Source organism: Kitasatospora sp. NPDC057692 (genome assembly GCF_042799475.1).
GTDB lineage: Bacteria > Actinomycetota > Actinomycetes > Streptomycetales > Streptomycetaceae > Kitasatospora.
Genome location: NZ_JBHVIV010000074.1, coordinates 1 through 45,056, shown reverse-complemented (window position 1 = coordinate 45,056; position 45,056 = coordinate 1). Strand labels below are relative to the sequence as shown.

Genomic DNA, 45,056 nt, shown 5'->3' with positions numbered 1-45,056 from the left:
CCCGGGGGCGGGGGCGGGCGGGTAGGCGGGCGGGCGGGCGAAGCCGCCCCGGGCGCCGTCCCGGGCGGCGGGCGCGGCGGCGAGCAGCTCGTCCACCCCGGCGGTCCGCCGCCGGGGTGCGGGCCGCCCGGCGTCGGCGGGGTGCCCGGTATCAGCGGGGTGCCCGGTATCAGCGGGACGCCCGGCATCGGCGGGGTGCAGCGGGACGACCTCGGCCAGGCGGCCGGCACCGCCCCCGGCGGCACCGCGGCCCCCTCCCTGCTCCGCGTCCGCCGGGTGCGCCGGGTGAACCCGGGGAGCCACGACCGCGGCCGCGGCCGAAGCCGCCAGGGCGGCGGTGACCGCCCCCTGGACCTTCGCCGCCAGGGCCTCCTCCCCGCCGAAGTAGCGGGCCGGCCCCTTCACCGGGATCGCGCACAGCCCCGGGCGCAGCACCTCCACCCGGGGGGTGAACGCCTCCACGGCCGCGACCACCGGCTCGAACCGCCGGGCCTCCGCCTCCGGGTCGCGGTCGCGCAGCTCCAGCGCCGGGGAGAGCCGCTGGGCCAGCTTGAGCCGCTGCCCCTGCCGCACCCCGGCCGCCCGGGCCGCCGCCGAGCAGGCCAGCACCCGGCCGCCCTCGACCACCGCCACCGGGGCGTCGGCCTCCCCCGGGCGCTCGACGGCCGCCACCGGCCAGTCCGGACACCACACCACCAGCACCCGGGGGGTGACCGCGCCGGCCGCCCCGGTGGAGCCGGCCACCTCGCCGCCGGTCATCTCACACCACCGCCATGCGGTCGAGGCCCGCCCCGGCCCCCGACACCGCGCCCTCCCCCGCCACGTCCACGTCCACCGTCCCGGCGCCGACCGCCTCCTCCACGGTCCGCACCGCGCCGTGGGCGTCCGGCAGCCAGAGCCGGGCGGTCCGCCCGGGCCCCGCCGAACCGCGCCCCTCGGCCGCCACCTCCACCTGCCGCCCGATGAGCTGCCCGTGCCCGTCGCCCAGCCCGAACCAGCGCCCGGAGCGCACGCCCAGCCGCAGTCCGGCCCCCGGCCACGGCCCGGCCACCAGCAGCACGCAGCCGCTGCGCCGCAGCACGGCGGCCAGCCTGGCGGCCAGGTTCGGCGGGACCGGGCCGTCCGGGCGCAGCATGATCAGTTCGACGGCGCCGGCCAGCACGGACACCACCTCGGCCCAGTGCGGTCCGGGATCGTCGGCCACCAGCAGCCGCCGCAGGTCGAGCCCGTACCCGGCGGCCGCGGCCAGCCCGAGGTCCGGCAGCCCGACCGCCGCGGCCCAGCCGCCGTCGGTCTCCCGCACCCCGGCGGCCAGCGCCAGCAGCAGCCCGGCGTCCCCGCCCGCCACCGACACCGCCGCGCCCCGCCGCAGCCCGCCCTCCGGCAGCAGCCCGCGCAGCGCGGGCACCACCGGCAGCAGCCCCCGTCCGGGGGCGGCGGTCGACGCCACCGGACGGAGCGCGGGCTTCCGCTCGACGGTGGATTCGAAAACAGATTCGATAACGGGCACACCCCCAGGATCGAACATCCGTTCGCAAAGATTCAAGTCCGAATCGTCCGTTCCCGGCCCGTCACTCTCCGTGCCCGCGCTTCGGCGGGTGCGCGCCCGGGTGCCGGACGGCCCCGAGAGGCGTCGTCCGGCACCCGGACGGGCCGCCGCGGGGGCGGGCGGCGCGGTCGCGGCGACCAGGACCGCGGCGGCGGCCGCACGACGGTCGACCGTCTCGGGCTCCCCTCCGCGGACCCGGCCCGATGCCATGCCGCCGAGCCGCCGCACACGGGGGGTCGACGGTCCGTTCACGGATGCGTCGACGGGGCGCCGGAGATCCGGGGGCGGGGGGTTTCAGTGGCCACGACAAGTCGGCGTTTATGTCCGCCCGGCAGGATCTGCCGGTGCGACCGAGGGCCGACCGGGCCCCGGCGGCGGTCGCGACGACGAAACGAGGTCGAGGAGAATCATGCGTGGCACCACGCTCGGTGACCGCTACCGGCTGGAGGGGTGGCTCGGCGGCGGCTCGATGGGCGATGTCTGGCTCGCCCAGGACCAGGTGCTCGACCGCCGTGTGGCCGTCAAGGTCCTCAAATCCGCGCTGCTGGACGAACCCGGCTTCGCGGAGCGCTTCCACGACGAGGCCCGGGTGATGGCCCGGGTGCAGCACCCCGGCATCGTCGGCGTGTACGACTTCGGCCCCGGCCGCGCCGCCGACGTCCCCTCCTGGGGCGCACCCCCGGGACCCGCCGCCCACCCGGTCGCCTACCTGGTCATGGAGCTGATCGAGGGCGAGCCGCTGAGCACCGTGATGGAACGGCGGGGCCCGCTGACCGCTCCGGAGACCCTCGGTCTGGCGCTGGAGGTCCTGGCGGCGCTCCAGGCCGCGCACGAGGCCGGCATCGTCCACCGGGACATCAAGCCGGCCAACCTGATGATGCGTGACGGCCACGTGGTGGTCACCGACTTCGGCATCGCCCGGCCCGGCTGCGACCCCCGGCTCACCGTGCCCGGGATGGTGCTCGGCACCGCCGCCTACCAGGCGCCCGAGCAGGCCTCCACCGGCACGGTCACCGCCTCGGCGGACCTGTACGCGCTCGGGGTCGTGCTCTACGAGTGCCTGACCGGGCGGCTGCCGTTCGAGGGCGAGACCGCCCTGGAGCTGATCCTCAAGCACCTGACCGACCCCGTGCCGCCGCTGCCGGCCGAGGTCCCGGCCCCGGTCCGGGCCCTGATCGAGCGGGCCCTGGCGAAGGACCCGGCCCTGCGCTGGCCGGACGCCGCCGCCATGGCCGGGGCCGTCCTGGCGGCCCTCGCCGGTGAGCCCGCCGACGGCCCGGCGGGCGGGCCGTCCTGGGCCGCGGTGGTCCGGTCGACCGGTGCGCTGGCCGCGCTCCGGGCCACCGGGTCGGCGGCGCGCCCGGCGGTCGCGGCCCCGGCGGCCCCGGCCGAGCCGTCCGCCCCACCGGGCCGTGGGGCCCGGTGGCGGGCCGCGCTGTTCGGCACCCGGCGCCGGACCCTGCTCGTGGCGGGCGCGGCCGCGCTCTGCTGCGCCGTCACCGCCACCGCGGTCGTCGCCCTGCACCGGGACGGGCGACCGGCCGGCGTCCGGGCCGCCGACGCGGCGAACTCCTCCGCCCGGTCGGGCGTTCCGCTGACGGCGCCCGCCGGGCTGCTCCCCGACCCGGGCGCGCCCTCCCCCTCCCCCGGCGCGCCGACCCCGTCCGGGGTCCCCTCGCCGACCGGACCGGTCCTCCCGGGCGCGACGCCGCCCGACGCGGGGGCCGCGGGCGGCGTCGGTGCCGCGGGCGGTCCGGTGGGCGGTCCGGGCGGCGGGAGCGGCCCCGCGAACCTCCCGGGCGCACCCGCCCCCGGGTCCCCGGACGCACCCGCCGGCGCCCCCGCCCAGGGCGGCGCACCGGGCGCCCCCGCGCCGGCGCCCGGGCAGCCGTCGGCGCCGGACGGCCCGGCCTACACGGCCGCCCCGCCGCCGAACGCCCCGGCCTCCACCGCCACTCCGCGGCGGACGGTGTCCCCGGCCCCCGACTACACCGCGGCGCCGCCGCCGACCTACACCTCCTCCCCGCCTCCGTACACCGCCTCGCCGCCCCCGCCCCCGCCGACCTACACCGTTCCGACGGATCCGCCCACCAAGCCTCCGGTCCAGCCGGGCGGTCCGCTGCCGTCGCTCGTCCGGCTCTCCAACGGCGGGTCCGTGCTGTTCGACCAGGCCTCGCTCGACCGGCCGGGCAACCCGGTGGTCCTGGCCCCCGACGACGGCGGCCCGGGCGCGGTCTGGCAGCTGACCGCGCACACGGAGGGCGGCTATCTGCTCTCCAACGGCGCCGCCCGGTACTCCAAGGTCCTGGACCTGGAGGGGGCCCGCTCCCAGACCCGGCTCTGGTACCCGTCGAACCCCACCGCCCCGACCCAGATCTGGTCGTTCTTCCCGGTGCCCGGGGGCTATGTGGTGACCGTCGCCCGGGACGCCCAGCGCTGCCTGTCCGCCGCCGGTCCGGGCTCGCCCGCACAGGTGCGCACCTGTGCGGGCTCCGCCGACCAGGTCTGGACGGTCTCCGCCGCCTGACCCGGCGTCCCGCGCGCACGGCCGGGGGCCGGGCCGTGCGCACGGGACGGGAGCGCCGCGCCGGACCGGGAGCGCCGCGTCAGACCGGGAGCGCCGCGTCAGACCGGCAGCCAGGACGGCCAGTGCCGCCGGGACGGCCCGGCCGGGTGGTCGTCACCGAGCAGCGGCACCAGCCGCTCGGCCTCCGGCGAGCCGATCGGGGCCAGGATGCCGTACGCCTCGGCCCAGCAGGCCCGGGCCCGGGCCGGACGGCCGGACCGCTCCGGGTCGCCGGGCCGCTCCGGCCCGCCCGGGCGGTGGTCCGCCAGGGCGTCGCCGAGCGCGGCCAGGGCCAGGCCGCGGCCCCGGTGGTCGCCGTCCAGGGTCAGCGCGTCGACCGCGCGCTCCGCCGCCTCGACCGCCTCCGGACCGCGTCCGCCCGCGCGCAGCGACTCGCCGAGCCGCAGCAGGATCCGGCCGGTGCGCCGGTGGTCGGCCGGGTCGGTCAGGGCGAGCGCGGCCCGCCGGTGGGAGACCGCCTGGTCGTACCGGCCGAGGTCGTGGGCGATCGAGCCGAGCGAGTCCCGGGCGCGGGCCTCCAGCGCGCGGTCCGCCAGGTCGTGGCCGATCACCAGCGACTGGTCCACCACCCGGCCCGCCGCGCCGAACCGGCCCTGCCGGGCGAACGCCCCCGCCAGGTCCAGCAGTTCGGCGGCCAGCGCGCGCCGGTCGCCGATCCGCTGCCGGACCGCGACCGCGGCCGAGAACCCGGCCACCGCCTCGTCCGGGCGGTCGAGGTGGACGAAGCAGGCGGCCAGCGAGCCGTGCGCGAGCGCGAGCAGCGGCTCCGGCAGTCCGTGCGCGGTGCACAGGTCGCGGGCCCGGAGCAGCTCGGTGAGGGCCGAGGACGCGGAGCCGACCTCGGCCAGCAGCCGGCCGAGCACCAGGCGAGCCCGGGCCTCCGCGGTGCGGTCGCCCTGCTCCAGGGCGGCCCGCAGCAGGGCGTTGGCGGCATGGCCGAGCGGCCGGGTGGCGTGCCCGGAGTCCGCCGACAGGCAGACGCCCAGCAGGAGTTCGGCGAGCCGGTCGAGGCCGGGACCCCCACCCGGGGAGCGGACCGGGAGCTGCGCGCACTGGCGCACCAGCGCCCCGACGGTCACGTAGTCCCCGGCCGCCGGGGCGGCGGCGCGCTCCGACGGCGGGCGGAGCGCGGCCGCCATCCTGGCGTGGTGGTGGTCCACCAGCCGGGTCAGCGCGCGCACCCGCTCACCGTCGATCTCCGCCTGGTTCCGCGGTCCGCCCGGGCAGACCCGGTCGATCCGCTGGGCGAAGGCCCGCAGCAGGTCGTGGTAGCGGTAGCGGTCGGGACCGGCGGAGACCTCCAGCATCGAGCAGTCCACCAGGGACTCGGCCAGCGCCTCGGCGGCGGGCTCCGGCCGGTCCAGGACCGCGGCCGCCTCCGCCGCCGAGAGGTCCGGCACCTCGGGGACGGCCAGCATCCGGAAGGCGCGCGCCTGTTCGGCGTCCAGCAGGTCGAAGCCGAAGCGGAACGAGGAGTCGACGGCGAGGTCCCCGCTGCGCAGCGCGTCCAACCGGTAGCGGTCGCCGCCCAGTTGCTCCACCAGCCGGGCCACGCTCCAGCCGGGGCGGCAGGCCAGGCGCGCCGCGAGGATCCGCACGGCCAGCGGCAACTGTCCGCAGAGCCGGACGAGTTCGCGGGCCGCTTCGGCCTCGGCCGCCACCCGATCGGCGCCGACCACCCGGGTCAGCAGGGTGACCGCCTCCTCGGCGGGCAGCACCGGCAGTTCGGTGAAGCGGGCGTTGGGCAGCGCCCCGATCCGGGTCCGGCTGGTGACCAGGACGGCGCAGCCCGCCCCGCCCGGGAGCAGCGGCCGGACCTGCTCGGCGTCGCGCGCGTTGTCCAGCAGCACGAGGACCCGCCGCCCGGCGAGCAACGACCGGTAGCGGGCCGCCCGTTCGGCCGGGCTCGCCGGGATCGCCTCGCCGGGCACGCCGAAGGAGCGCAGGAAGGCCGCCAGCGCCTCCTCCGGGCGGGTCGGACGGCCGTCCGCGCCGTGCAGGTCGAGGTAGAGCCGGCCGTCCGGGAACTCCTCGGCGAGGCCGTGCGCGACGTGCAGGGCGAGCGCGGTCTTGCCGACCCCGCCCATGCCCGCGACCGCCGCCACGGGCACCCGGTCCGACTCCAGCAGGGCGGCCCTGACCGCTTCGACCTCCGCCGCCCGGCCGGTGAAATCCGCCACCGCGGCAGGGAGTTGGTCCGGCCGGAGGACGGCGGCGGAGGCCGCCCCGGCCGGCGGCACGGCCTCCGCCGGGGGCGCCTGGACGGGCACCGGTCCGGCGGGCGCCGCCAGGCTCTCGTCCGCCGCGAGGATCCTCCCGTGCAGCTCGCGCAGCCCGGGGCCGGGCGCCACGCCCAGCTCCGTGCGCAGCCGGCGGTCCGCCGCCCGGTAGACCTCCAGCGCGTCCGCCTGCCGCCCGGAGCGGTACAGCGCGAGCATCAGCAGCTCCGAGAGGCGCTCGCGCAGCGGGTGCTCCTCGGCCAGGGCCGCCAGCTCGGCGACCGACTCGGCCCGGCGGCCGCCCTCGACCTCCGCCTCCAGACAGGACTCCAGGACGGCGAGCCGGCGCTCCTCCCACTCCCGGCGCTGGCGTTGCAGGTAGGGGCCGGGCACCCCGGACATCGGCTCGCCGCGCCAGAGCGCCAGCGCCGACCGCAGGACGGCGCCCGCCTCGGGGTGCCGCCCCTCGGCGCGCAGCGTCCGCGCCCGGGCCAGCAGCGCCTCGCACCGCGCGGTGTCCAGGCCTTCGGGGTCGGCCACCAGCAGGTACCCGCCGCCGAGCGAGGTCAGCACGTCGGGCCCGAGGATCCGGCGCAGCCGGTGCACATAGGTGCGGATGACGCCGTGGGCGCTGGCCGGCGGCTCCTCGCCCCACAGGTCGTCGATCAACTGGGCGCCCGACACCTGCCGGCCCGCCCGGAACAGCAGGGCGAGCAGCAGCCCCTGCTGCTGCGGTGAGCCGAGCGCCAGCTCCACCCCGTCCCGCAGGCCGCGCACCGGCCCGAGCACCTCGAACCGCAGTCCTCCGGACCGCGCCTCCCGATCCACCGATCGACTCCCCCCGTGTCCGTACGACTCCCCCGTCCGCATGATAACCACCGGCATTCCCGCTGCTCAGCTCCGGCGAGCCCGGTCCGCCGCCGGTCGCGGGCGGTCGCGGGCGGCGGTGCCGACGGGCTCCCGGGCCGGGAAAAGGCGGTGAAGGCCGGGAGGGGCGGCGGCAGACTGGCCGGCATGACCGATGAGACGACCGAGACCTTCAAGAAGGACCTGATCATCTATCTGCAGGACGCCAGGGACGCCCTGTTGTGGAAACTCGAAGGACTGTCCGAGTACGACATCCGCCGGCCGCTCACACCGACCGGGACCAATCTGCTGGGGCTGGTCAAGCACGCGACGGCGGCGGAGGCCGTGTACTTCGGGGAGACCTTCGGGCGGCCGTTCGAGGCGCCCCGGCCGTGGATCACCGGGGACGCCGAGCCGAACTCCGACTTCTGGGCGACCCCGGAGGAGAGCCGGGAGGAGATCGTCGACCGGTACCGCGCGGCCTGCGCGCACGCCGACGAGACGATCGCCGCGCTGCCGCTGGACGCGGTGGGCCGGGTGCCGTGGGGCCGGCGCAGCGAGGTGACGCTGCACCACGGCCTCGCCCACATGACCGCCGAGACCCAGCGGCACGCCGGGCACGCCGACATCGTCCGCGAACTCCTCGACGGCGCGACCGGCCAGCGGCGGAACGGGGAGAACACGGCCCCCGGCGACGAGGCCTGGTGGGCCGGGCACCGTGACCGGGTCGAACGCGCCGCCCGGGAGGCCGCCCGGCGGCCCTCCCCGAGGTAGCCGTCCGCGGTCCGGCCGGCTCAGGCGTAGTGCCGGGCGACGGCGGTGGCGGCGGCCGCGACGGCCTCGCGCAGGGCGGGCGGGCCGAGCACCACGGCCTCCGGCCCCAGCCGCAGGAGGTCCCCGACGGCCACCGCCGTGCTCTCGACGGCGAGGTCGACCTCCACCCAGCCCTCGGCGTCGGGCGGTCCCGCGGTGGTCAGGGCCCGGACGCCGGCGGCGCCGAACTGCATCGGCAGCAGCCTGCGGGCCTGCGGGGAGACCCGCAGCCGGGCGGTCTGCCGGTGCAGGGCGGCGGTGAGCCGGCGGGCGGTCTCGGTCCAGTGGGCGGCCAGGTCGAAGCCGGCCGGGCGCTCGAAGACCTCCTCGGCGGCCTCGACGGCGAGCAGCCGGGAGACCCGGTAGGTGCGGACGGCCTCGCCCGGGGAGCCGGCGCCGTCCGCCGCACCCGCGACCAGGTACCAGATGCCGCCCTTGAGCACGAGGCCCAGCGGGTGCAGTTCCCGGTGCACCTCGCCGCGCCAACGCCGGTAGTGGACGCGCAGCACCCGCTGCTCCCAGACCGCCCGGGCGACCGGGGCCAGATGGGCGACCCGGTCGGCGTCGCGGAACCAGGCCGGGGCGTCGAGGTGGAAGCGGTCCTGGATCCGGCGGGTGCGGTCGGCGAGTTCGGCGGGCAGCGCGGCCTGGAGCTTGAGCTGGGCGGTGGTCAGCACGGCGCCGAGGCCGAGGTCGCGGGCCGGTCCGGGGGCGCCGGTGAGGAACAGCGCGTCGGCCTCGGCGTCGGTGAGCCCGGTGAGCCGGGTGCGGTAGCCGTCCATCAGCCGGTAGCCGCCCTCGGGCCCCCGGTCGGCGGTCACCGGGACGCCGGAGGCGGCCAGCGCCTCGACGTCCCGGTAGACCGTGCGGACCGAGACCTCCAGCTCGGCGGCGAGCTCGCCGGCGGTCATCCGGCCGCGGTTCTGGAGCAGGAGCAGCAGGGCGAGGAGCCGGTCGGCGCGCATCTCACCATTCTGGCCCCCGTACCTGACAGAAGGTGTCAGGTACGGGGGCCAGAGTGATCACCGAGCGCGCGGCACACCGCCGCGCGCCGCCCGAGCACCATCCGGAGAACGACCATGAGCGCTTCCACCACCGTCACCGGCGCCTTCGGCTACGCCGACTGGACGGAGACCCCGATCGGCCCGGCGGACACCCTGCCCCGGCGGGCCCGGGCCTCCGTCGTCAACGCCTTCACCGGCGGCATCGAGGCGGCGGCGACCGTCTGCGAGTACGTCTTCGTCTACGCCACCGAGAAGGCCGGGTCCTTCACCGGCCTGCAGCGGTTCACCGGCCGGGTGGACGGGCGCGCCGGCGGCTTCACGGTGGAGGAGCGCGGCACCTTCGAGGAGGACGGCACCGTCCGCTGCACCTTCGAGGTGGTCCCCGGCACCGCCACCGGAGAACTCGCCGGCCTGCGCGGCACCGGAGGCTACCTCTACCACCCCGGTGAGTCCCCCGTCCCGTACACCTTCTCCTACGCGTACGACCTCGGCTGAGCCCGGAGGCCGGCCGCCCGGTGGCCGGCGCTCGCGGCCGGGCAGGCCGATCCGGCTCCTTCCCGCGGTCGGCGAGGCGGCGGCGCCCTGCCGGGACGCTTCCGGGGCCGTTACCCCGGGATCCGGCCGGTGAGGAGGGAGATCCGGACGTGTTCCGGGTAGCCGGCGGCGGTCGGCGGGGCGGGCAGGGCGGCGTTCAGGCGGGCGGCGAAGGCCGGGCGCTCGGCGAGCGGCGGGAGGGAGGGGGCGGGGATGGCGGAGTAGACGGTGCCCAGGAGCTGATCGGGGGTCAGGGCGTCCTCGTACGCGATCACCTCCTCCTGCACGTCCGTGAAGCCGGCGGACTTCAACGCGTCCGCGTAGCCCTCGCGTTCGGCGTCGTCGGTGCCACAGGAGGCGGTGATCGGCCGGCCGAAGTGCTCCTCCAGCGCCCCGCGCAGGGCACGCGACCAGTCGGTGTCCTGGGCCCAGACCGGCGCGCCGTTGGCGATCACCGCGACCCCGCCGCCGGGACGGGTGCGCGGGTGGAGGGCGGCGAACAGCGCGTCAGGGCGCATCCAGTGCAGGGCGTTGCCGATCACGGTGACGCCGAGCGGGCGGTCGCCGGGCAGCAGGTCCGCGAGGGCGGGGACGTCCGCGTCGGTGCCCAGCATCCACAGCACGTTGCGCACGCCCGCCCGGTCGGCGGCGGCCCGGGCCCGGCCGAGCATGTCCGGCTCCGGGTCCATGCCGACGACGGTCCGCACGTGCGCGGCGAGCGGGAGGGCGAGTTGGCCGGTGCCGCAGCCGAGGTCGAGGGCGAGGTCGCCGATGCCGGGGTGGGCGTCCAGGCCGAAGACGCGGGCCAGGGCCTCGAAGGCGGCCGGCGGATAGCCGCGGCGGTACTCGGCGTAGTGGGCGGCGACGTCGCCGGAGAAGTCGGGGCGGGCGGGAAGGGAAGAGGTGGTCATGGCCGATACCTGCCCGCCCGGGTCGGCCGCAGTCGGCTGATCGCTGTGGGCGGACGGCCCGCGGCGGACGGATCCGCCGCAGGCCGTCCCGAAGAGCACCGGGCCGGTCGCGCTCAGACCTCGGCGGGCGGCTCGGACATGATCCGGCGCACCTCGACCGGCATGTCGAGCGGCTTGCCCTCCGGGCCGGGGGCGGCCGAGACCTTGGCCGCGATCTCGACCGCGCGCGGCTCGCCGTCGCAGTCGACGACCCACCAGCCGGCCACCCACTCCTTGGTCTCCGCGAACGGGCCGTCGGAGACCACCGGCGCGCCGCCGTTCGCGCGGACGATCCGGGCGGTCGCCGGCGCGTCCAGGCCCTGGGCGTCGACGAGTTCACCGGTGCCGGCGAGTTCGACGTTCAGGTCCCGCATGTACTGCACGTGGACCCGGATGTCCTCGGCCGGCCACTCCTCGACCTTCGGGAAGTCGACGTCCTTCGCACTGAACTGCATCAGCAGCATGTACTTCATCGTTGCACTCCTTCGTCGTCCGCAGGCTCTCACAGGAGGGTCGGAGCACGCCGGGCGTTCTCGACATCCCCCCGGAAATTCCAGGAACGGAGGCCGGCGGTTCCCCCGGCGGGCCCCGGCACGACGCCGTTGACCGGGCCCCGAGCGGCCCCTAGGGTCGGGATCCGTGCAGCGATACGACTGGCTGAAGCGGATTCAGCGCATGGACCCGGAGACCGAGTTCACCGAGATCTACCGGATCAGCAGCTGGTACGAGTTCCCCTGGGACTACACCCAGTCGCTCGGCTTCGCGCTCTACCGCACCTACGCCGTCCCCAGCATCGGCCGACTGCTCGCACGGACCGGCGAGTTCACCGGGCGGACCCAGAAGCGGTACGACGACACCCTGTTGATCCTGGAGGCGGTGGTCGAGCACGGCTTCGACTCCTCGCAGGGGCGCGAGGCGATCCGCCGGATGAACCGGATGCACCGCCGGTACGACATCACGAACGACGACTTCCGGTACGTGCTCGCCACCTTCGTGGTGACGCCCAAGCGCTGGCTGGACGACTACGGCTGGCGCCGGCTGTCCCCGCACGAGATCCGGGCGGCGGTCAACTACTACCGCGAGCTGGGCCGGCACATGGGCCTGAGCGGCATCCCGGAGACGTACGAGGAGTTCGAGCGGCTGCTCGACGACTACGAGCGCGAGCACTTCGCCTTCGACCCGGGCAGCCGGGCGGTCTCCGACGCCACGCTCGGCCTGATGGCCTCCTGGTACCCGGCGCCGGTCCGGCCGTCGATGCGGACCTCCTCGGTCTGCCTGCTCGACGACCCGCTGCGCGAGGCCTTCGGCTACCCGGCCCCGCCGGCCGCGCTGCGCCGCGCCGTCCGGACGGGGATGCGGCTGCGCGGGCGCTTCGTGCGGCTGCTGCCGCCGCGCCGCCGGCCGCACCTGGGACGGGACGGTTGGCAGGTGAAGAGCTACCCCGGGTACCCGTACGGCTACCGGATCAGCGATCTGGGGACCTTCGAGGAGAAGGGCGCCGCCGGGTCCTCCTCCGGCGGCTGCCCGTTCCCGCACACCCCGGCGGGCGGGGGCGGGGACGAGGACTGAGGACGGCACACGGAACACGGCGGACGGGACCGGAGTCCCGTCCGCCGTGTTCCGCGGAGTGGCGCCTACAGCGTGCCGGTGAGGGCCGTACCGGTGTGGCTGCCCGGCAGGGACTCGGTGGCGAGGGCCTGCGGGGCGCTCCAGCCGCCGCCGGCGAGCCGCGCGACGGTCAGGACCCTGTTGTCGGCGGTGTCGACGGCGAAGCGGACCTCGGAGTCGACGCCGGCCGCGCTGATCCCGGTGACGGTGACCTGGCCGAGGATCCCGTTCAGCGAGCGGAAGGGCTGCCAGGTGCCGTCCGCGAAGCGGATCGTGTGCTGGACGCCGGCGCCGTTGTCGGTGACGACGGCGAGGTTGACGTCCTCGCCCTGGCGGGCCATCGCCACCTCGCTGACCGGGCCGGTGGCACCGGCCGCGGCCTCGACCGCGCCCCAGGCGCCCCAGTTGCCGTCGGCGACGCGCTTGGTGTGGTAGACCTTCCCGCCCGAGACGGCGGCGACCTGGAGCTCGCTCCCGGTGCTCGCGACGGCGAGCGAGGTGATGCCGCTCAGCGGGCCGGTGGCGTCGAAGACCCGGCCGAAGCCCGTCCAGTGGCCGGCCGCGTCGCGGACGCTGTGGAACAGCTGCCCGTCGGCGAGGACGACGACGTGCAGGTCGGCGCCGATCGACGCGGCGGCCACCCGGGTGATCCCGCCCAGGTCGCCGACGTTGGTGTTGAGGTCGCCGAAGCCAGCCCAGGTCCCGTTCGCGCTGCGGACGGTGTGGTACAGGTGGCCGTTGGCGCCCTGCGCGAGGACGTGCGTGTCGCCGTTGATGCCGGCCACCGCCGAGGTGCGCACGCCGCCGATGTCGCCGGCCTTGGCCTGGACGTTCTCGTAGGAGGTCCAGGCGCCGTCCTGGAAGCGGGTCGCCTGGTACAGGTCGGCGCCGCCGCGGACCAGGGCCCGGGTCTTCCAGCCGGGCGTGGCCAGCCGGACCTGCTCGATCCAGCCGGCCAGGTCGTCGACCCGGGAGTCGACGGCGCCGGTGCGGGTCTCGGTGCTGCCGAAGCAGCCGCCCTGCCAGGAGCGGGAGGCGACGGCGACCAGCTCGACCGCGCCGCCGGCCGTCTCGCGGAGCACCGGCGCGCCGGTGTCGCCCTTGCAGACCGCGGCGCCGGCCAGGCCGGTGGTGTCCAGCCCGGTGGGGCGCACCGCGTCGACCCGGAAGAGGCCGCTGTGCAGCCGGAGCGGGGACCACTCGGTCTTGGTGCGGCCGTAGCCGGGCACCCGGAGCTGCTGCCCGGCGGCCGGCGCGGTCGAGGCGACCCTGACCGGGGCGATGCCGTCCACCGGGGTGGCCAGCCGCGCCAGGACCAGGTCCCGCGTCCGGCCGGGGTCCGGCAGCAGCTCGCCGACCTCGACGGTCACACCCTGGCCGGTGGCGGCCAGGTCGGTGCGGCCGAGGGTGACGGTGGTGCGCCACTTCGGCGCCCCGGCCACCACGGTCGCCGGCTGGGCGGGGTCGTCGGTGAAGCAGGACGCCGCCGTGACGACCCAGCTCCGGTCGACGAGGGCTCCGGTGCAGGTGCGGAAGTTGTCGCCGACGGCGATCCGCGCGGTGTACGCGTACGAGCCGTCGGCGGACGGGGTGCCGGACACGGCGCCGGCCGGGGCGACCGAGAGGTTGACGAGCGTGCCGATCGCCGCGGCCGCGGTCAGCGACCCGAGCAGGCGGGCGGAACGGCGACGAGCCGTGGGCATTTCCTTCTCCTCTTCTGCGTGGTGGAGCGAATGCGTTCGTCCAGGAATCGACGGCGGGCCGCCCGGCCAGGAGAAAGGAGGGGAATCGTCCCGACGAGGTGCCTTCGCACCCGAACAGGGACCGACCACGCATCTCCCCCGATTGCCACCGTGGACCGACCAGTCACATTGATATCACCAGCACCGGGCCGTTTCCGAGGGCCTTCGGGAAAAACTTCGTACACCCAGGATGATCCGTCAGGAAGTGTACGATTTGATCCGGTTGACGCCGCAGCCGGCCGAATCACCCGGCCCGCTCCAGGGGCGAATTCAAGCCACCGGGGAATTTCCCGCCATTCGCCCGCGCCGCCCGCATGTCCGGCGATCACCAGGGTACGGACGGGGGACGGACGGCGAAGGCCCGCCACCGCTGGTACCGGTGGCGGGCCTTCGGAGTTCCCGGGGCGGGGCGCTAGACCCCGGTGAGGTGGCGCAGCAGCGGGCCGGGGTCGTGGCTGCCGCAGGCGGTGCGGACGGCGGCGTCGTGGGCGGCGGCGAGGGCGTCGAGCCGGACGAGGCGGGTGTGGCCGACCCGGGAGAGGTGCGCGGTGATGCGGCGGCGGTCCTGCTCGTCCTGGCGCCGGTAGACCCAGCCGGCCTCGGCGAGGGCGTCCACGATGCGGCTGAGGCTGGCCTGCGGGATCAGCAGGGCCTGGGCGAGCTCGCCCATCGAGCGGCCGGCTCCCTCGGTGAGGGCGCGCATCACGCGCCACTGGTCGAGGGTGCAGCCCTCGGCCTCCAGCCGGGCGGCGAGATCGCGGGCGAGGCGGCGCTGGGCGACGGTGAGGAGCTCGATCAGCAGCGGCTGGTCGGTCGCGACGGCGGCGGGGGCGGGGGCGGGGGTGGTGGCTGGTGGTGTCATGGCCGTGTCTCTTTTCCCCGTCGCTGGTCCCGGTCACGGGCCCCGGTCGCTGGCCCCGGTCGTTCCGCCCTCGTTTGGCCGGATCGGCTGCCATGACGATACTCGCAAGCGATGAGCGCCGATGTGAAGCTGCTGGAGCCGCTCGACGCGCGGTACCTCCCCCGGGAGGCGCCCGCGCTGCGGGTGGGCCTGGTCGTGCCGCAGTCCGGGCCGCTCGGCCTGACCGGGCCGTCGGCGCTGGACGGGGCGCTGCTGGCCGCGCACGAGGTGAACGCGGGCGGCGGGGTGCGCGGGCTGCCGCTGGAGCTGGTGCTGGTGGACGGGGGCGGCGCGCCGGCCGCGGTGGCCCGGGAGGTGGCGCTGCTGCTGGACGCCGGGGCGGTGGACGCGGTGGCCGGCTGCCACTCCAGCGACGTCCACCGGGCCCTGGAGGCGGTCACCACCGGGCGGACGGCGTACGTCTACACACCGCCGCACGAGGGCGGCGACCGGCTGCCGGGCGTGTTCTGCACCGGGGCGGACCCGGCGCGGCAGCTGGACGGGGTGGTGGAGCGGCTCACCGCGCGGCACCGGCTGCGCCGGTGGGCACTGGTCGGCAACGACTACATCTGGCCGCACGCGGTGCACCGGGCGGCCGGGGAGGCGGTGGCCCGGGCCGGGGCGCGGGTGGTGCTGCAGCGGTACCTGCCGTTCGGGACGGCGGAGCGGGCGCTGGAACCGCTGCTGGACGCGCTGCGCGCGGAGCGGGCGGACGCGCTGCTGCTGAGCCTGATCGGCGCCGACCTGGTCCGGTTCAACCGGGCGCTGCGCCGCAGCGGCCTGGACCGCCGGCTGGTGCGGCTGTCCGGCGCGCTGGAGGAGAACAGCCTGCTGGCGTACGGAGGGGACGGCACCGGCATGCTGTACGCCGCGATGCCGTCGTTCGCCTCGCTCACCGAGGAGCGGCGGGTGCGGCTGGCGGAGCGGCACCGGGCGCTGTTCGGGCCGTACGCGCCGGTGCTGGACGCCTACGCGGTCGGACTGTACGACGGACTGCACCTGGTGGCGGCGCTGGCGGCGCGCGGGGAGCTGGTCGCGGACGGCGGGCTGGCGCGGTCGGCGGCGCGGCTGCTGCGCGGTGACGGCGCGGCGGTGCGGCGGGCCTGGGCGCGGGCGCCGCTGGGGCCGGCCCGCGGCGGGGTGCACCTGGCCCGGGCGGAGGGGCTCGGGTTCGCCGTCCTGCCGTAGGCCCCGGTTCCGGACGTGCCCGTTATGCGGACGACACCCCGATTACCCTTCCATTTGGAAATAACTGGCTCTAGTGTCTCCCCACCACCACGGGTCCCCTCCCCTCGGGTCCCGACTCGGGTCGCCCCGCCACGGGTCGTCACGGAAGAGAGCCCCCACATGTCCGAAGCACCCGCCTCCCCCGCCGGCATCGAGAGCTACGGCTACCAACAGGAGCTCCGCCGCTCCCTGCGGTTCACCGACCTGCTGGTCTACGGACTGGTCTTCATGGTGCCGATCGCCCCCTTCGGCATCTTCGGCAGCGTCTTCCAGGGCTCGGGCGGCATGGTCGCCCTCGCCTACGCGCTCGGGATGGTGGCGATGATGTTCACCGCCCTCTCCTACGCGCAGATGTCCCGGGCCTTCCCGATGGCCGGCTCGGTCTACACCTACGCCGGGCGCGGCATCGCGGCGCCGGTCGGCTTCCTGTCCGGCTGGATGATCCTGCTGGACTACGTGCTCGTCCCCGGCCTGCTCTACCTGATCGCCGGCGTGGCGATGAACTCGCTGGTGCCGGCGGTGCCGGTCTGGCTGTGGCTGGTCGGCTTCGTGCTGCTGAACACCGCCGTCAACTACCTGGGCGTCGAGATGACGTCCAAGGTCAACAAGGCCATGCTGATCGGCGAGCTGGTCGTGCTGGTGGTGTTCATCGGCTTCGGCGTGGCGGCGCTGGCCTCCGGCAAGGGCCGCGGCTTCGACTTCACCCCCGTCTACAACTCGCAGACCTTCTCCTGGAGCCTGGTGTTCGGCGCGGTGTCGGTGGCGGTGCTGAGCTTCCTCGGCTTCGACGGCATCTCCACCCTCTCCGAGGAGAACCGGGACTCCACCAAGGCCATCGGCCGGTCGATGATCGCCGCGCTGCTGCTGGCCGGCTCGCTGTTCATCGTGCAGACCTGGATCGCCTCGCTGCTCGTCCCGGACCCCGGCGCGCTGATCGCCGACGGCGACCCGGACGGCACCGCCTTCTACGACGCGGCGCGGGTCGCCGCCGGCGGCTGGCTCGCCACCGTCACCGCCGCCGCGACCGCCGTGGCCTGGGGTTTCGCCAACTCCCTGGTCGCCCAGGCGGCCACCTCCCGCCTGCTGTTCGCGATGGCCCGCGACCGCCAGCTGCCCGCCTTCCTCGCCAAGGTCCACCCGCGCCACCGCGTCCCGGTCAACGCGACCCTGCTGACGGCCGGCGTCTCGCTCGTCCTCGGCCTCTACACCGCCTCGCGCGAGGACGGCATCACGCTGCTGTCCACGCTGGTCAACTTCGGCGCGCTGACCACCTTCCTCGTCCTGCACGTGTCCGTGGTCGTGCACTACGTGTTCCGCCGCCGCAGCCGCGACTGGTGGCGCCACCTGATCGCCCCGGTCATCGGCTTCGCGATCCTCGCGTACGTGGTGATCAACGCGGACATCGCCGCCCAGCGGCTCGGCTTCGTCTGGCTGGCGATCGGCGGGCTGGTGCTGACCGGGCTGCTGCTGTCCGGCCGCCGCCCGAACCTGGCGGCGGTGGCCGCCGACGCGACCCCCGACCCCTCCCCCCGCAAGGAGCACCCGTGAACCTGCCCGACGTCGTCACCCTCTCCCCCACCCCCGAGGACTACGCCTACACCTTCGGCGGACGCGCCCCGCTGGTGACCGTCCAGCCCGGCACGATCGTCGAGCTGACCACCGAGGACTGCTTCGGCGGCCGGGTCCGCGACTTCGCCGACCTGCCGAGCGCGGTCTGCGAGTTCCCCTACCTCAACCCGGTCACCGGGCCGATCGCGGTGGCCGGCGCCGAGCCCGGCGACACGCTGGCCGTGCACTTCGTGGAGATCACCCCGGCCCGCGACTGGGGCGTCTCCAGCACCTTCCCGCACTTCGGCGCGCTCACCACCACGCATTCCACGGCGATGCTGCACGCCCCGCTGGAGGAGCGGGTCTGGGTGTACGAGCTGGACGTCGCGGCCGGCGTCTGCCGCTTCCGGGCCCGCAACAGCGACTTCACCGCCGAACTCCCGCTGGACCCGATGCACGGCACGGTCGGCGTCGCCCCGGCCGGTGGCGAGACCCTGATGTCGATCACCCCGGGCGCGCACGGCGGCAACCTCGACACCCCCGAGATGCGGGCCGGCACCACCGCCTACTTCGGCGTCAACGTGCCCGGCGGACTGCTCGCCATCGGCGACGGCCACGCCCGCCAGGGCGAGGGCGAGGTGTGCGGGACGGCGGTCGAGACGGCGATGCGCACCACGGTGGTGATCGACCTCATCAAGGGCGGCGGTCCGGCCTGGCCCCGGCTGGAGAACGACCGGTACCTGATCTCCACCGGCTCGGCCCGGCCGCTGGAGGACGCCTTCCGGATCAGCCAGCACGATCTCGTCCACTGGAGCGGCGGGTTGCTCGGCCTGGAGGTGCTGGACGCCTACCAGCTGGTCAGCCAGGCCGGCCTGGCCCCGGCGGCCAACGTGTGCGACACCAACTACACGATGGCCGCCAAGCTGCCCAAGTCCCTGCTGGGCCGCACCCGGGCGTACGACGGCCTGCACGACCGGCTCCGGGAGGCCGGCGCCGCCTACCTCCGGGCGCGTTGAAGAGCGGTCAGGATCCCCGGGCAGCGGATCCCCGGCTGACTCCCGGCTGACTCCCGGCCCGGCCGGCTCCCGGTTCCTTCGAAGCCGCCGTCGAGGCAACTCCCCTGCCCCGACGGCGGCTTCGCCCTGTCCGCCGGGCGGGCGGGCCCCGGCCCGATGCCGCCGGGCGGACGCGCCGCCGCCGGACTTGAGGTTGCCGCAACGGCAGCCACTACCGTCCTGGCCAGGGCCGGACGGACCGGCCCGGTGAACGACGTGGGGGAGAGCGGAATGGCTGCCTGGCCGATCGCCGAGGTCGCCCGGATGTCCAAGGTGACCGCCCGGACGCTGCGGCACTACGACGAGATCGAGCTGCTGCCGCCCGCCGGGATCGGCGCCAACGGCCACCGCTACTACGAGGAGCCGCAGCTGCTGCGCCTCCAGCAGATCCTCGTGCTGCGGGCGCTCGGCCTGGGGCTGTCGGAGATCGGCCGCGTCCTGGCCACCCGGGTGGACGAACTGGAGGCGCTGCGCGGCCACCACCGCCGGCTGCTCGCCGAGCGCGACCGGCTGGACGAACTGGCCGCGACGGTCGCCCGCACGATCACCGATCTGGAGCGATCCAGGAAGGACGGTACGGCCGTGACCGCGATCAACCGGCCCGAGAACCTCTTCGAGGGGATCCGGGCATCCGACTACGACGAGGGCGTGGGCGCGTTCCCCGGGCTGGCCGAGGCCACCCGGCGGGCCACCGCGGAGCTGACCGCGGAGGAGGTCGAGGCGGGCCAGCGCGAGCGCACCGCGCTGATGATCAGGCTCGCCGAGCTGATGGCCGCCGGAACTCCGGCCGACGCCGAGCCGGTGCAGGCCGAGATCGCCGCGCAGTACCGGGCGCTCACCGCGATCCAGCCGGTCCCGCCGGCGGAGTTCCGGGCGATGGGGCGGGCCTGCGTGGAGAACGAGCCGTGGCGGGCGGCGTACGAGTCGATCGCCCCGGGGCTGGCCGCGTACCAGCGGGACGCGATCGAGGCGTACGCGGCGACGCTGTCGGCCTAGCCAGGCGGCCCCGCCGGGGGCCGGGCGGGCGCGGGCGGGTGGACGGGACCCGCTCGCGCCCGCCTCCGCGGCGCCCGCCGCCCTCGCCCGAACGGGTGATCTAGGCTGGTGGGGTGACTCTTCTCGTTCGCCGCCGCCACGTGGACCTGCTCCGCGTGACCAGCATGTCCTGTCGACGCTCCGGCTGAACCTCGCACCCCCTCACCCTCAGCGCGGCCCGCAGCGGCCGCGTCCCCCCTCCCGGCCCCGGGCACACCCGCCGCACCAGGCGCGTCCCGGCGTCCCCGGTCACCACCGGAGCCGGCCGGGACGAGACCCAGCGGATGTCACCCATGACGCAGCAGTACCACTCCACCAGCCCCGTCGGAGCCCCCGCCGAGGCCCCTCTCGACGCCCTTCCGGTGATCGACCTCTCGCTCGCCGGCGGCAGCCCGGAGGACCGCACCCGCCTGCACGACGGGCTGCGCGCCGCGGCCACGGGCGTGGGCTTCTTCCAGCTGGTCGGCCACGGGATCACCCCGGCCGAGACGGCCGCCCTGACCGGGGCCATGCGGGCCTTCTTCGCCCTCCCCGAGGCCGACCGCCTCGCCGTCGCCAACCTGCACTCCCCGCACTACCGCGGCTACACCCGCACCGGCGACGAGCGCACCGGCGGCAGCCGGGACTGGCGCGACCAGCTCGACATCGGCGCCGAGCTGCCGCCGCACGTGCCCGCCCCCGGCGAGCCGCCGTACTGGTGGCTGGAGGGCCCCAACCAGTGGCCGGCCGCGCTCCCGGAGCTGCGGACCGCCGCCCTGGCCTGGATCGACCGGCTCGGCGCGGTCGCCCGCACGCTGCTGCACGAACTCCTCACCGCGATCGGCGCCCGCCCCGACTTCTACGACCCCGCCTTCGCCGGCCACCCGCACCTGCGGCTCAAGCTGGTCCGCTACCCGGGCACCGCGCCCGACGGCGCCGCCCAGGGCGTCGGCGCGCACAAGGACTACGGCTTCATCACCCTGCTCCTGCAGGACACCGTCGGCGGCCTCCAGGTGGAGCGCCCGGACGGCACCTTCCTGGACGTCCCGCCGCTGGAGGGCGCCTTCGTCGTCAACCTCGGCGAACTGCTGGAGGTGGCCACCGACGGCTACCTCAAGGCCACCAGCCACCGCGTGGTCAGCCCGCCCGGTGCCCGCGAGCGCTACTCCGTCCCGTTCTTCTACAACCCGCGCCTCGACGCCCACGTCGAACCGCTGGACTTCCCGCTCGCCCACCACGCCCCCGGCGCCACCCAGGACCCGGCCAATCCGCTCTACGCCGACTTCGGCTTCAACGAGTGGAAGGGCTACACCCGCGCCCACCCCGAGGTCACCCGCCGCCACCACCCCGACCTCGCCGCCTGATCCGCACCGCGACCCGCCACGCCGCGACCCGCACCGGGCCCGCGCTCCCCCGCGGAGCGCGGGCCCGGGCGCGTCCGGGGCCGGTGCGGGGCCGGTGCGGGGCGCGGACGGAGCTTGGACCGGAGCGTGGACCGGGTGGGACAGCGGTGTCACACTGCTGGTGTCACAGTGACGGTGCTACGGACGGGAGGCGGGGGTGGAGGTGCGGCTGACGGTGGACGAGTTGGCGGCGCGGGCGGGGGTGACGGTGCGGACGGTGCGGTTCTACGGGACGAAGGGGCTGCTGCCGCCGCCGGTGCTGGGGGCCCGGCGGGTGGGGTGGTACGGGGCGGAGCACCTGGACCGGCTGGGGCTGATCGAGGAACTGCAGCGGCAGGGGCTGACGCTGGCCGCGATCGAGCGGTACCTGGCGCGGCTGCCGCGCGACTCCACGCCGCTGGACCTCGCGATCCACCGGGCGCTGGTGGCGTCGTGGACGCCGGAGGTGCCGGAGGAGGCGGGCCGGGAGGAGGTGGAGCGGCGGGCCGGGCGGCGGCTGTCGGAGGAGCAGCTGGACCGGCTGGCCGCGATGGGGGCGCTGGAGCGGACGGCGGATCCGGAGGTGTTCCGGGTGGACCCGGGGCTGCTGCCGCTGGGGGTGCGGATCCTGGACGTGCCGATCCCGCTGGAGACGCTGCTGGCGGCGCGCGCGGTCGTGGTGGAGCACAGCCGGGCGACGGCCCGGGAGCTGCACCGGATGTTCCGGGAGACGGTGTGGAAGCCCTACCGGGAGAGCGAGCCGGCGCCGGACGACGTGGAGCGGATGAAGGCGCTCACCGACCACATCCAGCCGATGGTGGCGCAGGCGCTGGTGACCGCGTTCCAGCGGTCGCTGCGGGAGGAGCTGGGCGAGGCGGCCGCCGAGGAGCGGCGGGCCGCCCCGCCCGGATGAGCGCCGACCGGTGAGCCGGCCGCCGATCAGTCGGTGAAGGTGCGGCCCTCGGCGGCGATCCGCTCCAGCAGGGCGGGCGGCGCGAACCGCTCGCCGTACGCGGCGGCGAGCTCGCGGGCGCGCGCCGCGAAGCCCGCCGGGCCGCCCGGGTAGCCGTTGACGTACTGGAGCACGCCCCCGGTCCAGGCCGGGAAGCCGATGCCGAGGATGGAGCCGACGTTGGCGTCCGCGACCGAGGTGAGCACGCCCTCCTCCAGGCAGCGCACCGAGTCCAGGGCCTCGCTGAACAGCATCCGCTCCTTGAGGTCCTCGAACGGGACGGCGACGTCCGCGCGCGTGAAGTGCTCGCGCAGGCCCGGCCAGAGGCGGCCGCGCACGCCGTTCTCGTCGTACTCGTAGAAGCCGGCGCCGCCGCTGCGGCCGGGGCGGCCGAACTCGTCGACCATCCGGTCCACCACCGCGTCCGCCGGGTGCGCGGTCCACTCGCCGCCGGCCTCCTCGACGGCCCGCCGGTACTCGTCGCGGATCCTGCGCGGCAGGGTGAGGGTCAGCTCGTCGAGCAGCGCGAGCACCTTGGCCGGGTAGCCGGCCTGGGCCGCGGCCTGCTCGACGCTGGCCGGCTCCACGCCCTCGCCGATCATGGCGACACCCTCGTTGATGAACTGGCCGATCACCCGGGAGGTGAAGAAGCCGCGCGAGTCGTTGACCACCACCGGGGTCTTGGCGATCTGCCGGACCAGGTCGAAGGCCCGGGCCAGCGCTTCGTCGCCGGTCTCCGGACCGCGGATGATCTCCACCAGCTGCATCCTGTCGACCGGCGAGAAGAAGTGCAGGCCGATGAAGTCGGCACTGCGCCGCACGCCCTGGGCGAGCAGGCCGATCGGCAGGGTGGAGGTGTTGGAGCAGAGCAGGGCGTCGGGCGCGACGACGCCCTCGATCTCCTGGAACACCTTGTGCTTCAGCTCGGGGTTCTCGAAGACCGCCTCGATCACCGCGTCGCAGCCGGCCAGGTCGGCGGCCTCGGCGGTGGGGGTGATCCGGGCGAGCAGCGCGTCGCGCTGCGCCTCGGTGCTGCGCCCGCGCGCCACCGCCTTCGCCAGCAGGCCCTCCGAATAGGCCTTTCCGCGCTCGGCCGCCTCGCGGGTGACGTCCTTGAGCAGCACCTCGATCCCGGCCTTGGCGCAGGCGTACGCGATGCCGGCGCCCATCATGCCGGCGCCCAGCACGGCGACCTTGCGGACCGTCCGCTTCTCCACCGAAGCGGGCCGTCCGGCGCCGGAGTTGACCGCCTGGAGGTCGAAGAAGAGCGCCTGGATCATGTTCGTGCTGGTCTGCCCGCAGGCCAGCTCGGTGAAGTAGCGGGCCTCGACCACCATCGCGGTGTCGACGTCCACCTGGGCGCTCTCGACGGCCGCCGCGAGCACGTTGCGCGGCGCCGGATAGGGGGCGCCGGCCAGCTGCTTGCGCAGGTTGGCGGGGAAGGCGGGCAGGTTGGCGGCGAGGGCCGGGGTGCTGGGGGTGCCGCCGGGGATCTTGTAGCCCTTGACGTCCCAGGGCTGGACGGGCGCCGGGTTGGCCTCGATCCAGGCCCGCGCCCGGGCGGACAACTCCTCGGGGGTGTCGACGAGTTCGTGCACCAGCCCGTGTTCGAGGGCCTGCGCCGGCCGGTACTGGCGGCCCTGCAGCAGGAACTTCAGCAGGGCGTCGGTGATGCCGAACAGCCGGACGGTCCGGACGATCCCGCCGCCGCCGGGGAGCAGGCCGAGGGTGACCTCGGGCAGGCCGATCCGGCTCGCGGGGGTGTCCAGGGCGATCCGGTGGTGGCAGGCGAGGGCCAGTTCCAGGCCGCCGCCGAGCGCGCTGCCGTTGACCGCGGCGACGACCGGCCTGCCGAGCGTCTCCAGGGTGCGCAGGGCGCGCTTGATCCGCATCGACTTCTCGAAGACGGCGGCGGCGTCCTCGGGGCGGGCCGCGGAGAGCATCCGCAGGTCGCCGCCGGCGAAGAAGGTCTTCTTGGCGGAGGTGACGACCACGCCGCACAGCCCGCCGTCGGCGGCGAGGCCGGCCAGCCGGGCGACGACGGCCTCGAAGTCGGCGGTGAACGCCTCGTTCATGGTGTTGACGGACTGGGCGGGGTCGTCGAGGACGAGGGTGACCACGCCGTCCCCGTCCTGCTCCCAGCGGATGGTGGTGGTGTCGCTCATGGGTTCGGAACTCCGGAGGAGGTGAGGAGGAGGACGGGGGTCAGACGCGCTCGACGACGGTGGCGATGCCCATGCCGCCGCCCACGCAGAGGGTGGCCAGGCCGTAGCGCAGGTCGCGCCGCTCCAGCTCGTCGACGAGGGTGCCGATCAGCATCGCGCCGGTGGCGCCCAGCGGGTGGCCGAGGGCGATGGCGCCGCCGTTGACGTTCACCTGCTCCGGGGAGAAGCCCATCTCGCGGATGAAGCGCAGGGCGACGGCGGCGAAGGCCTCGTTGATCTCCACCAGGTCGATGTCGGCGGCGGTCAGCCCGGCCTTGGCGAGCGCCTTGCGGGTGGCGGGCGCGGGGCCGGTGAGCATGATCGTCGGCTCGGAGCCGGAGACGGCGGCGGAGACGATCCGGGCGCGCGGCCGCAGCCCGTGGCGCTCGCCGACCTCCCGGTTGCCGATGGCGACCAGGGCGGCGCCGTCGACGATGCCGGAGGAGTTGCCGGCGTGGTGGACGTGGTCGATGGCCTCCACCCAGTGGTACTTCTGCAGGGCGACGGCGTCGAAGCCGCCGGCCTCGCCGATGGCGGCGAAGGAGGGCTTCAGCCCGGCGAGCGTCTCGACGGTGGTGCCGGGGCGGATGAACTCGTCGCGGTCCAGCACCACCAGGCCGCTGCGGTCGCGGACCGGCACCACCGAGCGGTCGAACAGGCCCTCGGCCTGGGCCTTGGCGGCGCGGGCCTGGGACTCCGCGGCGAAGGCGTCGACGTCGGTGCGGGAGAAGCCCTCGATGGTGGCGATGAGGTCGGCGCCGATGCCCTGCGGCACGAAGCCGGTCTCGTAGGCCGTCATCGGGTCGGCGAACCAGGCGCCGCCGTCGGAGGCCATCTTCACCCGGGACATCGACTCGACGCCGCCGGCCAGGACGAGGTCCTCCCAGCCGGAGCGGACCTTGGCCGCGGCCAGGTTGACGGCCTCCAGGCCGGAGGCGCAGAAGCGGTTCTCCTGAACGCCGGCGACGGTGTCGGGCAGCCCGGCGGCGATGGCGGCGATCCGGGCGATGTCGGAGCCCTGGTCGCCGACCGGACTGACCACGCCGAGCACGATGTCGTCGATCGCCGCCGGGTCCAGCCCGGGGAAGCGGCGGCGGAGCTCGTGGATCAGGCCGACGACCAGGTCGATCGGCTTGGTGCCGTGCAGGGAGCCGGTGGCCTTGCCCCGGCCGCGCGGGGTGCGGATCGCGTCGTAGACGTACGCTTCGGTGGTCACGGTGGGGAGCCTTTCGGGGCAGCGGGGTTGGCGCCGGAGACCGGTCGGGGGTTCGGTCGGACTCGGGGGTTCGGTCGGACTCGGAGGCTCGGTCGAGCTCTCGGGTTCAGTCGAGCAGGGAGCGGCCCACGATCTCCTTCATGATCTCGGTGGTGCCGCCGTAGATGGTCTGGATGCGGCCGTCGGTGAACGCCCTGGCCACCGGGTACTCGGCCATGTAGCCGTAGCCTCCGTGGAGCTGGAGGCAGCGGTCGGCGGTGCGCTTCTGCAGCTCGGTGGCCCACCACTTGGCCATCGAGGCGTCCGCCGGGGTGAGCGCGCAGCGGTTGTGCTCGGTGATGCAGCGGTCCACGAAGGCCCGGGTGACGGCGCACTCGGTGGCCAGTTCGGCGATCTCGAAACGGACGTGCTGGAGCTTGGCCAGCGGTCGGCCGAACGCCTCGCGCTGCTTGACGTAGGCGGTGGTGATCTCGACCAGGTGCTCGGCGCCGGCGATCGCGGCGGCGGCGATGGTGAGCCGCTCCTGGGCGAGGTTGCGCATCAGGTACAGGAAGCCCTGGTTCGGCTCGCCGAGCAGGTTCCGCTTGGGGACGCGGACGTCGTGGAAGAACAACTCGGCGGTGTCCTGGGCCTTCTGGCCGATCTTGTCGAGGTTGCGGCCGCGCTCGAAGCCTGGCGTGCCGCGCTCGACGACCAGCAGGCTCAGGCCGTGCGCGCCGCCCTCGGGGGTGGTGCGGGCGACCACGACCACCAGGTCGGCGAGGATGCCGTTGGAGATGAAGGTCTTGGCGCCGTTGAGCAGGAAGTGGTCGCCGTGGTCGACCGCCCGGGTCCGGATGCCCTGGAGGTCGGAGCCGGTGCCGGGCTCGGTCATCGCGATGGCGGTGATCAGCTCGCCGGTGCAGAAGCCCGGCAGCCAGCGGCGCTTCTGCTCCTCGGTGGCGAGCGAGGTGAGGTAGGGGCCGATGATGTCGTTGTGCAGGCCGAGCGCCAGGCCGGAGGCGCCGGCCCGGGCGAACTCCTCGGCCAGCACGGCGGCGTAGCGGAAGTCCGCGGTTCCCCCGCCGCCGTACTCCGCGGGGACGGCGAGGCCGAGCAGGCCCTGCCGGCCGGCGGCCGACCAGGCCTCGCGGTCGACGATGCCGGCCTTCTCCCAGCGGTCGTAGTGCGGCAGCACCTCCTTGGCGAGATAGGCCCGGACGGTGGTCCGGAAGTCCTCGTGCTCGTCGGTGAAGAGGTCGCGTTGCACGGCAGGCTCCTTGGCGGGGTGGGCGGTTCAGGCGGTCGGCGGCGCGGCGAGGCCGGGCACGCCCCAGTCGGCGGCGACCCCGGCGGTGTCGGCGCCCGGCCGGGCCGGCGGGCGGCGCAGCGCGCCTGGGGTGGCGGAGAACCGCGGGGCGGGGGCGGGCTGGGTGACGCCGTCGACCTCGACGTACGTCGCCCGGCTCGCCAGATGCGGGTGGACGTGCGCCTGACGCATCGTCAGCACCGGCTCCACGCAGGCGTCGGAGCCCGCGAAGACGGCCTCCCAGTCGGCCCGGGGGCGGTCGGCGAAGCGCGCGGCGATCCGGGCGCGCAGTTCGGGCCAGCGGGCGGTCTCCCACTGGCCGGGCGCGTCCGGGCCGAGTTCCAGCAGCCGGGCGAACTCGGCGTAGAACCTCGGTTCCAGGGCGCCCACCGCGAGGTGGCCACCGTCGGCGGCCGGGTAGACGGCGTAGAACGGCGCGCCGCCGTCCAGCAGGTTGACCCCGCGCCGGTCCTGCCACCGCCCGCCGGCCAGCAGCCCCTGGAGGACGGCGGTGAGGTGGGCGGCGCCGTCGACGATGGCGGCGTCGACGACCTGGCCGGCCCCGGTGGCGCGGGCGTGGTGGAGGGCGGCGAGCAGGCCGACGACCAGGTAGAGCGAGCCGCCGGCGTAGTCGCCGAGCAGGTTGGCGGGCAGCGCGGGCGGCCCCTCGGCGGCGTCCGCGGCCGGCGGCGCGACCAGGCCGAGCGCACCCGACACCGCCGTGTACCCGATGTCGTGCCCGGCCCGGGCGGCCAGCGGTCCGTGCTGGCCCCAGCCGGTCATCCGCCCGTAGACCAGCGCGGGGTTGCGGGCCAGGCAGGCCTCGGGGCCGACACCGAGACGCTCGGCGACGCCGGGCCGGTAGCCCTCGATCAGCAGGTCGGCGCGGGCCGCCAGGTCGAGCACCAGGCCCGGCCCCTCGGGGGACTTGAGGTCGACGACCACCGAGCGCTTGTTGCGGCCCGCGACGTCGTACGGCGGGTCGATGCCGAGCGGCGAGGGCTCGGGCCGGTCGACCCGGACGACGTCGGCGCCGAGGTCGCCCAGCAGCATCGCGGCGAACGGCCCGGGGCCGATTCCGGCGAGTTCGACCACGCGGACGCCGGACAGCGGTCCGCCGCCCCCGCCGTTGTCAGGTTCGGGCGCCACTGCCCCTCCGGGGGTCGACGAAGTCTGACAGTAAAGCTGTCACACTCGCGATGATAGGGAAGCGACCGTTCAGTAACAAGACCTTCGGGCCCGGCGCGGACGGGGCGCGAGGGCGAGGAGTTCTGGGGCCCGGACCACTCCGCCGTCACCGGCCGCCGGGGCGACCCGATGCGCGGCCTGATGAAGGCGCGGGTTCACCACCCGGTCGCTGCGGCTGCGGGCGGCCGGCGTGCTGCCGGCGATCACCGCCGGGGTGTCCGGGGTCCTGCTGTACGCGTTCACCAACGCCCTCGGGCCGGACAGCGTGTGCGGCGGCGCGGCGAGCGCCGACGCCGTGCACGACGCGCTGGGGCCGGGGCGGATCAGCGAGGAGAAGTCCGCCGGCTACGCCCCGGCCGCCGTCGACCCGGCGCGGTACTGCCGCGCCGCGGTGAGCTCCGGCCTGTTCGGGGACACCGGGCGGAGCGTCTCGTTCGGGCTCTCCGTGTCCCGGAGCGCGGGCGCCGAGGCGCGCCCGGCGGCCCGGCTCTTCGCCGAGGGCGGCGCGGTGGGCGCGGTGACGCCGGGCGGCGCGCGGGCGCTGCTCCCGGAGGGCTGTCCCGCCGGACTGCGGGCGACGGTCGGCGCCGGGCACGACGGGGAGGACGGCGACCACGCGGAGGGGATCGCCCGGCTCGCGGTCGGGCTCGCGGGCCTGGCCGCGGGGACCACGCCCTGCTGCCCGTCACCGGGGCCGTGTGGACGCAGTTCCTCGCAGCCGCCGGACGGGCGATCGGCTGCGAGCCGATCGTCCCCCAGCGGTCCCCTCCTCCCCGAGGACCGCCGCCTCCCCCGCCGGATCCCCCCGGCGGGGGAGGCGGATCGGACGGCCGCAGGACGTACGGGCGGGCGGGTACGCGGGAGCGTGGGGGCATGACCTCGACGCTTCCGCTCCTCCCCGTCTCCCCCGCCACCGCACCCGCCACCGCACCCGTCGGCCGGGTGCGGACCGCCGCGGCCTGGACGGCCGTCGCCGCGACCGTGCCCTACCTCACCCTGAAGCTCCTCTGGCTGACCGGCCACCCGGTCGGGGTCGGGGACTCCGAGGCGATGGACGACCTGTGGCTGCTCAACCTGCTCACCTTCGGCATGGACGCCGTGGCCGTCGCCCTGGCGCTCGCGTTCGTCCGGCCGTGGGGGCGGCGCGTGCCCGCCGGACTGCTGGCCTTCCCGATGTGGGTCGCGACCGGTCTGCTCGGCACCATCCTGGTCGCCCTGCCGCTCTTCCTGCTGTCCGCCCTGGTCCTCGGCCCGGAGGCCGCCGGGCCCGGCGCCGAGGACGGGCCCAGCGGCTGGGTGTTCACCCTGGTGTACGGCGGATTCGCCGTCCAGGGGCCGGCCCTGATCACCGGTTTCCTGCTGTACGCGCGGGAGCGCTGGGCCGGGCTGCTGCGCCGCGACCGGATCGGGGACCTGCCGGACTCCCCCACGCTGACCACCCAGCGGGCCTTCGCCTGCGTCGCCGCGCTGCTCGCCGCCGGGGTCGCGGCGGCCCGGCTGTACTGGGCGTCCGGCGGCTCGGCCGGGCTGCCGGTGGTGTGGCAGGAGCAGCGCGGCCGGGGCATGGCGGTCATGGACGCGGTGACGGCCGGGATGGCGGTGACCGCGGTGGCGGCGCTGCTGGTGCTGGTGTTCCGGCGCCGGCCGGGGTGGCGGCTGTGCGGGCCGCTGGCGGTGGTGTGGACCGCGGCGGGGTCGGTGTTCGCCTGGGGCGCCTGGCAGTTGGTGGCCTTCGGGACGTCCGTCACGGCCTCCGCCGACCCGCGCGAGGCGGTGCCGGGGCTGCTGCCGCTGGTGGAGGCGGGGCAGGTGGTGGCCGGGCTGCTGGTGCTGGCGGTGGGCGCGGTCGCGCTGGCCGAGCGGGCGGCGGCGGGCGCCGTCCCGGACACCGCGTGGTCCGCCGCAACGGTCGGCCCCGCCGCGAGGGCTGACGTAGAGTCGGCGAAGTGATCACGGGGGCGGGGCGGGCGCGGACGCGGGCGCGGGACGGGCGCGGCGGCGACGCGCTGCGGCGGGCGGCGGGTGCGCTGCTCGGACGGCGGGCCCGGCTGCGCTGGGTGCACCTGGTGCTCGGCGGCGCACTGCTGATGCCGTACTGGATGCTGTCGACGGTCGCCCTGGGCGCGCTGGACCCGCGCAAGGGCTCCCTGGTGCAGGTCCTGCTCTACTTCGCCGCGCTCGCCGCCTCGCTCCCGATGGCCGCCGTCACCGCCCTGGTCCCGACCGTCCGGGCCCTGGAGGGCGCGGCGGCCCTGGCGCTGTGCGCGCCCCGGCGGGCCGCCGAGGTGGTCACCGGACCGGCCCGGTCCTGGGCGGCCCGGCGGCGGACGGCGGCGTGGTTCGTGCTGCACCTGCTGTTCGGCGGCGTCGTCAGCGGGATGACGCTGGCCGGTGCGCCGTTCGCGGTGGTGCTGATCCTCCGGCCGACCGGCTTCGAGGAGGCGGTGCGGTTCTGGGAGGCCCGCGGCGTGCCCGGCTGGCTGCCCGGGCCGGTGCTGGGCGGCGCGCTGCTCGCGCTGATCGTCGGCACCAGCGCCGGGCTCGGCGCGCTGCTGGCGCGGTGGGCGCCCGTACTGCTCGGCCCGACCCCGGACGAGCGGCTGGCCACCGCCGAACGGCGGGCCGCCGTGCTCGCCCAGCGCAACCGGCTGGCCCGGGAGCTGCACGACTCGGTCGGCCACGCGCTGAGCGCCGTCGGCATCCAGGCCTCGGCGGCCGCCCGGGTGCTGCGCTCCGACCCGGAGTTCGCGGCGGAGGCGCTGGCCGCCATCGAGGAGACCGCGCGCGACGCCGTCGCCGAGCTGGACGCGGTGCTGGGGCTGCTCCGCGAGGCGGACGGCGACACGGCCGGGCCGGCCGGACCGACCCTCGCCGGACTGGACGACCTGCTGCGGCAGCTGGCCCGGACCGGGCTGGCGGTGGACGCCGAGCTGGCCCCCGGCCTGGACCGGCTGCCGTCCGCGTTCTCCCGCGAGGCCTACCGGATCGTCCAGGAGGGCCTGACCAACGTGCTGCGGCACGCCGGACCGGCCGGACCCGCGCCCGCCCGGCTGCGGGTCGCCCCGGCCGGCGGGCGGCTGGAGATCGAACTGACCAACCCGCTCGGCCGGCCGCGGCCCAGCCGGCCCGGCGGCGGGCGCGGGCTGCGCGGGATCGGCGAGCGCGCGGCGGCGCTGCGCGGCGGCTTCGAGGCCGGGCCGGTGAACGACGGGACGACATGGCGGCTGGCCGTCTGGCTGCCGGTGGGAGGAGAGCGGTGAACGACGACGGGTACGGCGCGGAGGGCTCGGGGGCCGCGGCCGGCGGGCCGGTCCGGGTGGTGATCGCCGACGACGAGCGGCTGGTGCGCACCGGCCTGCGGGTGGTGATCGACGCCGAGCCGGACCTCACCGTGGTCGGCGAGGCGGCCGACGGCGCCGAGGTGGTCCCGCTGGTCCGGGCGCTGCGGCCGGACGTGGTGCTGATGGACGTCCGGATGCCGGGGATCGACGGCATCCGGGCCACCGAGCAGTTGGTCTCCGGGATGGCCGAACCGCCCCGGATCCTGGTGGTCACCACCTTCGAGCACGACGACCACGTCTACGACGCGCTGCGGGCGGGGGCGGCCGGGTTCCTGCTGAAGCGGGCGCGGGCCGAGGAGATGGTGCAGGCGGTGCGGCTGATCGCGCGCGGCGACTCGCTGCTGTTCCCGGCGGCCGTCCGCGACCTGGCCCTGCGGTACGCGGCGCCGACCGCCCGGGCCTCCCGTCCGGCGCCCGACCGCGGCCCGATCGGGCGGCTCACCGGGCGGGAGGGGGAGGTGCTGCGGCTGATGGCGGCCGGGCTCAGCAACGGGGAGATCGCCGCGAGGCTGGTGCTCAGCCAGGAGACGGTCAAGACGCACGTGGGCGGCGTGCTGGCCAAGCTGGGGGCGCGGGACCGCACCCAGGCGGTGATCGCGGCGTACGAGTCGGGGTTCGTGCTGCCGGGCTGAACGGGCGGGCCGGCAGGCAGGCGGCTGCGCCGCACCCCCGGGCCCGCCGGGGCCCGGGCATCCCGACGGCGCTCAGATCCGCCAGGACCGGATCCGGTCGGCCGCCGCGAACACGTCCGCCCGTCCCTCGGCGATGTCCCGGGCCAGCTCCACCAGCACCCCGTACGGCGGGTCGATGCCCTCCCCGGCCGCGTGCATGTACGCCGCCGTCGTCATGCAGGCGTACAGGTTGTTGCGCACCGGAAGCGGGCGCAGCAGCACGATGGTGTGCATCAGGGTGGCCGCGCACCAGGCCGGGTCGGCGTCGTGGCCGAGCTGCGCGGTGTTCACCCGGTGCCGGGCGACGGCCGCCTGCAGCGCCGAGTAGTCCCGCACGCCGAGGTCCTCCGGCGAGGCCAGCTCCTGGACGTCGAGCAGCCAGCGCAGATCGACCCTCAGCAGCATCATCGCGGCACCCCCGTCGCCCGCGCCCCGCTCAGGCGGCGGGCGCGTCCTCCGGGAACTCCCGGTCGAACTCCTCGCGGTGCGCGTTCCAGAACGCCACCGCGTGGGAGACGAACACCCGGCGCTGCTGCTCCCGCACACTCAGGTCGTGCACATAGGCCTTGACGCTCTTGCCGTCGGCGGCGGCCGCCTCGCGGATGGCGGCGAGCTCGTGCTCCGTGTACTCGATGTTGAGAGCTGGCATGGCGCCGATGGTACTGGAGCGTACGGGAGTTGGACACCGAGCCGACGCCTCCGGGACCGCTCCGGGCAGGTGTACGCCGCCGGGCGGAGCCGGACCCCGCCGGTGTACCTCCCTGGTCGGGGTGCGGACCGCTCCGCAGGCTGACGTACCGCGGCCCGACCGGTCCGTACCGTCAATCCGTGGGCGGCGGAGGGGTTCCGCGGGGGAGGCCCGGACCTGGAGGGCACAGGACACGGCATGGGTATCGGACGCAGGACATCGACGGCCCGGGCGGCCGGCGTCGCGGCGGTCGCGCTCGCGCTCGCGGCGGGGACGGCGAGCACGGCGAGCGCGACCGGAGCGGCCGGAGCGGCCGGAGCACCGGACGGGGACGGCGCGGCGGGGCGGCCGGGCGTCAACCGGCTGGAGGGCGTCTGGCAGGTGGACGGCTACAGCACGATCGTCGAGATCCACGGAACCGCCCTCACCACCTACGACGTGACCCGGATCAGCTGCACCCCGGGCTGGCTGACCGCCGCACAGGTCGGTGCGCCCGGGCACGGCGGCGCCGTCCGCTACGGCATCCCCGGCAAGGGGTTCGGCGAACTGACCGTCACACCCCGGGGCCGGGACCGGGCCGTCTCCAAGGAGGACGGCGCCAGCTCGACCAAGGACCTGGCCCGGCTGCCCGGCGGACTGCCCGCGCAGTGCACCCGGCCTGCGCCGCAGGACGCGCTCTCGACCTTCGACCGGTTCTGGGCGACCTTCGAGGAGAACTACCCGTTCTTCGCCGCCAAGGGCATCGACTGGAAGGCCCGCGGCGCGCAGGCCCGGGCGACCATCACCCCGCAGACCGACACCACCGCGCTCGCGGGGATCATCAAGGGCCTGATCGAACCGCTCGGCGACGCCCACACCTTCCTGGGGCGCAAGGCGGCCGACGGCGGGTACGACCTGGTCTTCGGCGGACTGCGGCCGGGCACCGAGGAGCCCGGTGACCAGGTGCGGGAGCAGGCGGGCCGGGCGGTCGCCGCCCAGCTCCTCGCCCCCGAGCAGCCCTTCGGCGACGGCCGGCTGGGTGTCGGCGAACTCCCCGGCGGCATCGGCTACCTGCGGGTGAGCGCCTTCGACGGCTACGTCGACGACGGCTCGTACCAGCAGCAGGCGGCCGAGCTGGACAGGGCGCTGGACCTCGTACTGGCCCACCCCGAGCGGCTGAACGGGCTGGTGATCGACCTGCGGCTGAACGGCGGCGGCTCCGACGAGCTGGGCCTGCGGATCGCCTCCCGGCTCACCGACCGGCCCTTCACCGCCTACCGGAAGGTGGCCCGCAACGACCCGGCCGACCCGACCGCCTTCACCCGGCCCCAGGCCGCCACGGTCCGGCCCGCCCCCGGGGCGACCCGCTTCACCGGCCCGGTCGCCCTGCTCACGGCGGGCTCGACCGTGAGCGCGGGCGAGACCTTCACCCAGGCGATGATGCAGCGGCGCCCGGCGGCGGTCCGGATCGGCGAGAACACCCAGGGCGTCTTCTCCGACATCCTGTTCAGGCCGGTCTCCGACGAGCTCCTGGTCGGCCTGCCGAACGAGAAGTTCCTCACCCCCGCCGGCACCACCTTCGACGGCCCGGGCATCCCGCCGGACGTCCGCACCCCGGTCTTCACCCCGGCGGAGCTGGCCGCACTGAAGGACTCCGCGCTGACCGAGGCCCGGCGGCTGCTCGCCGCCGGGGCCGGCCCGCGCTGACCGCCGGGGCCGGGGGCCGCCTCGGCTCCACCGCCCCACCGGCCGGCCCCACCCCTACATCGGGTCCACCGCCCTCAGCTCGCCGTCCAGCTCCAGCCAGCGGGTGACGCCCAGGCCGCGCAGGAACGGCAGGTCGTGGCTGGCGACGATCAGCGCGCCCTGGTAGGCGGCGAGCGCCTGGGTGAGCTGGCGGACGCTGGCCAGGTCGAGGTTGTTGGTCGGCTCGTCGAGCAGCAGCAGCTGCGGCGGCGGGTCGGCCAGCAGCAGCGCGGCCAGGGTGGCGCGGAACCGCTCGCCGCCGGAGAGCGTGCCGGCCGGCTGGTCGGCCCGCCCGCCGCGGAACAGGAACCGGGCCAGCCGGGCACGGACCGCGTTGTCCCCCGCGCGCGGCGCGAACAGCTTGACGTTGCCCACGACGGTCAGCCCGTCGTCGAGCAGGTCGAGCCGCTGCGGGAGGTGGCGCAGCGGCACCGGGGCGATCACCTCGCCCGCCACCGGGGCGAGTTCGCCGGCGATGGTGCGCAGCAGCGTGGACTTGCCCGCGCCGTTGCGGCCGACCAGGGCGATCCGCTCCGGCCCGCGCAGGTCGAGGTCGGCGGTGATGCCGTGCGGCAGCCGGACCTTGTCCAGGGTGAGCACGGTGCGCCCGGCCGGCACGGCGGTGCGGGGCAGGTCGATCCGGATCTCGGCGTCGTCCCGGACGGCCTCCTCGGCGGTGGTCAGCTTGCGCCGGGCCTCCTCCAGGCGTTCGGTGTGCATGCCCTGGATCCGGCCGGCGGTCTCCTGGCCCTGGCGTTTGAGCTTGCCGGCGAAGATGTGCGGGTCGTTGCGGGTGACCGAGCGCTTCCGGCCGTACCCGGCGCTGCGCTCCAGCCGCATCCGGGCCTCGGCGAGGTCCCGCTTCTGGCGGTGGACGTCGGCCTCGGCGTTGCGCAGCAGCCGTTCGGCGGTCTCCTGCTGGGCGGCGACGGTGCGCTCGTAATCGGCGAAGTTGCCGCCGTACCAGGTGACCTGGCCGTCCCTCAGTTCGGCGATCTGGTCGACGTGCTGGAGCAGCTCGCGGTCGTGGCTGACGATCACCATCACGCCGCCCCAGCCGGCCACCGTCTCGTAGAGCCGCTGCCGGGCGGAGCGGTCGAGGTTGTTGGTCGGCTCGTCGAGCAGCAGGACGTCGGGGCGGCGCAGCAGCAGGGTGGCCAGCCGCAGCAGGACGGCCTCGCCGCCGGAGAGTTCACCGGTGGTGCGGTCGAGGTCGAGCCGGTGCAGGCCGAGCCGGTCGAGCAGGGCGCGGGCGCGCTCCTCGACGTCCCAGTCGTCGCCGACCGCGTCGAAGTGGCGCTGGTCGGTGGAGCCGGTCTCGATGGCGTGCAGGGCCTCGCGGGCGGCCCGGACGCCGAGCGCCTCGTCGACCCGCAGGCCGGTTTCCAGGGTGAGGCCCTGCGGCAGGTAGCCGATCTCGCCGGCCGCCTTGACGGCGCCGGAGGCGGGGGTGAGCTCGCCCGCCAGCAGGCGCAGCAGGGTGGACTTGCCGGCGCCGTTGAGGCCGATCAGCCCGGTGCGGCCGGGGCCGACCGCGAGGTGGAAGCCGTCGAGGACGGGCCTGCCATCCGGCCACTCGAAGGAGAGGTCGGTGCAGAGGAGTGAGGTGGTGGGTTGTGCCATGGAAAGCCTCCCGAAGGTCGCCGACGTGGTCGTGGAGCAACACGGGGAGACACCGCGGTGCGGGCGGGGACCGGGAGGGGAGGGCCGGGGTCGTCACAGGGACAGGGGACGCCGGGCCGGCTCACCACTGAGGTCGGGCACGCGCACACTCACGGACCGCGGGCAGCGAGCCGGTCGGCACAGGGCTGGTGACCTGGCTGCGACCTGGCTGCGGCGCGGCGGGGGCGGTGTCTCGGGACCTCAGTAGATCAAGGGCCTACTCCTGTTCTGGCGGGTGGCGGACATCACGTTACGGAGGCCCCCCGGACGCGTGCAACCGGTTTTTCCGGTGCCGTTCGGGTGCCGATCGAGCGCCGATCCGCCGGCGGCCCCGTCCCGGACCGGTCCGCGGGCCGGGGCGGCGGCACCCGCAGCTGCCGCCGCCCCGGCATCGTCCGTGCCCGCCCGCCTAGAATCGGGGCATCATGAGCGCCACACTCGTCGTCAAGGACCTCGCCGCCGGCCACGGCGAGCGCACCCTCTTCTCCGGCCTGGACCTGGTCGTCGCCCCCGGCGACGTGATCGGCCTGGTCGGTGTCAACGGAGCCGGGAAGTCCACCCTGCTGCGCCTGCTGGCCGGCCTGGACGCCCCGGAGGGCGGTTCGGTGCGGCTCAGCCCGGCCACCGCCAACGTCGGCCACCTCCCCCAGGAGCCGGAGCGCCGCCCGGAGGAGTCGGTCCGCGACTTCCTGGCCCGCCGCACCGGGGTGGCCGCCGCACAGGCCGCCCTGGACGAGGCCACCCAGGGCCTGGTGGACGGCGTGCCCGGCGCCGACGACGCCTACGCGGTGAACCTGGACCGCTGGCTGGACCTCGGCGGCGCCGACCTGGAGGAGCGGGCCGAGGAGGTCGCCGACTCGCTCGGCCTCAAGGTCTCCCTCGACCTGCCGATGACGGCCCTGTCCGGCGGCCAGGCGGCCCGGGCCGGCCTGGCCTCGCTGCTGCTCTCCCGCTACGACGTCTTCCTGCTCGACGAGCCCACCAACGACCTCGACCTGGACGGCCTGGAGCGGCTGGAGGCCTTCGTCAAGGGCCTGCGCGCGGGCACCGTGGTGATCAGCCACGACCGCGAGTTCCTGGCCCGCACCGTCACCAAGGTGCTGGAGCTGGACCTGCACCAGGGGCAGGTCAACCTCTACGGCGGCGGCTACGAGGCGTACCTGGAGGAGCGCGCCACCGCCCGCCGGCACGCCCGCGAGGAGTACGAGGAGTACGCCGACACCAAGGCCGGCCTGGAGGCCCGGGCCCGGATGCAGCGCGGCTGGATGGAGAACGGCGTGCGCAACGCGCGCCGCAAGTCCAGCGACAACGACAAGATCGGGCGCGCGATGCGCACCGAGTCCACCGAGAAGCAGGCCGCCAAGGCCCGTCAGACGCAGCGGATGATCGAGCGCCTCGACGTGGTCGAGGAGCCGCGCAAGGAGTGGGAGCTGCGGATGGAGATCGCCACCGCGCCGCGCTCCGGCTCCGTGGTCGCCACCCTGCGCGGGGCCACCGCCCGGCGCGGCGACTTCACGCTCGGCCCGGTGGACCTGCAGATCGACTGGGCGGACCGGGTGGCCATCACCGGCGCCAACGGCGCGGGCAAGTCCACCCTGCTGGCCGCCCTGCTGGGCCGGCTCGACCTCGACGAGGGCAGCGCCGTGCTGGGCTCCGGCGTGGTGGTCGGCGAGGTGGACCAGGCCCGCGGACTGTTCCTCGGCGGGGAGCCGCTGCTGGAGGCGTTCGCCGCCGCCGTCCCGGAGCTCGCGCCGGAGGAGGTGCGCACCCTGCTGGCCAAGTTCGGTCTGAAGGCGGTGCACGTGCTGCGCCCGGCGGGCACCCTCTCCCCCGGTGAGCGGACCAGGGCGGCGCTGGCGCTGCTCCAGGCCCGCGGGGTGAACCTGCTGGTGCTGGACGAGCCCACCAACCACCTGGACCTGCCCGCGATCGAGCAGCTGGAGTCGGCGCTGGGCTCGTACACCGGCACGCTGCTGCTGGTCACCCACGACCGGCGGATGCTGGACACGGTCGCGGTGAACCGCCGGATCGAGGTCGGCGGCGGCACGGTCCGCGAGCTGTAGCCGGGCCCCGCTGGAGCCGACGGAGCCGCGGGGCGGCCGGGGACGTGGCCGCGGGCCGGGAGAGAAGGTCCAGACCTCTTCCCCGGCCCGCCGTCATGTGCTGTGCTGTCGCCCATGGTTGACAGCACAGCGCTCGACAGCGCGGTGGCAGGCGCGTCCTACCCGACCGTCCCGCTCACCCCCATGACCGTGCCCGCCCACGAGGCCGAGGCCCGCAGCAAGGCGTTCCACGACGTGATGGACCAGCGCCGGACCGTCCGCGACTACGCGACCCGGCCGATCCCGGACGGCGTCGTCGAGTGGGCCGTCCGCACCGCCAACACCGCGCCGAGCGGCGCGCACGTCCAGCCCTGGCGGTTCGTGGTGATCACCGATCCGGAGCGCAAGCGCCGGCTGCGGGAGGCCGCCGAGGCCGAGGAGCGCGAGTTCTACGCGCACCGGGCCTCCGAGGAGTGGCTGACCGCGCTGGCGCCGATCGGCACCGACTGGCACAAGCCGTTCCTGGAGGACGCGCCGGCCGTGATCGTCGTCTTCGAGGTCCACAAGGGCCCCGCCTCGCCGCGCCCGTACTACACCAAGGAGTCGGTGGGCATCGCGGTCGGCCTGCTGCTGGCCTCGCTGCACCAGGCGGGACTGGCCACGCTCACCCACACGCCGAGTCCGATGAAGTTCCTCAACGAGGTGTGCGAACGGCCGCAGGAGGAGCGGGCCGCCTACGTCATCCCGGTCGGTTACCCCGCCGAGGGGGCGCGCGTGCCGGACCTGCGGCGCAAGGAGCTCGACGAGGTGCTCGTCCGGCTCTGACACGCCCCCGGACGGTCCCGGCGCGCGGCGGCGGCCGGTGGTGACAGGTACAGGACGCCGACATAATCGCTGTCATGAATCACGTCATGCCGCCGCCGTGCGGGGACGCGCCCGCGTCCGGCGCACCCGCCCTCGGCCGGCCGCCCGAACTGCTGCGGCCGGCCGAGGGGATCACCCTGCGGCGGCGCTCCCCGGCCCAGGCGCCCGCGCTCAACGCCGCCGTCCGGGCCGACCTCGACCACCTGCGCCCCTGGCTGGAGTGGGCCGCCGAGGCGCCCACCCCCGCCCGGACCGCCGAACTCACCGCGGCCTGCGTCGCCGCCTGGGACGCCGGCACCGACTTCATCTACCTGCTCGGCCTGGACGCCGAACCGGGCCGGGTGATCGGCTCGTTCGGCCTGCACGGCCGGATCGGCCCGGGCGCGCTGGAGATCGGCTACTGGGTGAGCGCCGCGCACACGCGCCGCGGCATCGCCACCGCCGCCGCCCGGTCCGTCGCCGCGGCGGCGCTCGCCCTGCCCGGGATCCGCCGGGTCGAGATCCACTGCGACCCGGCCAACACCGCCAGCGGCGCGGTGGCCCGCCGGCTCGGCTTCCGCCTCGACCGGGTGGTCGACGCCCCGGTCCGGGCACCGGGCGAGACCGGGCGCAAGCAGATCTGGATCCAGGAGGGCCCGGCGCCCCTCCCCTAGGGCATTCCGCTCAGTACCGGTCGCCCGCCGCCGCCGGCAGCGCGTCCAGCTCGGCGAGGTCCGCCGGCGAGAGCACCAGGTCGGCCGACGCCGCGTTCTCCGCCAGGTACTTCGGCGTCTTGGTCCCCGGGATCGGCAGCACGTACCGCCCCTGCGCCAGCACCCAGGCGAGCGCCACCTGCGCGGGCGTCGCGCCGTGCCGCGCCGCGACCGCCCGCACCCGGTCCACCAGGGCCAGGTTGGCCTTCAGCGCCTCCTGCTGGAAGCGCGGCAGCCCGCGGCGGAAGTCGTCCGCCGGCAGCTCGTCGAAGGACGCGATGCCGCCGGTCAGGAAGCCCCGGCCGAGCGGGGAGAACGGCAGGAACGCGATCCCCTGCTCCTCGGTGTACGGCAGCACCTCGGCGAGCGAGTCCCGGGTCCAGAGCGACAGCTCGTTCTGCACCGAGGCCACCGGGTGGACGGCCTGCGCGCGCCTGATCTCCGCCACGTTCACCTCGGAGAGTCCGATCCGCCGCGCCTTGCCGGCCGCGACCGCCTCGGCGAGCGCGCCCCAGGACTCCTCGACCGGCACCTCGGGGTCGATCCGGTGCAGCTGGTAGAGGTCGACGTGGTCGGTGCCGAGCCGGCGCAGGCTGTCGTCGATCGACTTCCGGATGTGCTCGGGGCGGCCGTTGCGCAGCACCCGCTCCTCGGCGTTGCCCGGCACCAGGCCCACCTTGGTGGCCAGCACCGCGCGCTCCCGGTACGGCCCGGCCAGCGCGGCGCCCACCACCTCCTCATTGGTGTAGGGCCCGTAGATGTCGGAGGTGTCGATCAGCGTGACGCCGAGGTCCAGCGCCTGCCGGATCACCCGCACCGAGGTGTCGTCGTCGCGGTTGTGGACGTCGTAGGCCCAGGTCATCCCCATGCAGCCGAGGCCGACGACCCCGACCTCAGGACCCTCGCTGCCGAGCGTGGCGTTGCGCATGACGGTGCTCCTCACTGATGGCGGCCCCCGTGGTGCCGACCGCGGTCGGTTCGACGGGGACCAGCCTCCCCCTTGGAGTGCGCTCTAGGTCAAGCCGGTGACCGCCGCGGGGTGATCCTCCGTCAGCCACGCCCGCAGTCCGCCCCGCAGCACCAGGTCCGCGAGCCGCCGGTACCCGCCCGCGCCCGGGTGCGCACCGTCCCCGGCCAGGGCCTCCGCCACCCACTCCCGGTCCGCCGCCAGCTCCCGGGTCACGCCGACGAACGGCACCCCGCGCCCGGCGCAGACCCCGGCGATCCCGTCGGCCAGCGCCAGCAGCCGCTCCAGGTGCTCCGCCCCCGCGCCGACCACCGGCGGCGGGCCCACCACCAGCGGCGCGAGGCCGCGCTCGCGCGCCCCGTCCAGCAGCGCGGCCACGTTGGCCAGGCACTCCTCCGGCGCGACCCGCGGGCGGCCGCCCTCCTCCACCGCGTCGTTGCTGCCCACCGACAGCACCAGCCGGTTGTCCGCGCCGGGCAGCACCCGGACCGCCGTCTCGCCCCAGCAGCGGGCCAGCACGTCCGCCGAGGTGTTCCGCCGCACGCCCAGGTTGAACACCGTCACCCGGTCCGGCCCCGCCGCGAGCTCCGCCCAGCAGTCCGCCGCCGCCCGGCCCACCCAGCCGCGGAACTCCGGGTCCCCGATCCCCTGGGTGAAGGAGTCGCCGACGAAGGCGATCCGCAGGTCCCTGCCTCCGCTGTCCTTGGTCATGACGGCACCCTAGCCGCCGGGCCGACGGGCGGCGGGCGCCGGCCTCGGAGCGGGTTCCGGCGGAACCTTAAGGTCCGCGTAAGCCTTGCCAGGGTGCGACTTTGATGCCCCGGAGGTGCTTGACGTGCCCAGGTGGTCTAGTCCAGGTTGATGCTCAGCAACGCGCACCTCCCCCACCGGACCACCCCTCCACCGCCGCCCGCCCCGCGCCTCCTCCCCCCGCGCGGGGCGGGCGGCGGCCCCCCTCGTTCCCGAGAGGCACCCCCATGCCACCCGCGCCCCACGACGACACCGCCCCCCGGCACCGGCGCCCGACCGTCCGCACCAAGCTGCTCGGCCTCGCCACCGCCGTCGTCCTGGCCGGCGGCGGTCTCGCCACGATCGCCGGGAACGCCGGCGCCGCGGACGGCAACCTGCTGGGCGACCCCGGGTTCGAGAGCGGCTCGCTGGGCACCTGGAGCTGCTCCGGGGCGACCGGCGGCGTGGTCGGCTCCGGGGCGCACGACGGCTCGTACGCGCTGCGCGGCGAGGTCTCCGGTGCCGACACCGCGCAGTGCGGCCAGAGCGTCGCGGTGAAGCCCAACACCACGTACACGCTCAGCGCCTGGGTCCAGGGCCGGTACGTGTACCTCGGCGCGACCGGCAGCGGTGTCACCGACCCGGCCGTCTGGACGCCCGGCGGCTCCGGCTGGCAGCAGCTGACCGCGACCTTCACCACCGGCGCGGCCACCACCAGTGTCAACGTCTACCTGCACGGCTGGTACGGGCAGGGCGGCTACCTCGCCGACGACGTCGCGCTCACCGGCCCCGGCGGCAACCCGAGCACGCCGCCGCCCACCACGCCCGGTACGCCCACGACACCCGGCACGCCCCCGCCGACCACCACCGCGCCGCCGACCGGCGGGCCGACCACCCCGGCGCCGAACGCCGCCCTCCCGGTGGCCCCGTACATCGACATGGGCGCCTGGCCCACCCCGTCGATGCCCGCGATGGCGAAGTCCGGCACCCTCAAGTCCTTCACCATGGGCTTCGTCACCGCCGTCGGCTGCAAGGCGAGCTGGTTCAACGCCTACGACCCGCGCACCGGTTGGGCCAAGGACCAGATCGACGCGCTGCGCGCGGCCGGCGGCGACGTCAAGCTCTCCTTCGGCGGTGCCAGTGGCACCGAGCTCGCCGCGGCGTGCACCGGCGTCGACGCCCTGTTCGCCGAGTACGACGCCGTGGTGAACGCCTACGGCCTGCGCTACGTCGACTTCGACATCGAGGGCGCCGCGATCGCCGACACCGTCGCCAACGAGCGCCGCTCCGCCGCCCTCGCCAAGCTGCAGAAGGCCCACCCCGGCCTGAAGGTCTCCTTCACCCTGCCGGTCCTGCCCGAGGGCCTGACCGGCGAGGGCGTCGCCATCGTCCGCTCCGCCCGGGACGCGGGCGTGGACGTCGACCTCGTCAACGTCATGGCGATGGACTACTACCGCGCCGGAACCGACTACGGCGACGCCGCCGTCCAGGCCGCGCAGTCGCTGTACGGCCAGCTCAAGGCGCTGTACCCGGCCAAGGACGACGCCCGGCTGTGGTCCATGGTCGGGGTCACCCCGATGCTCGGCGAGAACGACGACCACCAGGTCTACAACCAGGCCGACGCCCAGCAGCTGGTCGCCTTCGCCCGGCAGCACCGCCTCGGCATGCTGGCCTTCTGGGACGCCACCCGGGACGCCAACGCCTGCACCGGCGGCGGCCTCTTCAAGTGCACCAACATCCCGCAGCAGCCGTACGAGTTCGCGAAGATCTTCGCCCAGTACACCGGCTGAGCCCGCCCGCCACGCCACGGTGCCGGCGGCCCCTCCCGGGGGCCGCCGGCACCGTCTACTCCTGGCGGCGGACCATCGCGACACCCGCGTCCAGGTCGACGCCCGCCCCGGGCGGAGCACCCGCGTGCTCGTCGTCGCGCAGAACGAGCCGGGTCTGGCGCTGCTCGATCTGCACCCGCTTGTTGGCGTTGAACAGGGCGTGCAGCTCCTCGACCGCCGTCATCCCCAGACCGCCGGCCAGCGCCCCGGCACGCGACCGCCGACGTCCACTCCGCAGCGCCGCCACCACGAACAGCGCGGTCACCAGCACAGCCGCCACCACGGCCACCGTCACCACCATGCCAACCCAACGGCCCTGCCGACCTGGTCGTTCCCGCCCGTGCGGGCCGACCACTACGCCCCCGCCGCCACCGGCTCCTCGTCCGCGACCTCCAGGCCGTAGGCGATGACCGCCTGCCGCAGGCCGCCCGGGTAGCCGGCCAGGGCGGGGGTGAAGTCCCAGTCGCCGGACTCGTCGCGGTCGAAGCGGCCGAGGCGCATCGCGATGTTGGACTCCGCGCCGTCCGCCAGGTGCACGATCGCCGCGTCCTGGTCGGCGCCCGCCTCAAGGATCAGCGCCGGTCCGGCGAACCCGGCCATGGTGGCCCCGGGGTGGTTCTCGGTGTCGGCGGCGGCGATGACCACCAGCCGGTCGGCCTCGGCGGGGAGCGCCTCGAAGTCGACCATCAGGCAGGCGTTGGCGTCCTCGTAGCCGGTGACCAGCCGGACCGAACCGTCGGGCGTGGAAGGGTTGTTGTAGAAGACGAGGTGGTCGTCGGAGAGGGCCCGGTTGCCCTGGCAGACCAGCGCGGCGATGTCGTACTCGTCCTCGCCGGTCCAGTGCAGCAGCAGCCGGGACGGCTCGGCGGCCACCTCGATCGCCGGCTGCCCGGCGGCGTCCTGGACCTCGCCGTAGGCGGGGGCGAACACCTCGTGGAAGCCGTGGTGCTTGAGCAGGCCGACCAGCTCGGACCCGTTGATCAGCGTGATCGGCTTGCCCGAGACGAACTGGTGCGAGCTGGGCCCGAACTTGCTGGTGGTGACGAGCACCGCCTTGGTGGCGTCCCGGTCGTGCTGCAGCGTCCCGAAGAGGTCCCGGACGGCCGACGGCGTCACCGTGTCCCGGTACCGCTTGACCTGCACGATCACGTTCCCGCCCCGGAACGGGTCGGTGTCGATGCCCCGGACGTCCACCCCGCCGTCCTTCGACCGGGCCGTGAGCTCGACCCTCATGCCCATCGACTCCATCAGCCGGGCTATCAGCCCCTCGAACTCGATCGGGTCCATCTCCAACAGGAGCTGGAGCTCGCGCACCCGCCGCGCCATCCGGCCGCGGTTCGCGTTGGTGTCGTCCCGCAGGTGCCGGAACAGCATGCGCTGCGCGCGGCGCTCGGCGGTGTCGGGGTTGCTGAGGCGGTGGAGCTTGCGGCTCCGGGACATAGGTACTCCCTCGAACGTGCCGCGACACGACGGATCGTCAGGCACGTGTCAAAAAAGGCGACTTCAGGACGGCTTGGGTGTGTCCCCCGCTGGGTAAGTGAGTAGGTTACCGCCGCACCTAGGCTTTCGGCATGACGACGAACAACAGCGACCTTCTCGTGATGAGCACGACCCACGACGACGAGGCGAAGGCCCGCTCGCTGGCGGCCGACGCGGTCCGGGCACGGCTCGCGGCCTGCGCGCAGGTGTACCGGATCCAGTCGGTGTACTGGTGGGAGGGTGAGGTCCAGGACGCGGCCGAGTGGCGGATCGACTTCAAGACCCGCGCCGAACTGGCCGACGCCCTCACGGGGTTCGTGACGGAACGGCACGACTACGACACCCCCGAGGTGGTCGCCGTCCCGGTGGTCGCCGGCAGTGCCGCCTACCTGGAGTGGGTGAAGGCGGAGACGGCGGCACGGTGACGGCGCGGGGAGTAGGGGACAACCACATACCCCCCCCGGGTGTTAATCCGGCCCGGCCCGCCCGCGGGCCCGGCGGGCCCCGCCCGGCACGAACACAGGCCGGCGAACCGCGGGC

The 45,056-nt window shown here is 75.6% G+C and carries 38 protein-coding genes and 1 pseudogene; 20 read left to right on the top strand and 19 right to left on the bottom strand.

What is annotated here, in order from left to right:
* A pseudogene (locus tag ACFVFS_RS31505) lies at window positions 1-759 on the bottom strand (hypothetical protein); the annotation flags it as partial.
* 1 nt (window position 760) lies between these two features.
* Window positions 761-1,510, bottom strand: coding sequence for a hypothetical protein (locus ACFVFS_RS31500; RefSeq protein ID WP_380628232.1), 750 nt, complete (start codon window positions 1,508-1,510; stop codon window positions 761-763).
* A gap of 448 nt (window positions 1,511-1,958) precedes the next feature.
* On the opposite strand from ACFVFS_RS31500, the gene ACFVFS_RS31495 reads away from it, so the two are divergent.
* Window positions 1,959-4,076, top strand: a complete 2,118-nt coding sequence (locus tag ACFVFS_RS31495; RefSeq protein ID WP_380628231.1) for a serine/threonine protein kinase — start codon at window positions 1,959-1,961, stop codon at window positions 4,074-4,076.
* 98 nt (window positions 4,077-4,174) lie between these two features.
* Here ACFVFS_RS31495 and ACFVFS_RS31490 read toward each other — a convergent pair whose 3' ends face one another.
* Window positions 4,175-7,183: a BTAD domain-containing putative transcriptional regulator gene (locus tag ACFVFS_RS31490; protein ID WP_380628230.1), complete on the bottom strand. Its 3,009-nt coding sequence runs from the start codon at window positions 7,181-7,183 to the stop codon at window positions 4,175-4,177.
* Between the two features lie 186 nt (window positions 7,184-7,369).
* Between ACFVFS_RS31490 and ACFVFS_RS31485 the strand changes: the two genes are divergently transcribed.
* Window positions 7,370-7,975, top strand: a complete 606-nt coding sequence (locus tag ACFVFS_RS31485; protein ID WP_380628229.1) for a DinB family protein — start codon at window positions 7,370-7,372, stop codon at window positions 7,973-7,975.
* Between the two features lie 20 nt (window positions 7,976-7,995).
* Here the strand turns inward: ACFVFS_RS31485 and ACFVFS_RS31480 are convergent, their stop codons facing one another.
* Window positions 7,996-8,979, bottom strand: coding sequence for a helix-turn-helix transcriptional regulator (locus ACFVFS_RS31480; protein ID WP_380628228.1), 984 nt, complete (start codon window positions 8,977-8,979; stop codon window positions 7,996-7,998).
* Window positions 8,980-9,093: 114 nt separating this feature from the next.
* On the opposite strand from ACFVFS_RS31480, the gene ACFVFS_RS31475 reads away from it, so the two are divergent.
* Entirely contained in the window at window positions 9,094-9,513 is a 420-nt protein-coding gene (locus ACFVFS_RS31475) for a DUF3224 domain-containing protein (RefSeq protein WP_380628227.1), read from the top strand.
* A 110-nt stretch (window positions 9,514-9,623) separates the two neighbouring features.
* Here ACFVFS_RS31475 and ACFVFS_RS31470 read toward each other — a convergent pair whose 3' ends face one another.
* Together ACFVFS_RS31470 and ACFVFS_RS31465 are read right to left on the bottom strand one after the other, a co-directional pair.
* Window positions 9,624-10,463 carry a class I SAM-dependent methyltransferase gene (locus ACFVFS_RS31470; protein WP_380628226.1) on the bottom strand — a complete coding sequence of 280 codons (840 nt, stop codon included), beginning with the start codon at window positions 10,461-10,463 and terminating at the stop codon, window positions 9,624-9,626.
* 113 nt (window positions 10,464-10,576) lie between these two features.
* Window positions 10,577-10,975, bottom strand: coding sequence for a YciI family protein (locus tag ACFVFS_RS31465; RefSeq protein ID WP_380628225.1), 399 nt, complete (start codon window positions 10,973-10,975; stop codon window positions 10,577-10,579).
* 166 nt (window positions 10,976-11,141) lie between these two features.
* Here ACFVFS_RS31465 and ACFVFS_RS31460 point away from each other — a divergent pair, with 166 nt between their 5' ends.
* Window positions 11,142-12,071, top strand: coding sequence for an oxygenase MpaB family protein (locus ACFVFS_RS31460; protein ID WP_380628224.1), 930 nt, complete (start codon window positions 11,142-11,144; stop codon window positions 12,069-12,071).
* Between the two features lie 65 nt (window positions 12,072-12,136).
* Here the strand turns inward: ACFVFS_RS31460 and ACFVFS_RS31455 are convergent, their stop codons facing one another.
* Both ACFVFS_RS31455 and ACFVFS_RS31450 read right to left on the bottom strand, forming a co-directional pair.
* Window positions 12,137-13,813 (bottom strand): trypsin-like serine protease, encoded by a 1,677-nt coding sequence (locus ACFVFS_RS31455; protein WP_380628223.1) that lies wholly within the window; start codon window positions 13,811-13,813, stop codon window positions 12,137-12,139.
* 451 nt (window positions 13,814-14,264) lie between these two features.
* A complete protein-coding gene (locus tag ACFVFS_RS31450; protein ID WP_380628222.1) occupies window positions 14,265-14,714 on the bottom strand; it encodes a MarR family winged helix-turn-helix transcriptional regulator in 450 nt (149 codons plus the stop codon).
* A gap of 111 nt (window positions 14,715-14,825) precedes the next feature.
* On the opposite strand from ACFVFS_RS31450, the gene ACFVFS_RS31445 reads away from it, so the two are divergent.
* From ACFVFS_RS31445 to ACFVFS_RS31420, 6 genes are all read left to right on the top strand, one after another.
* The gene (locus tag ACFVFS_RS31445) at window positions 14,826-15,941 is read left to right on the top strand and encodes a substrate-binding domain-containing protein (protein ID WP_380628221.1); all 1,116 of its coding nucleotides are present in this window, start codon (window positions 14,826-14,828) and stop codon (window positions 15,939-15,941) included.
* Between the two features lie 159 nt (window positions 15,942-16,100).
* Window positions 16,101-17,528 carry an APC family permease gene (locus ACFVFS_RS31440; protein ID WP_380628220.1) on the top strand — a complete coding sequence of 476 codons (1,428 nt, stop codon included), beginning with the start codon at window positions 16,101-16,103 and terminating at the stop codon, window positions 17,526-17,528.
* The gene (locus ACFVFS_RS31435; RefSeq protein WP_380628219.1) at window positions 17,525-18,544 is read left to right on the top strand and encodes an acetamidase/formamidase family protein; all 1,020 of its coding nucleotides are present in this window, start codon (window positions 17,525-17,527) and stop codon (window positions 18,542-18,544) included. Before ACFVFS_RS31440 ends, ACFVFS_RS31435 begins: the two co-directional genes overlap by 4 nt.
* 270 nt (window positions 18,545-18,814) lie before the next feature.
* The gene (locus ACFVFS_RS31430) at window positions 18,815-19,579 is read left to right on the top strand and encodes a MerR family transcriptional regulator (protein ID WP_380628218.1); all 765 of its coding nucleotides are present in this window, start codon (window positions 18,815-18,817) and stop codon (window positions 19,577-19,579) included.
* Window positions 19,580-19,911: 332 nt separating this feature from the next.
* Complete coding sequence (locus tag ACFVFS_RS31425; RefSeq protein ID WP_380628217.1) at window positions 19,912-20,961, top strand: isopenicillin N synthase family dioxygenase; 1,050 nt, start codon at window positions 19,912-19,914, stop codon at window positions 20,959-20,961.
* 196 nt (window positions 20,962-21,157) lie between these two features.
* On the top strand, window positions 21,158-21,892 hold the full coding sequence (locus tag ACFVFS_RS31420) for a MerR family transcriptional regulator (RefSeq protein ID WP_380628216.1): 735 nt from the start codon (window positions 21,158-21,160) through the stop codon (window positions 21,890-21,892).
* Between the two features lie 26 nt (window positions 21,893-21,918).
* On the opposite strand, the gene ACFVFS_RS31415 is transcribed toward ACFVFS_RS31420, so the two are convergent.
* The 4 genes from ACFVFS_RS31415 to ACFVFS_RS31400 form a co-directional block, all read right to left on the bottom strand.
* A complete protein-coding gene (locus ACFVFS_RS31415) occupies window positions 21,919-24,096 on the bottom strand; it encodes a 3-hydroxyacyl-CoA dehydrogenase NAD-binding domain-containing protein (RefSeq protein ID WP_380628215.1) in 2,178 nt (725 codons plus the stop codon).
* A 40-nt stretch (window positions 24,097-24,136) separates the two neighbouring features.
* Window positions 24,137-25,351: an acetyl-CoA C-acetyltransferase gene (locus tag ACFVFS_RS31410; protein ID WP_380628214.1), complete on the bottom strand. Its 1,215-nt coding sequence runs from the start codon at window positions 25,349-25,351 to the stop codon at window positions 24,137-24,139.
* A 106-nt stretch (window positions 25,352-25,457) separates the two neighbouring features.
* The gene (locus tag ACFVFS_RS31405; protein ID WP_380628213.1) at window positions 25,458-26,600 is read right to left on the bottom strand and encodes an acyl-CoA dehydrogenase family protein; all 1,143 of its coding nucleotides are present in this window, start codon (window positions 26,598-26,600) and stop codon (window positions 25,458-25,460) included.
* 27 nt (window positions 26,601-26,627) lie between these two features.
* Window positions 26,628-27,788 carry a CaiB/BaiF CoA transferase family protein gene (locus ACFVFS_RS31400; protein ID WP_380628212.1) on the bottom strand — a complete coding sequence of 387 codons (1,161 nt, stop codon included), beginning with the start codon at window positions 27,786-27,788 and terminating at the stop codon, window positions 26,628-26,630.
* Between the two features lie 229 nt (window positions 27,789-28,017).
* Between ACFVFS_RS31400 and ACFVFS_RS31395 the strand changes: the two genes are divergently transcribed.
* Genes ACFVFS_RS31395 through ACFVFS_RS31380 form a run of 4 tightly spaced genes read left to right on the top strand, consistent with a single transcriptional unit; the run spans window position 28,018 to window position 31,800 of the window.
* The gene (locus tag ACFVFS_RS31395; RefSeq protein WP_380628211.1) at window positions 28,018-28,704 is read left to right on the top strand and encodes a hypothetical protein; all 687 of its coding nucleotides are present in this window, start codon (window positions 28,018-28,020) and stop codon (window positions 28,702-28,704) included.
* On the top strand, window positions 28,701-29,777 hold the full coding sequence (locus ACFVFS_RS31390; protein ID WP_380628210.1) for a hypothetical protein: 1,077 nt from the start codon (window positions 28,701-28,703) through the stop codon (window positions 29,775-29,777). The genes ACFVFS_RS31395 and ACFVFS_RS31390 overlap by 4 nt, the downstream gene beginning before the upstream one ends.
* On the top strand, window positions 29,774-31,087 hold the full coding sequence (locus tag ACFVFS_RS31385; RefSeq protein ID WP_380628209.1) for a histidine kinase: 1,314 nt from the start codon (window positions 29,774-29,776) through the stop codon (window positions 31,085-31,087). Before ACFVFS_RS31390 ends, ACFVFS_RS31385 begins: the two co-directional genes overlap by 4 nt.
* Window positions 31,045-31,800 (top strand): response regulator, encoded by a 756-nt coding sequence (locus ACFVFS_RS31380; protein ID WP_380628208.1) that lies wholly within the window; start codon window positions 31,045-31,047, stop codon window positions 31,798-31,800. The genes ACFVFS_RS31385 and ACFVFS_RS31380 overlap by 43 nt, the downstream gene beginning before the upstream one ends.
* Before the next feature lie 72 nt (window positions 31,801-31,872).
* Here the strand turns inward: ACFVFS_RS31380 and ACFVFS_RS31375 are convergent, their stop codons facing one another.
* Together ACFVFS_RS31375 and ACFVFS_RS31370 are read right to left on the bottom strand one after the other, a co-directional pair.
* Window positions 31,873-32,244 (bottom strand): toxin Doc, encoded by a 372-nt coding sequence (locus ACFVFS_RS31375; protein WP_380628233.1) that lies wholly within the window; start codon window positions 32,242-32,244, stop codon window positions 31,873-31,875.
* Between the two features lie 31 nt (window positions 32,245-32,275).
* Complete coding sequence (locus ACFVFS_RS31370; protein ID WP_344322900.1) at window positions 32,276-32,488, bottom strand: hypothetical protein; 213 nt, start codon at window positions 32,486-32,488, stop codon at window positions 32,276-32,278.
* Between the two features lie 237 nt (window positions 32,489-32,725).
* Between ACFVFS_RS31370 and ACFVFS_RS31365 the strand changes: the two genes are divergently transcribed.
* The gene (locus ACFVFS_RS31365) at window positions 32,726-34,213 is read left to right on the top strand and encodes a S41 family peptidase (RefSeq protein ID WP_380628207.1); all 1,488 of its coding nucleotides are present in this window, start codon (window positions 32,726-32,728) and stop codon (window positions 34,211-34,213) included.
* Window positions 34,214-34,267: 54 nt separating this feature from the next.
* Here ACFVFS_RS31365 and ACFVFS_RS31360 read toward each other — a convergent pair whose 3' ends face one another.
* Window positions 34,268-35,875, bottom strand: a complete 1,608-nt coding sequence (locus tag ACFVFS_RS31360; RefSeq protein WP_380628206.1) for an ABC-F family ATP-binding cassette domain-containing protein — start codon at window positions 35,873-35,875, stop codon at window positions 34,268-34,270.
* Between the two features lie 464 nt (window positions 35,876-36,339).
* Between ACFVFS_RS31360 and ACFVFS_RS31355 the strand changes: the two genes are divergently transcribed.
* The 3 genes from ACFVFS_RS31355 (at window position 36,340) to ACFVFS_RS31345 (ending at window position 39,473) form a co-directional block, all read left to right on the top strand.
* Complete coding sequence (locus ACFVFS_RS31355; protein ID WP_380628205.1) at window positions 36,340-37,977, top strand: ABC-F family ATP-binding cassette domain-containing protein; 1,638 nt, start codon at window positions 36,340-36,342, stop codon at window positions 37,975-37,977.
* 114 nt (window positions 37,978-38,091) lie between these two features.
* Entirely contained in the window at window positions 38,092-38,781 is a 690-nt protein-coding gene (locus ACFVFS_RS31350) for a nitroreductase family protein (RefSeq protein ID WP_380628204.1), read from the top strand.
* Window positions 38,782-38,855: 74 nt separating this feature from the next.
* Window positions 38,856-39,473: a GNAT family N-acetyltransferase gene (locus tag ACFVFS_RS31345; RefSeq protein WP_380628203.1), complete on the top strand. Its 618-nt coding sequence runs from the start codon at window positions 38,856-38,858 to the stop codon at window positions 39,471-39,473.
* Window positions 39,474-39,483: 10 nt separating this feature from the next.
* Here the strand turns inward: ACFVFS_RS31345 and ACFVFS_RS31340 are convergent, their stop codons facing one another.
* Window positions 39,484-40,440, bottom strand: a complete 957-nt coding sequence (locus ACFVFS_RS31340) for an aldo/keto reductase (RefSeq protein WP_380628202.1) — start codon at window positions 40,438-40,440, stop codon at window positions 39,484-39,486.
* An 84-nt stretch (window positions 40,441-40,524) separates the two neighbouring features.
* The gene (locus ACFVFS_RS31335) at window positions 40,525-41,190 is read right to left on the bottom strand and encodes a GDSL-type esterase/lipase family protein (RefSeq protein WP_380628201.1); all 666 of its coding nucleotides are present in this window, start codon (window positions 41,188-41,190) and stop codon (window positions 40,525-40,527) included.
* 266 nt (window positions 41,191-41,456) lie between these two features.
* Here ACFVFS_RS31335 and ACFVFS_RS31330 point away from each other — a divergent pair, with 266 nt between their 5' ends.
* Window positions 41,457-42,998: a carbohydrate binding domain-containing protein gene (locus ACFVFS_RS31330; protein ID WP_380628200.1), complete on the top strand. Its 1,542-nt coding sequence runs from the start codon at window positions 41,457-41,459 to the stop codon at window positions 42,996-42,998.
* Between the two features lie 55 nt (window positions 42,999-43,053).
* On the opposite strand, the gene ACFVFS_RS31325 is transcribed toward ACFVFS_RS31330, so the two are convergent.
* On the bottom strand, window positions 43,054-43,338 hold the full coding sequence (locus ACFVFS_RS31325) for a DUF6191 domain-containing protein (protein ID WP_380628199.1): 285 nt from the start codon (window positions 43,336-43,338) through the stop codon (window positions 43,054-43,056).
* Window positions 43,339-43,391: 53 nt separating this feature from the next.
* Window positions 43,392-44,477 (bottom strand): restriction endonuclease, encoded by a 1,086-nt coding sequence (locus tag ACFVFS_RS31320; protein ID WP_380628198.1) that lies wholly within the window; start codon window positions 44,475-44,477, stop codon window positions 43,392-43,394.
* A 131-nt stretch (window positions 44,478-44,608) separates the two neighbouring features.
* Here ACFVFS_RS31320 and cutA point away from each other — a divergent pair, with 131 nt between their 5' ends.
* Window positions 44,609-44,941, top strand: coding sequence for a divalent-cation tolerance protein CutA (gene cutA, locus ACFVFS_RS31315; RefSeq protein ID WP_380628197.1), 333 nt, complete (start codon window positions 44,609-44,611; stop codon window positions 44,939-44,941).
* Window positions 44,942-45,056: the final 115 nt, after the last annotated feature.

Excerpts from the sequence above, each read along its gene's own strand:
- ACFVFS_RS31495 (WP_380628231.1), top strand. The coding sequence starts at position 1,959 with ATGCGTGGCACCACGCTCGGTGACCGCTACCGGCTGGAGGGGTGGCTC.
- ACFVFS_RS31485 (WP_380628229.1), top strand. The coding sequence starts at position 7,370 with ATGACCGATGAGACGACCGAGACCTTCAAGAAGGACCTGATCATCTAT.
- ACFVFS_RS31480 (WP_380628228.1), bottom strand. The coding sequence starts at position 8,979 with ATGCGCGCCGACCGGCTCCTCGCCCTGCTGCTCCTGCTCCAGAACCGC.
- ACFVFS_RS31475 (WP_380628227.1), top strand. The coding sequence starts at position 9,094 with ATGAGCGCTTCCACCACCGTCACCGGCGCCTTCGGCTACGCCGACTGG.
- ACFVFS_RS31470 (WP_380628226.1), bottom strand. The coding sequence starts at position 10,463 with ATGACCACCTCTTCCCTTCCCGCCCGCCCCGACTTCTCCGGCGACGTC.
- ACFVFS_RS31465 (WP_380628225.1), bottom strand. The coding sequence starts at position 10,975 with ATGAAGTACATGCTGCTGATGCAGTTCAGTGCGAAGGACGTCGACTTC.
- ACFVFS_RS31455 (WP_380628223.1), bottom strand. The coding sequence starts at position 13,813 with ATGCCCACGGCTCGTCGCCGTTCCGCCCGCCTGCTCGGGTCGCTGACC.
- ACFVFS_RS31450 (WP_380628222.1), bottom strand. The coding sequence starts at position 14,714 with ATGACACCACCAGCCACCACCCCCGCCCCCGCCCCCGCCGCCGTCGCG.
- ACFVFS_RS31445 (WP_380628221.1), top strand. The coding sequence starts at position 14,826 with ATGAGCGCCGATGTGAAGCTGCTGGAGCCGCTCGACGCGCGGTACCTC.
- ACFVFS_RS31440 (WP_380628220.1), top strand. The coding sequence starts at position 16,101 with ATGTCCGAAGCACCCGCCTCCCCCGCCGGCATCGAGAGCTACGGCTAC.
- ACFVFS_RS31430 (WP_380628218.1), top strand. The coding sequence starts at position 18,815 with ATGGCTGCCTGGCCGATCGCCGAGGTCGCCCGGATGTCCAAGGTGACC.
- ACFVFS_RS31425 (WP_380628217.1), top strand. The coding sequence starts at position 19,912 with ATGACGCAGCAGTACCACTCCACCAGCCCCGTCGGAGCCCCCGCCGAG.
- ACFVFS_RS31415 (WP_380628215.1), bottom strand. The coding sequence starts at position 24,096 with ATGAGCGACACCACCACCATCCGCTGGGAGCAGGACGGGGACGGCGTG.
- ACFVFS_RS31390 (WP_380628210.1), top strand. The coding sequence starts at position 28,701 with ATGACCTCGACGCTTCCGCTCCTCCCCGTCTCCCCCGCCACCGCACCC.
- ACFVFS_RS31380 (WP_380628208.1), top strand. The coding sequence starts at position 31,045 with ATGGCGGCTGGCCGTCTGGCTGCCGGTGGGAGGAGAGCGGTGAACGAC.
- ACFVFS_RS31375 (WP_380628233.1), bottom strand. The coding sequence starts at position 32,244 with ATGCTGCTGAGGGTCGATCTGCGCTGGCTGCTCGACGTCCAGGAGCTG.
- ACFVFS_RS31370 (WP_344322900.1), bottom strand. The coding sequence starts at position 32,488 with ATGCCAGCTCTCAACATCGAGTACACGGAGCACGAGCTCGCCGCCATC.
- ACFVFS_RS31365 (WP_380628207.1), top strand. The coding sequence starts at position 32,726 with ATGGGTATCGGACGCAGGACATCGACGGCCCGGGCGGCCGGCGTCGCG.
- ACFVFS_RS31360 (WP_380628206.1), bottom strand. The coding sequence starts at position 35,875 with ATGGCACAACCCACCACCTCACTCCTCTGCACCGACCTCTCCTTCGAG.
- ACFVFS_RS31355 (WP_380628205.1), top strand. The coding sequence starts at position 36,340 with ATGAGCGCCACACTCGTCGTCAAGGACCTCGCCGCCGGCCACGGCGAG.
- ACFVFS_RS31350 (WP_380628204.1), top strand. The coding sequence starts at position 38,092 with ATGGTTGACAGCACAGCGCTCGACAGCGCGGTGGCAGGCGCGTCCTAC.
- ACFVFS_RS31345 (WP_380628203.1), top strand. The coding sequence starts at position 38,856 with ATGAATCACGTCATGCCGCCGCCGTGCGGGGACGCGCCCGCGTCCGGC.
- ACFVFS_RS31340 (WP_380628202.1), bottom strand. The coding sequence starts at position 40,440 with ATGCGCAACGCCACGCTCGGCAGCGAGGGTCCTGAGGTCGGGGTCGTC.
- ACFVFS_RS31335 (WP_380628201.1), bottom strand. The coding sequence starts at position 41,190 with ATGACCAAGGACAGCGGAGGCAGGGACCTGCGGATCGCCTTCGTCGGC.
- ACFVFS_RS31330 (WP_380628200.1), top strand. The coding sequence starts at position 41,457 with ATGCCACCCGCGCCCCACGACGACACCGCCCCCCGGCACCGGCGCCCG.
- ACFVFS_RS31325 (WP_380628199.1), bottom strand. The coding sequence starts at position 43,338 with ATGGTGGTGACGGTGGCCGTGGTGGCGGCTGTGCTGGTGACCGCGCTG.
- ACFVFS_RS31320 (WP_380628198.1), bottom strand. The coding sequence starts at position 44,477 with ATGTCCCGGAGCCGCAAGCTCCACCGCCTCAGCAACCCCGACACCGCC.
- cutA (WP_380628197.1), top strand. The coding sequence starts at position 44,609 with ATGACGACGAACAACAGCGACCTTCTCGTGATGAGCACGACCCACGAC.